Genomic DNA, 56,291 nt, shown 5'->3' with positions numbered 1-56,291 from the left:
AGCAAGGCACGTCCATGCTCGACCTGCAGCGCGGCCAGCGCGCCCAGCAGCACGAAACCCGCCACCCGGGCGAGTGGCGCCAATTCCATCTGGGCATGCACGGTCGCGCCAACCAGTGCGAGCAGGGCTGCCGCACCGAGCGAAAAGCCGACCATCACCAGCGCCACCGATTCGAGCATGCCGTCACCGACCACCGACGCGAGCGCGCATCGTGCCACAGCGTCGCCGATGCCTGACGCGGGAGGTTGGCCGCTCGTCCACGTCAGCCCACGCCCCGCCAGCCATGCTGCGCGTGGCAGCGCCGACGCGGCCGGGCGTTACCCGCGCCACCGGCCGCTGCGGCCGCGCTGGTCGGCGCCTGACCAGCGTGGGCGCAGCCGCGCCACACTGCGGCCCACGAGGCGCTACCCACGACTTGTCCACAGGTCTGTCCACGCCATCTGTGGAAAACCGCGCAACCGCTGCTGCGCTGCGACAGCAGGCGACGGTTTCCGCTAAAATCACCGTTCTTTGCGCGCGTGGCTCACGCGCGACACCGTGAACGAGGTTTCTGCCCCGATGAAGATTCTGGTCGGCTACAAGCGCGTCGTCGATTTCAACGTACGCATCCAGGTCAAGCCGGACGGCTCCGGCGTGGTCACCGATGGCGTCAAGCTGTCGGCCAACCCGTTCGACGACATTGCGCTGGAAGAGGCACTGCGCCTGCGCGACAAGGGTGTGGCGAGCGAGGTCGTGATCGCCACCATCGGTCCCGCCGATGCGCAGGCCCACCTGCGCAACGGCCTGGCGATGGGCGCCAACCGCGCGATCCACGTGGTGACCGGCGAGCCGGTCCAGCCGCTGACCGCCGCGCGCGTGCTGCGCCAGCTCATCGACCGCGAACAGCCGGGCCTCGTGCTGCTGGGCAAGCAGGCCATCGACGATGACTGCAACCAGACCGGCCAGATGCTCGCCGCGCTGTGGGATCGCCCACAGGCGACGTTCGCCTCGAAGGTCGAGGTGAACGGCAGCACGGCGCGCGTCACGCGCGAGGTCGATGCGGGGCTGGAGACGATCGAGGTCGACCTGCCGGCCGTCGTCACGGCCGACCTGCGCCTCAACGAGCCGCGCTTCATCAAGCTGCCCGACATCATGAAGGCCAAGTCCAAGCCGCTGGAGACGATCGCCTTCGCCGACCTCGCGGTCGAGTCGGGCGACCATCTCAAGACGACGCACTACGCGCCGCCGTCCAAGCGCAGCAAGGGCGTGATGGTGAAGGACGTGGCCGAACTCGTGGCCGCGCTGAAATCGAAGGGTCTGCTGTGACCGTGCTGCGGCACATGCGACCGGCTTCCGTGCTGACGCTGCTCGCGGCGCTGAGCGCATGCGACGCGGCGGCCGACAAGCAGCGTCAAGAGGAAGCGATCGCGCACGGCGAACCGCCTGCCGCCGGGCGTACCGCCAGCGATCCCGCGCAGGTCGCATGCGCGCGCGCGCATGGCAAGTGGAGTCTCGGCCACGACCGCTGCGAGCTCACGCGCGAGATGTGCGAAGGCGCCAGCGCCGGGACGTGGCGCGAAGGCATCGGTTGCACGCTGGCGGTCGAATCCGCGGCCGATTGCGTGGGGTTCGGCGGCGTCCGCTGGGCGCAGGACGCCTGCGTCCTCGACTGGCTCGATCGCAACGAAGTGCTGCAAAACGGTCTTTGAAAGGAACCACGAGCATGGCCAAGGTACTCATCGTCGCCGAACATCTCGACGGCACCCTCAATGCAAGCACCGCGCGCTGCGTGACCTGCGCGCAGCAGGTCGGCGCCGACGCGATCGACGTGCTCGTGCTGGCCGCCGATCCGGCCGGCGTCGCCGCGCAAGCGGCCCGGCTCGACGGCGTGTCGAAGGTGCTGACCATCGCCCGCGCCGAAAACGCGCATGCACTGGCCGCGGTCTACGCGCCGCAGCTGGCCGCCGCCGCGAACAACGGCGGCTACACGCATCTGCTCGCGCCATCGACGACGTTCGGCAAGGACGTGCTGCCGCGCGTGGCCGCCCTGCTCGGCGTCGCGCAGGTGTCGGACATTTCCGCGGTCGAAGGCGCGCACACGTTCAAGCGCCCGATCTACGCCGGCAACGCGATCATCACGGTCGAGGCGCCCGCGAACCAGATCGTCGTCGGTACGGTGCGCACCGCGTCCTACGCCGCGGCCGGCAGCGCCGGCCATGCGCCGGTCGAGGCACTGGCGCTGGATGTCGCACTGCCCACCCACACGCGCTTCGTCGAACTGAGCAGCGGCAAGAGCGATCGCCCCGATCTGCAGAGCGCTTCGAAGGTGGTTTCGGGTGGCCGCGCGCTCGGTTCGTCCGACGCCTTCAAGATCATCTACGCGCTCGCCGATCGGCTCGGCGCCGCGGTCGGCGCCTCGCGCGCGGCCGTCGACGCCGGCTACGTGCCGAGCGACCTGCAGGTCGGCCAGACCGGCAAGATCATCGCCCCCGAGCTGTACATCGCGATCGGCATTTCCGGCGCGATCCAGCATCTCACCGGCATCAAGGACGCCGGCACCATCGTCGCGATCAACAAGGACGCCGAGGCACCGATCTTCGAAGTCGCCGACTATGGTCTGGTCGGCGACCTGTTCCAGCTCGTGCCGGAACTGACCGCGGCCGTCTGAGCGACCGGAGCGCGCCGCTCGCGGCGCGGCTCAGCCGGCGAGCAACAGCTGCGCCGCGCGCTCGGCGATCATGATCGTCGGCGCGTTGGTGTTGCCACCGATCAGCGTCGGCATGATCGACGCATCGACCACGCGCAGGCCGTCGATGCCGCGCACGCGCAGCTCGCTGTCGACCACGGCCGCCGCATCGGCGCCCATGCGGCAGGAACCGACCGGGTGGTAGATCGTCTCGGCCTTGTGGCGGATGAACTGGGCGAACTCGGCGTCACTGTCCACGCCTGCGGCAGGGAAGATCGGTGCGCCACGGTATGCCGCGAACGGCGCCTGGGCGAGGATCTCGCGTGACAGGCGGGCGCCCTCGATCATCATCTTCAGATCGAAGTCTTCGGCATCGCCGAGATAATTGGCGCGGATCGCCGCCGGTGCCGCCGGGTCGGCCGAGCGCAGGCGGATCGTGCCGCGGCTGCGCGGGCGCAGGTTGCACGCGTGCACGGTGTAGCCACGACCCGGCAGGCGATGGCGGCCGTGGTTGTCGAGCAGCGCCGGCACGAAGTGGAATTGCAGGTCGCAGCGCGCGTCGGGCGCGAATCGCGAGCGCATGAAGCCACCGGCTTCGGCGATGTTGGACGTACCGATGCCGTCGCGCCGCAACAGGAAGCGCAGCGCGACCGCCAGGTCATTGGTGCGGTCATAGGTGACGGCCTGCGTCGAGCCGACCAGTGTGCAGATGTCGAGATGGTCCTGCAGGTTGGCGCCCACCTCGGCGCGATCGAGCGCGACCGCGATGCCGTGCTCGCGCAGATGCGCGGCCGGGCCGATACCCGACAGCATGAGCAGTTGCGGCGAATTGATCGACCCGCCGGCGAGGATCACGCAGCCGGCTTCGGCGCGCACTCTGCGTCCCGCGTGCAGGTACTCGACGCCGACCGCGCGTTCGCCGTCGAGCAGCACGCGCTGCGCGAGCGCCCGCGTGTGCAGGTGCAGGTTGGCGCGGGCAAGCGCCGGGCGCAGGAAGGCCACCGCAGTCGAGCAGCGCGCTCCGTTGCGCTGGGTGACCGCGTAGTAGCCAAAACCAGCCTGGCTGGCGCCGTTGAAGTCGTCGTTGCGGGCATGGCCGGCCGCGACGGCGGCGTCGATGAACACCTGCGAGAGCACGTTGTGATGGCGCAGCGGCGATACCGTGAGCTCACCGTCGGCGCCGTGGAATTCGTTGCCGCCGAGCACATTGCCCTCGCTGCGACGGAACACCGGCAGCACGTTGCGCCAGGCCCAGCGCTCGTCGCCGCCGGCAGCGGCCCATTCGTCGTAGTCCGCCGCCACTCCGCGCGTGTAGCACATCGCGTTGATCGAACTCGAGCCGCCGAGCACCTTGCCGCGCGGCCACCACAGCTGGCGACCTTCGAGATTGGGCTCGGCCTCGGTGTCATAGTCCCAGTTGACGCCCTTCTTGCCGACCAGCTTGGCCAGACCTGCAGGCATGTGGATGAACGGGTGCCAATCGCGCCCGCCGGCTTCGAGCAGCAGCACGCGGTGGGCCGGGTTGGCGGACAGGCGATTGGCCAGCACACAGCCGGCGGAGCCGGCACCGACGATGATGTAGTCGTAGTTCATGGGCAATCCGCAGGTGGAGGCACGAGCGAGGATAGGCCGCAAGCCTAGAGCAATTACCCCAGCGGCCGCAGCCAGCACGCTGCGGTCGTTGTTGCCGGCCTGCGGCGATGGCCGCTCCCTGCACTACACTGCGGCCATCTGAACGCGGCAGGGGACGTGATTTGATTCGATTGGCGCTGCTGCTGTTCGGCATCGATTTCATCCGCGAACGCTCGCTCTGGCTGGCCGCATTGGGCGGTATCTGGTTGCTTGCCGGCGTCGCCATCTTCATCGACGCACTCGATGGCGTGCTCTACTTTCCGCTGCAGTTCTTCGGCCTGTTGCTGTTGTTCGAAGGCATCGTCGCGCTGATCGGGGCGATCTCGGGCATCGACCCCGGCCGACGCAACCGTCTGCGCCTGGCCAAGGGCATTCTGTTCGCCGCGATCGGCGTGCTCGTGATCGGTCCGTTCCAGCATGCCAACTTCGTGCTGGCGGTGTTGTTCGGCCTCGTGTTCACGGTCAGTGGCGCGCTGCGCCTGTCGTCGGCCTGGGTGGTGCGCTTTGCCGGGTGGCGCACCTCGATGGCGCTGGGCGTGGTCGAACTGCTGATCGCCATCTTCCTGTTCGAGCCCTGGCCGACCTTCTACAAGGGCACGCTGCCGTATTGCATCGGCATCGGCCTGGGGTTCACCGGGTGGGGTCTGCTGCGCCTCGCGCTGCGCCTGCGCCGCCTGCCCGCCCATGCCTCGGTGTCGCTGTTCACCGCCCGTGGCGGCGCCCGCGAGACGCAGCTGGTGATCTGGAATCCCGGCGCGATCGATGCCCAGGAACATGATCTGATCGTCCATGTGTGGACGCCGGTCGGCTCGACCCAGGGCGCCGAGCGTCGACCGATCATCGACCGCTACATCGCCGCGGTCGACGGCAAGGGCGTCATCTCGACCGGCCACGCCGCACTGGAAGTACCGCCCGATCTCTACATCAGCCACTATCCGGCCGTCGAGCTCGACCGTTCGCCCGACCAGTTCAATCGCTCCTTGCGGGCCACCGCCGACAACGACGTGCCGGGCAGGTTCCAGCCCAGCTACCGCGAGGAAGCCGATGGCTGGTGCGAATCCACCGAGCAGGTGCGCTTTTCCGAATACAACCTCGAACGGCTGCGCGCCTTTTGGGCCACCTACAGCGCCGACACCACCTACAACCTGACCAACCGCAACTGCTCCAGCACGGTCGTGCATGCGCTGGAAACCGCGCTCGAAGGCGCGCTCGGCCAGCGTGACCGCGGCTGGCTGGCCTTCGCCCGCGTGCTGCTCAGCCCGGAAACCTGGGTTGCCGCCGAGCTCCACCGCCGGGCCGCCTCGATGGCGTGGACACCGGGCCTCGTGCTCGACTACGCACGCAGCCTGCACGGCATCGTGCGGCCGCCGCCGGTGGCGTGGTACGCACTGGCCGCGGCGGCCTTGCGCCGCTATCGGCGCCTGCGCGCGCCGACCTCCGACCACGCCGCTGCGCAGCGCGCGCCGCTGCAACGCACCTGAGCGACAGGATTTGCATGAACGTCTCCTCCACCACGGCGGCGCGTCCGTTGACCGCCGCGCAACGCCGGGGGTCGATGATTGCGGTGATTGCCACCGCAGCGATCTTCGGCCTGACCTATGGACTGAGCGCGCCGCTCATCGCCGACAACCTTGCCGAACGCGGTGCCGGCGAAGCGTTGATCGGCGCCAACGCGGCGATGCATGCGCTGGGCGTGCTGCTGATCGCGCCGTTCCTGCCGCGGCTGGCCGTGCGCTTCGGCCAACGCGCGCTGATCATCGCCGCGCTGCTGCTGAGCGCCGGTGCGCTGGCGCTGTTTCCGTGGCTGACGCTGATCTGGCTGTGGTTTCCGCTGCGCCTGCTGCTCGGCGTCGGCGGCGAAGTGCTCGGCGTATTGTCGGAGACCTGGACCAACGATCTGGCCGACACCCGCTCGCGTGGGCGCACGATGGCGATCTACATGGCCGCCCTCTCGCTCGGCTACGCGGGCGGCCCGGCGATTCTGTCGGTGGTCGGCACTGATCGTCTGGCCTACGTGATCGGCGCCGCCATCGCGCTGCTCGCGATCGTGCCGGTGGCGAGCCCATGGACGGCCGCGCCGGCACCGATGAGCGCCGATCACGGCCGACCCTGGCGCTACCTGCGCCTGGCGCCGGTGGCATTGATGGTGACCGTCCTCAATGCCGCCGTCGAGACCGCGGGCCTGTCCTTCGTCGCCCTGTACGCGGGCAACCAGGGCTGGAACGAGGCGGCGGCGATGCGCCTGGTCACCACGCTCATGATCGGCGCGATCGCACTGCAACTGCCGATCGGCTGGCTCGCCGACCGCATGAGCCGGCCGCGGCTGGTCATGCTGCTGGCGATCGCGTCGGCGATCGGCGCGCTGTGCTGGCCCTATGTGCTGGCGTTCCCGTGGCTCGCCTACGCGACCGTGTTCGTGTGGGGCGGTGTCTTCGTCGGTATCTACACGGTCATGCTCGCGCTCGTCGGCGAGCGCTTCGGCGGCGCCGAGCTGGTCGGCATCTACGCGATGATGGGTCTGGCCTGGGGCGTCGGCGCGCTGATCGGTCCGGCCAGTGTCGGCATCGGCATGCAGCTCAGTCCGGTGTGGGGACTGCCCGGCGTGATCGCGGCGGGCTGCGCGCTGTTTGCGCTGTTCATGGCCAGCCGTCGCGGTTCGGCCTGAGCATGCCATCGCCGCAAGGCGCCCGGCACCGCGTGCTAGGCTTGCCGCGCCGTCGCTTCCGGACCGCCACACCTTGCCCCGAACTCCCGCCATCCAGCGCCATGAATGGTTCGCCGTAGCGGTCGCGTTCGTGTATTTCTTCTGTGTGCTGGCTGCCTACTACGTGCTGCGTCCGGTGCGTGACCAGCTGTCGGCCGCGGTGGGTTCGACCGGACTGCCGATCTTCTACCTCGCCACCTTCATCGCCACGCTGCTGCTGGCGCCACCGTTCGGCGCGCTGGTCGCCCGCTTTCCGCGCCGCGTGTTCGTGCCCGCCACCTACCTGTTCTTCATGCTCGGCACGATCGCCTTCATCCCCTTGTTCCAGTTGCAGGATGCGATCGGCGCGCGCCTGCTCGGCTCGGTGTTCTTCGTCTGGATCAGCGTGTTCAACCTGTTCGTCGTCGCCGTGTTCTGGAGCTTCATGGCCGACCTGTTCGACGCCGAGCAAGCCCATCGGCTGTTCCCGATCGTCGCGCTCGGCGGCGCGATCGGCGCCATTGCCGGGCCGCTGCTCACCAAGACGCTCAACGAACTCGTCGGCGTCAGCGGCCTGCTGGTGGTATCGGCAGTACTGCTCGGCCTGGGCGTGGCCTGCATGTTCGCGCTGTCGCGATGGAGTCAGCGCCACCCGGTGGCCGGCGACGAACGCCGCGAGCAGCGCATCATCGGCGGCGGCTTCCTCGCCGGCGCGCTGGAGACGATCAAGTCACCCGTGATGCGGCGCATGGCGCTGCTCATGCTGCTGGGCGATGCGGTCGGCACCGTCATCTACGCTTTCCTCGCCGACTACAACGGTGCGGTCAACGCGACGCGCGAGGCGCGCATCGAGTTCCAGGCCAACATCGACCTCGCCACCAACGTGCTGCAGATGCTGCTGCAGGTCGGCGTCACGCGCACGCTCATGGTGCGGCTGGGCCCGCAGTTCCCGCTCGCGCTTGACGGCGTCGTCAAGGCAGTCATGCTTGCGCTGTTCGCGATCTTCGGCGGCCCGTGGATTGCCGCCGTCGCCGTGCTCACGCGTGCGAGCGCTTACGGCATCTTCAAACCGGCAGCCGATTCGTTGTACACGCGCGTCGACGCGGAAACGCGCTACAAGACCAAGAATTTCATCGACACCTCGGTGTGGCGTTTCGGCGATGTCGTCGTCACCAGCGGCTTCAACGGGCTGCGCGCGCTCGGCGCGGGCATCGGCCTCACCGCGCTGGTCACCGTGCTGGCCGCGCTCGCCTCGGCGCGCGTAGGCTGGACGGCGGCGCACCTGCTCGAACGCGCGCGCGCTCAACCCCGCGAATAGGTCCACGACTGCATGCGCCCGTCACGGTACGGCATCACGCCGTGGAACGGACGCGGGTCGGCATTGAACACGAGTGGCAGGAAATGGCGGTCGCCTTCCCACATCGGCAGTTCGTGCAGGCGTGCACGGTCGACCCATTCGAGCGCACCTTCGGGATTGTGCCTGAGCGGCGTACCGCGGTAGCGCGTGATCGTGAAGATGAAGCCGAACCAATCCTCGCCGCGCTTGCCGAAGCCCGGCCAGTTGAGCGTTCCGCGCAGATGCAGCTGTTCGCATTCGATGCCTGCTTCCTCGCGTATCTCACGACACATGCCCGCATGCGCGTCCTCGCCCGGTTCGAGCTTGCCGCCGAGGCCGTTGTACTTGCCCAGGTGCTGGTCGTCGGCGCGCGCATTGCGGTGGATCATGAGCACGCGGCTGCCGTCGGGCGACAGCACATAGCCAAGCGTGGCGAGGATCGGCGTGTAGGGCATGGCGGAACGTGGCGTGCGACGGCGCGCGGGCGCGGGTAGAGTAGCCCAAGCCACAGCCACCCCGACACACGGCCCGTGCCCAGCGCCAGCCGGCGCGCACGGCATCAACGGAACCGATCCGCCATGAGCATCCACACCATCAGCCAGCAGCAATGCCATGGCGGCATGCAGGGCTACTATCGACACGACTCGCTGGAAACCGATGGCCCGATGCGCTTTGGCGTATTCGTGCCGCCACTGCGCGCCGGCCGGCGCGCGCCGGTGCTGTACTGCCTGGCCGGACTCACCTGCAACGAAGAAACCTTCGCGATCAAGGCCGGCGCGCAGCGCATGGCCGCCGAACTGGGCATCGCGCTGGTCACGCCCGACACCAGCCCGCGCGACACCGGCATCGATGGCGCCACCGGCGACTGGGAGTTCGGCGAGGGCGCGGGCTTCTACCTCGACGCCACCGAAGCGGCCTACGCCAAGCGCTTCCGCATGTACAGCTACGTGACCAAGGAACTGCCGTATGTGCTTGGCAGCCACTTCCCGTTGCTCGATATCGATCGCGAGGGCCTGTGCGGACACTCGATGGGCGGTCATGGCGCGCTCGTGATCGCGCTGAAGAATCCGCGTCGCTACCGCTCGGTATCGGCGTTCGCGCCGATCGTGGCGCCCAGCCTGGTCCCGTGGGGCCGCAAGGCGTTGCGGCATTACCTCGGCAACGACAGCAAGGCCTGGCGCGAGTGGGATGCGGTGTCGCTGCTGGAAATGCGCCGCCGCTTCCCAGGCACGCTGCTGGTCGAGCAGGGCCAGGCCGACCAGTTCCTCGAGGTGCAGCTGCAATACTGGCGGCTCGATGCGGCCGCGCGTGCCGCGCGCCAGCCGCTGTCGCTGCGCGTGCACGCGGGCTATGACCACAGCTACTGGTTCATCCAGAGCTTCATCGACGAGCACCTGCGCCATCACGCGCAGGCGCTGTGCGACTAGCGCCAGCGGGCGGTCGCCGCTGGCGCCGGCCGGCCGCGTGCCAGCGGCCGGCATGCGGTGGCCACGGCCACGTCAGTGGCCAAAGAGACCCTTGAGCAACTTCTTCGCGCTCGGCCGCTCGCCTTGCGAGTCGTCGTCGCGCTGGCGCCGCCCGTGCTGCGCCGGCATCTCGACGTTCTCCTGCCCGAGCATGTTCATCGCCACCGACTTGTTGCGCACGCGCACCGACCACTCGGGCTTCCACGCGGCCTTCGGGTCGGCCGGCCGCGGCGGATGCACGAGGTTGAGTTCGTCACCGTAGGCGATCGCCTGCAGCATCGCGCCCTGGCTGTTGGCGAAGATGCCCTTGGGGATCGCGCATTCGGTCTGGCTCGGCGCCAGCAGCACGCGCTCCTTGAGCCATTTGTCGATGTTGGCGTTGCTGATGTAGTCGAGCAGGCCGAAGCCCGATTCGGGTGGCTCGGACGAACTCCAGATCACCATCTCGGGGGCGTTGTTGCCATCCATGCCGCCGCTCATCGCGGTGAGCAGGTAGGCCCGCGCGGTGTCGACCGGCTGCCAGTGCACGCGGATGCTCGCGGCCAGATCGCCCGCCGAATCGACCTTGAGACTCGGCATGAAATCGTGCCGCTCGTCGATGCGGAAGCTGAGTCCGGCCGGCACGCCGTCGCCGCTGACCGTATGCTCACCGACCAGCGAGGCACGCCGCGTGATGTGCGAGTTCTCGCGCTCGTTCGGCCAGATCGCATGACCCGCCTCGGCGCGCGCACCACGATCGGCCACGTGGCGGCCCTGCATGAAGCCCGCGTAGTCCTGTGCGCTGAGCTTGCTCATGTCGAGGATGCGCGGCTGGCCGGCCTTGATGTCGGCGCTGCAGCCCCAGTAGAACAGGATGCGGCCGCGCGGCCGCTCGGGCAGCTCCACCGTGTCCCCGCCCGCCTGCACGCTTTCGCGCGGCGGCGTGATCAGGTGCAGCGGCGCCGCACCGAGGTCGGCGCCTGCCGGAACCTGCTGCAATGCGCTGGTGCCGGCGCTGTTGTCGCGCGTGTACAGCGCGATGTCGACACGGCGGCCGATCCCACCGCCGCGCGTTTCGCCGAAGTTGCCCACGCCCTTGGCATGGCGGCCGTCGCGGCCGGTACGGCTGTTGCGGTTCATCATGCCGCTCAGCATGCCGCCGCCCATGCCGGCCATCTCGGGCATCTCGTCCATGCCCATCATGTTGAAGGTGGCGATGTCCATCCAGTATTGCGCCACCGGGGTGGCCGGGCTGGCGCCCGGCGCGGCATGGGCGAGACCACAGGCGGCCGCGAGCGCCGCGCCGAGGACGCCGGCGCGCAGCGTGGCATGGACGGGACGATGGATGTGAATCATGGCTTGGCCTCGTTGGTCAGGGGAACGGTTGGCGCCGCACTGGCACCATGCCACCAACAACGCGATTTGGCACCCGAGCCCGCAACCGCCGCGCTGGCGGCGACGTCGCGGCACCGCGGCATCACTGCGTGATGCGTGCGCCCGGCTGCGCCGACGGCCCGCCGCAGGGAGCGGCGCGCTGGCGCACAGCCAGTCGCGAGCGGCCGCTGCGGTCAGGGTTCACCGATGTCCTCGTGCCACAGCGCGGGCTGCTCGCGCATGAAGCGTGCCATGAGTTCGCTGCAACCTGCATCGTCGGCGAGCACGAGTTCGACGCCGCGGCTGCGCAACCAGTCCTCCTCGCCGCGAAACGAGCGGTTCTCGCCGATCACCACGCGCGGGATTCCGTACAGCACGATCGCGCCGCTGCACATCGCGCAGGGCGACAGCGTGGTGTAGAGCGTGCACTCGCGGTAGACGCGCGCGTCCTGCCGCCCCGCATTCTCGAACGCATCCATCTCGCCGTGGCGGATCACGCTGCCCTGCTGCACGCGGCGGTTGTGACCGCGGCCGATGATGCGGCCCGCATGCACGATCACGCAGCCGATCGGGATGCCACCCTCGGCGAGGCCGGCGGCGGCCTCGGCACGCGCGGCGGCAAGAAATTCATGGTCGCAGTCGTGCATGTCCATCGTGGGCACCTCGCGCGGTGCCCACGATGGTCGGCGATCATGCCGCGTGGCGCAACGCCTTGCGCTCGTGGTGCTTGCCGGCCGCGAGCTCGTCCGGGTCGAAGTCATCGACCGAGATGAACTCGAACGTCGCCGTGCGCACGCGCGCGAGCAGGTCGCATTCGGCGGCGCTGAGCACGCCCTTGGCCTGCGCATCGGCAAGCTGGCTGTCGTAGTCATAGCCATCGAGCTCGCCGGCCTTGGCGGCCTTGAGGAACTTGCGCTCGATCGGCTCGGCGGCAATCACGTCGGGCAGCAAGGCGTGCATGCGACCGACCGGATTGTTGGCGTTGGGCGTCAAGTACACCCACTCGCCGAGCCGGTCACGCGACTCGCCCGGCGTGCACAGGATCGCGGCGACGCGGCGCCCGAGCCGATCCGACGGTGGCACCTCACGGCGGCCGAGCGGGAACACCAGCGCGCGCAAGAACCACGCCACCGGGCGCAGCGGGAAGTTGCGCAGCACGCCATCGAGCGCTTCCTGCATGCGGTACACGCCGTCATGGAACGCCCAGGCGAGCAGCGGACGGTCGTTGAACGGACGCCCCTGGTCCTCGTAGCGCTTGAGCATCGCGCTGGCGATGTAAAGGTTGGAGAGCACGTCGCCAAGCCGCGCGGACAGCTTTTCCTTGAACTTGAGCTTGCCGCCAAGCACGAGCATCGAGGTGTCGGAGACCAGCGCGAGCGCCGCCGCGTAGCGGTTGAGCTTGCGGTAGTAACGCCGCGTCCAGGTGTCGCCCGGCACGCGCCCGATCTTGCCGAAGGTGAGGCCGAGCACGAGGCTGCGCACCGCGTTGGAGATCGCGAAACCGACGTGGCCCCACAGCGCGGCGTCGAAGGCCTTGAGGCGCTCATCGCGATCGCTGAGCTTGAGTGCAGCCATCTCGCGCAGCACGAACGGATGACAGCGGATCGCGCCCTGGCCGAAGATCATGAGGCTGCGCGTGAGGATGTTGGCGCCTTCGACCGTGATCGCGATCGGCGAGGTCTGCCAGGCGCGGCCGGCGTAGTTGCCGGGGCCGAGCTGGACGCCCTTGCCGCCGTGCACATCCATCACATCGCGGGCCACCTCGCGGCCGCGCTCGGTGGCGTGGTACTTGGCGATGGCGGTCACCACCGCCGGCTTTTCGCCGCGGTCGACCGCCGCCGCGCTGGCGCGTGCCAGCGCGCTGATTGCATAGCTGTGCCCGCCGATGCGCGCGAGTGCTTCCTCGACGCCCTCGAAACGGCCGATCGCGATGCCGAACTGCTTGCGGATGCGCGCATACGCGCCGGTCGCGAGCGCGCCCGCCTTGACGCCGCCGCTCGCATTCGAGGGCAGCGTGATGCCGCGCCCGACCGACAGGCATTCGACCAGCATGCGCCAGCCCTGCCCGGCCATCTTCTCGCCACCGATGAGCTGCGAGAGCGGGATGAACACGTCCTTGCCGCGCACCGGGCCGTTGAGGAAGGCTGCGTTGAGCGGGAAGTGGCGCCGACCGTATTCAAGTCCCTTGGTGTCGTGCGGAATGAGCGCGAGCGTGATGCCGATGTCTTCGACATCGCCAAGCAGGTGCTCGGGGTCGTGCATGCGGAACGCCAGGCCGAACAGCGTCGCGATCGGTGCCAGCGTGATGTAGCGCTTGTCGAAGGTCAGGCGCACGCCGACCACGTTGGCGCCGTTCCACTCGCCCTTGCAGACGATGCCGTAGTCGGGAATCGAGGTCGCATCCGAGCCCGCGTACGGCCCGGTGAGCGCAAAGCACGGGATCTCGCGGCCGTCGGCAAGACGCGGCAGGTAGTAGTCGCGCTGCTCGGGGGTGCCGTAATGCAGCAGCAGTTCGCCGGGACCGAGCGAGTTGGGCACGCCCACGGTCGAGGACAACGAGCCCGACACGCCCATGAGCTTTTGCAGCACCGCCGATTGCGCCAGCGCCGAGAACTCGAGACCGCCGTACTTCTTCGGGATGATCATGCCGAAGAAGCGTTCCTTCTTGATGAAGTCCCACACCGCCGCGGGCAGGTCGGCCAGCTCGTGGGTGATTTCCCAATCGTTGGTCATCGCGCACAGCGTCTCGACCGGGCCATCGAGGAAGGCTTGCTCCTCGACGGAAAGCTGCGGCTTGGGCTGCGCCAGCAGCTTGCGCCAGTCCGGCTTGCCGCTGAACAACTCACCCTCGAAGCCGACCGTACCGGCGTCGAGTGCGGTCTGTTCGGTGTCCGACAGCTTCGGCGTGACCTGCGCAAACAGCGCGAGCAGCGGTGCCGACAACCGGCGGCGCCGGAACGCGACCAGATTGAGCGGCAGCGCGACGACGGCGAGCAGCAGCAGTGGCACGAGCGTGGCCACCGCGCCCGACCGGCACAGCAAGCCGGCAGCGACGATGGCGGCGGCGGCCAGGCTCGACCACAACGGCAATCGCAGGCGCAGGTAGGCAGCGACCAGGAGCAGCAGGAAACCAGCAAGGAATGGCGCAAACACGGTCATGGCGTGGTCCTCGAGGATGGGCGAGCCCAGCGGCACGGATGTTCCATACTGTCCAGTATTGAAGAACGTGTTTACACTGTCAACACCGTGCGGCCAAGCGCCACGCTTGCCTCGTGCGGCTTTCGCCGCGGCGTGCGCTGCGGCACACTCCGGCGATGCCAAGAAAGGTCACCAAGCCTGAACCCAAGGTCCGCCTGTCAGCCGTCGACTGGGAGCTCGCCGCACTCGAGGCGCTGGCCGAGAGCGGCCTGGGCGCGGTTGCGATCGAGCCGTTGGCACGTCGACTCGGCGTCACCAAGGGCAGCTTCTACTGGCATTTCCCGACCCGCGAGGCCCTGATCCAGGCCGCCATCGAGCGCTGGGAGCACAACGACGAGGAGCAGGTCGTCGCACCGCTGGCCAAGGTCGCCGACCCGCGCGAGCGCGTGCGCGAACTCATCCGCCTGACCAGCCATCGCCGCCCGACCCACACGATCTTCGCGGCGCTGTTCCGCGCGATCGACCAGCCGCTGATCGGTCCGTTGCTCGAACGCGCCTCGCAGCGACGCATCGATTTCGTCACCCACGCGTTCCGTGAGGCCGGCTTCGACGCCAAGACCGCCGCCAACCGCGCACGCCTGGCCTATTCGGCCTATGTCGGTTTCGTCCAGCTCGCGCACATCGGCCAGCCGCGCATGACGCACGACGAGTTCGAGCGTTACATCGACGACTTCATCGATACGCTGATCCCGAGCCGCTGATCGGGTCCGCAAGCGGCGGCTGCGGCGCGCACAGCCGCTGAAGCCGGGCCTGGCGCCGCTGCCGCGGCAACCGTTGCAGACTTGACCACCTCACCCGCGCAGGCGATGGAACGGCCACCGGCTCAAGCGGTTGCGCGGCCTTCCGCCATGTCGGGCGCGACGCGACACCGGCACCGGATCGGCTGTCCAATGCGGCTTGCCGCAGTTCGCCTTGCAATGGCCGGAGGCGGTCGCTACCGTCACCTGTCCGTTCTTGTCCCGCCGCTGTCTGATGAGCCAACACACGTCAAGCATCACTTCGAGTCGACTCGAAGCGCTCAACCATTGGGTGGCGGCAGTTGCCCACCTGACCCGGCCCGATCACATCCATTGGTGCGACGGCTCGGAGGCCGAGGCCGCGGCTCTGCGCGCGCAGATGCTCGCCGACGGCACGCTGCTCGAGCTCAACCAGCAGACCCATCCGGGCTGCTACCTGCACCGCTCCAACCCGTCCGACGTGGCGCGCGTGGAACACCTGACGCTCGTGTGCACGCGCGAGCGTGACGATGCCGGTCCCAACAACCACTGGCTCGCTCCGGACGAGGCCCACGCCAAGATCGACGCGCTGTTCGATGGCTGCATGCGCGGCCGCACGCTGTACGTGATCCCGTATTGCATGGGCCCGATCGATTCGCCGCTTTCGCGCTGCGGCGTGGAAATCACCGACTCGCCCTACGTGGTCGCCAACATGCGCATCATGACGCGCATGGGCGCGCCGGCCCTGGCCCGCATCGAGCGCGAAGGCACCTTCGTCAAGGGTCTGCATTCGATCGGCGAACTCGATCCCGAACGCCGTTTCATCATGCACTTCCCCGAAGAACTGACGATCAAGTCCTACGGCTCCGGCTACGGCGGCAATGCGCTGCTCGGCAAGAAGTGCCATGCGCTGCGCATCGCCTCGTGGCAGGCGCGCCAGGAAGGCTGGCTGGCCGAGCACATGCTCATCGTCGGCGTCGAGGATCCGCGCGGCAATATCCACTACATCGCCGCCGCGTTCCCCTCGGCTTGCGGCAAGACCAACCTGTCGATGCTGATTCCACCCGAAGGCTATCGCCACGCGGGCTGGAAGGTGTGGACGATCGGCGACGACATCTGCTGGATGCATCCCGGTCCGGACGGGCGCCTCTACGCCATCAACCCCGAAGCGGGCTTCTTCGGCGTCGCTCCCGGTACCGATCACGGCACCAACCCCAATGCGCTGGCCTCGATCCAGCACGACACGATCTACACCAATGTCGCCGTCACCGCCGACAACCAGCCCTGGTGGGAAGGCCTGCATGAGGGGACCCCGGTCACCGACTGGCGCGGACGTCCCTACGACAGCGCGCATGGTCCGGCCGCGCACCCCAACTCGCGGTTCACGGTTGCGGCCCGTCAGGCACCGAGCTGGTCGCCAATGGCCGAACATCCGCAAGGCGTGCCGATCAGCGCGATCGTGTTCGGCGGACGCCGCCCCTCGCTGGTGCCGCTGGTATTCCAGGCCCGCGACTGGGCGCACGGCGTGCTGGTCGGCGCGGCGATGGGTTCGGAGACGACGGCCGCCGCCACCGGCGCCGTCGGTGTGCTGCGCCGCGATTCGATGGCGATGAAGCCGTTCTGCGGCTACAACTACGGTGACTACTTCGCGCACTGGCTGTCGTTCGACAGGCCCGGCATGAAGCTGCCACAGATGTTCCACGTCAACTGGTTCCGCAAGGGTGCCGACGGCAAGTTCCTGTGGCCCGGTTTTGGCGAGAACCTGCGCGTGCTCGAGTGGATCATCGGCCGCTGCACCGGCGCAGCCGGCGCGCAGGACACGCCGATCGGCCTGCTGCCGCGTGCGAGCGACCTGCACAGCGAAGGGCTGGCGCTGCGCGAGGGCGCGCTCGACGAGCTGCTCGCCGTCGATCTCGACGGCTGGGCCAGCGAGGTGAGCGACATCGGCCAGTATCTGGATTCGTTCGGCACCCACACGCCGGCGCGCCTGCATGCCGAACGCGAGCGCATCGCCGCGGCGATCGAGCGTGCGCGCGGCGCGCTGCCACACGCCAAAGTCGCCTCCTGACGCCGACAACGGAACAATCACCCCGCCGTGTGCAGCGCTTGCCGCACACGGACTGGTCCTGCCGAACGGATCCCCTGCAGTGAACACCCCCCCAACCGAACTCGACAACCTGTGGCGGCGCGCCGCCGATTGCGTGGCAGCCGGCGACTACACCCAGGCCGTCGTGACCTATCGCACGATCGCCGAACGCTACCCCGACGACCCGATGGGCTGGTTCGCACTGTCGTCCGCGGCCCGCGCTGGCGGCGATTTCCGACTGGCCGTCGAGCATGCACGCACGGCGGCGCTGGTCATGCGCGAACACCAGCGCTTCGGCGGCGTCGAAGCGCTCGCCCAGCACCTGCAGGGACTTGGCGAGACACGGTTTGCCACCCACATCATCGAACGCGCGGGATGGTCGGTGAGCTCGGCGCACCCGGATCTCGCCGCGCGTCTGGCACAGACGCTGGGCCAGGCCGACCGCCATGCCGACGCGCTGCAGATCCTCGACCTCGCGCTGACCCGGCATCGGCCAACGGCGCAGCTCCACTACATGCGTGCAGTCACGCTGCGCCACCTGGGTCGCGGCGCCGAGGCGACGGCGGAATTCGAGCGTTGTCTCGCGCTGGCGCCCGAGCACGCCGCCGCGATGCTGATGCTGGCCGGGCACGATGTGCACGCCGATGCAGCCGGGCAGCTCGCGCGCATCCGTGCGGCGCTGGCACGCAACGACCTCGAGCCACTGCAGCGGGCGATGGTCGATTACGCGTTGTTCATCCATCTCGACGCGGCCGGCGACCCTACCGCCGCATGGGCCGCACTCGCCGAAGGCATGCAGCTCAAGCGCGCCACCCTGCACTGGAACCCAGCCGACGAGCAGGCGATGTTCGCGGCCGTGACCGAACTGTGCGATGCCGACTTCGTTGGTCATGCTGCGGGCAACGGTACCGGCAGCCATACACCGGTGTTCGTGCTCGGGCTGCCACGCAGCGGCACCACCGTGCTTGAGCGCCTGCTCGCCAACCACAGCCGCGTGGCCTCGGCCGGCGAGCTCAACGACTTCCAGCACCAACTGTGCTGGGAGGCCAACATCGCCACCAGCGAACCCGCCGACCCGCGCCTGCTCGCGGCAGCGCCGGCGATGGACTTTGCCGCCCTCGGCCATGGCTACCTGCAGCGCACCGAATGGCGCAGGGGCGGCGCCAGCCACCTCATCGACAAGTTCCCGCGCAACTTCCTCCATGCCGGACTCATCCACCGCGCACTACCGCAGGCCAAGCTGATCTGTCTCGTGCGCGACCCGCTCGACAGTTGCCTATCCAACCTCAAGGAGCTGTTCGCCGGCGAGTTCTACCCTTACAGCTACGACCCACTCGAAGCGGCCGCGCACATCGTGCGCTTCCACCGCCTGCTCGCGCACTGGCACAGCGTCATGCCCGGCGCGGTGCTGACCGTGCGCTACGAGGACCTCGTGCGCGATCCGAGCGGCGTCATGCGCGGCGTGCTGGCCCATTGCGACCTGCCGTTCGAGGCGGCCTGCGCCGACCTCGGTCACAATACGGCGCCATCGGCCACCGCCAGCAGCTCGCAGGTACGCCAGACCCTGCACACGCGCTCGATCGGCGCCTGGCGCCGCCATGCACAGCCGCTGGCCGCCGCCGAGCGCGTCCTGCGCGAACAGTTGCCGGCGACGGCGTTCACGGCCGACTGATCCGGCCGCCGCCGGCAGCTAAACCCTGCCTGACGGCCGCGCATCCAAGCTGGCAAGATGGATGCCTGCCTGTCCCTGCCGATGCCGATGAGCGAGTCCGCGCCGCCGCGCGCGGCCACCGCCGCCGATGATGCCGCGCTGGTACGCCGCGCCGCAGCCGGTGAGGTGGCCGCGTTCGAGATGCTGTACCAGCGCCACGCCGGCCGCGTGCATGGCGTGCTGTGGCGTCTGAGTGGCATGAACGCGGCCGTAGCCGAGGAACTCACCCAGGACACCTTCGTGCGTGCCTGGCAGGGGCTGCCGGACTTTCGCGGCGACAGCGCCTTCTCGACCTGGCTGCATCGGCTCGCAGTCAACCGCGCGCTGATGCACCTGCGTGGCCAGACACCCGAGCAGGCCTGCGATCCGACCACGCTCGAGTCGCTGGCCGGTGCCGCCAATGCGTTCTGCCCCGGCGAGCGCGCAGAACTGCAACGCGCGGTGGCGAGCCTGCCACCGCGCGCCCGCGCAGTGCTCGTGCTGCACGACATCGAAGGCTGGCAGCATGCACAGATCGGCGCTGCGCTCGGCATCGCAGTCGGCTCGTGCAAGGCGCACCTGCATCGTGCCCGCGGCCTGCTGCGCGAGCTGCTTGGCGAACACGCGCCACCGCCATCCGGGAGCCCACACCCATGACCGACTTCGAGTTGCAGCGCGGGCTGCGCGCACTGCGCACCGACCATCCGCCCGCGCGCGACCTGTGGCCAGCGATCGCGGCCGCGGTCGCTGCCGGACGCGCCGCGCCCATGCGCCGGCACCGGCGCTTGCTGCCGTGGCTCGCGGCGGCATGTCTGGTGATGCTGGCCATCGGCGCCGGCACGTTGCTGCGGCCATGGCAGGCTGCCACGCCGCAACCGCTGGCCAGCACCTCGATCGCACCGCTGCGCGCAGCGAGAACCCGGCCTCCCAATGACGACCCACGCCTGCTGGCCGGCGCCATCGTGCTCGACGCCGCCCATGCCCAGATCGAACAGGCGCTGGCCAGCCAGCCCGACAACGCGCTGCTGGGCGACCTGCTCAAGCGCACCCAGGCGCGCCGCGCGCGCCTGCTGCACGACGCCGGCCGAACCGGCTGACCGACGATGGAGACTGCCCCGATGAACGCAACGATGCTGCCGCTGCTGCTCACTCTGGTCGCTGCGACGGTCAGTGCCCAGACCCCGATCAACCAGACGCGCGCGGTGAATGCCGACGCCCGCATCGAGGTCGCCAACATCAAGGGCTCGGTCACCGTCACTGGCTGGGACCGTGCCGAGGTCGCGATCGGCGGCACGCTCGGCAGCGGCAGCAAGGCGCTGTCGATCGAGGGCGACGCCAGTCACCTGCAGATCAAGGTCGAGGCTCCCGAGCGCGGCTGGCTCGACTGGGGCGCCGATACGCGCATGGGCGATACCGTGCTCGAGCTCAAGGTTCCGCGCGGCGCCGCGCTGGCCATCGATACGGTCAGTGCCGACGTGGAGCTGGATGGTGTCGCCGGCAACGCGCTCAAGGTCCACACCGTCAGCGGCAAATCGCGGCTCGACAGCGGGGCTGCCCGCGTCGACATCGACAGCGTGAGCGGCGACGTCGACCTGACCGCGAAGGCCGCGCGGGCCGACCTCGAAACCGTGTCGGGCAACATCCGTGCACGCGGCCTGGGCGGTGAGATCGAACTGCAAACCGTGTCGGGCAACATCGACGCCGACACTGCCGCTTACCGCAAGCTCGATGCGCAGACCGTGTCGGGCGACATCCGTCTGCGCGGCACGCCCGCTGACGACGCAGTCGTCGCCGTGGAATCGATGAGCGGCGACGTGCACCTGGGCCTGCCGGCGATCGTCTCCGCGCGTCTGCGCGCATCGACGTTCAGCGGCCGCATCCGCAGCGACTTCGGCGATGGCGCCGCATCGCGCGACAAGCGCCTCGAGGTCACGCTCGGCAGCGGCAGCGGGCAGATCCGGCTCGAAACCTTCAGCGGCGACATCGAAATCCGCAAACCGTGAACGGTCGGCCGATCACCGATCGGCGGTCAACGCGAGCACATCCCCGAGCAGCGCTTGTGCGGTGACCTCCGCACCGGCGCCGGGACCCTGGATCACGAGCGGCTGGTCGTGATAGCGCACCGTCGTCAGCGCGAACAGGTTGTCGTTGCCGGCCAGTCGCGCCGCGGGATGCGTCGGCTCGACGGCCACCAGCCCGACACTCGCGCGCCCCTGACTGTCGAGCCGTGCCAGCAAGCGCAGCAGCCTGCCTTCGCGCGCGGCCTGGGCGCGGCGCTGTTCCAGCGGCGCGTCGAGCTCGCTGGCGCGCGCGAGAAACGCCTCGACAGTGACCTCGCGTAGTCCGCCCGGCACGAGGCTCTCGACGTGCACCTCGTGCGCGTCGATCGCATGCCCGGCCGCGCGCGCCAGGATCAGCAGCTTGCGCGCGACATCGGCACCACCGAGATCGAGCCGCGGGTCGGGCTCGGTGTAGCCGCGCTGGCGCGCCTCGTGCAGCAGCGCCGAGAATGGCCGGCTGCCGTCGAAATTGTTGAACAGCCACGACAGCGAGCCCGAGAACACGCCATCGAGCGCGCGCAGTCGATCGCCGCACTGGCACAGCCGCAGCAGGGTCGACAGCACCGGCAGGCCCGCTCCCACCGTGGCCGCATCGCCATAGCGGCGGCGCCCCAGGCGGCTGGCATGGCGCAGCCGCTGCCAGCCTTCGAGTCGCTCGCCGAGCGCCGCCTTGTTGGCGCTGACCACGTGACAACCACGTGCGAGCCAATCGGCATGGTGAGCGGCAACGGCGCTCGATGCGGTGGCGTCGACGATGACCTGTTCGACCAGGCCGCTGTCGCGCAGCGCGCCGAGCAAGGCCTCGTCGTCGCGCGGCTGCACCGACGCCGCCAGCAGGCGCCGCGCGCGTGCCGGCACGATGCCGCGCGGATTGACCCACTGCCGCGTGGAGTCGGCGATCGCCACCAACTGCAGCGCGCCGGCCGCCGGCGTGGCAAGCAGTTCGAGCAGCGCGCGGCCGACGCCACCGACCCCAAGCACTACCAGCGCGACGCCAGCGCGCGCCGGATTGACGGCCGGCAGCGCGTTCATGCACACACCGGTTTGCGTTTGCCGGCAGCCGCGGCGCGCTGCAGCGCCGCCGCGAGATCACGGCACAGATCATCGCCGTCCTCGATACCGACCGACAGGCGCAGCAGGTCATCGCTGATGCCGGCGTTGCGCCGCGCATCGGCCGCCATCGAGGCATGCGTCATCGTGGCCGGATGCGCGATCAGGCTCTCGACGCCACCGAGCGATTCGGCCAGCGAAAAGAACTCCAACCCGTCGAGGCAGGCGGCGATCGCGTCGATGCCACCGGCGAGCTCGAAGCTCAGCATCGCACCGAAGCCGCGTTGCTGGCGCGCGGCCAGGGCGTGGCCGGGGTGGCTGTCCAGTCCCGGCCAGTACACGCGCGATACCGCCGGATGGGCGGCGAGCAGGTGGGCGACGCGCGCGGCATTGTCGCAGTGCGCGCGCAGGCGCGGCCCCAGCGTGCGCAGTCCGCGTAGCGTGAGGTAGCTGTCGAAGGGCGCGCCGGTGAGGCCAAGGCAATTGGCCCAGGCCTTGAGCTGCGCCGCCACCTCCGCGTCGCGCGCGACCACCGCGCCGCCGACCACATCGCTGTGGCCATTGATGTACTTGGTGGTCGAATGCACGACGACGTCGGCACCGAGCGCCAGCGGCTGCTGCAACGCCGGCGACAGGAACGTGTTGTCGACCACGCACAGCGCGCCGGCCGCGTGCGCAGCTTGCGCCACATGCCGGATGTCGGTGATGCGCAGCAGCGGATTGGACGGGGTTTCGACCCACACCAGCGCCGGCGCATCGGCCAACGCGAGCGCGAGCCGCACCGGGTCGGTCAGGTCGACGAATTCGACGCTGAACCGGCCCTTCCTGGCCCACGCATCGAGCAGACGCCAGGTGCCGCCATAGCAATCGTGCGCGGCGACGATGCGTCCACCGGGCGGCACCAGTTCGAGCGTCAGTGCCACTGCGGCCATGCCGCTGGCGGTCACCACACCACCGGCGCCGCCCTCCAGATCGGTGAGGGCGTGGGCGAGCTGGTCGCGGGTGGGATTGCCGCTGCGCGAATAGTCGTATTCGCGCTTGCGGCCGAAGCCAGCGAAGGTGTAATTGGTGCTCAGGTGCAGCGGTGGCACCACCGCGCCGTGCTGGGTATCACTCTCGATGCCCGCGCGTACGGCCCGGGTGGCAGGGGTCAAGCTCATGACAGGCTCCGCAAGGTGAGACAGGGGTCCAGGAGAGGCTTCCATGCCTCGCCGGGACGGCGGGTTGCAGGACGGGTTGAGCGCCACGACGCTGGGGGGAGACATCGCCACTCGCCGACCAGACCCGTTTCGAGCAGGACGCGGTCGGATGACCCCGCCCTTGTTCCACGATCGCTCCGTCGATCGCGGCAACCACGCAAACTTCAGTGTTCGAGCAGAGCCTCACGCAGCAAGGCGCCGACCTGGGCCGGCTCCTTGAGGAATCCGTCGTGGCCGTAGCGCGTGTCGATCACGTGCAGGGCCGCCGCGGCGCCGAGGCCGAGCTGCAGCTCGCAAAGGTCGGCCAGCGGCACCACGCGATCGGATGAAAAGCCGATCAGCGTGGTCGGCACGCGCACATCCCGCGGCGCCACCGCATGCAGGTCGATCGACTCCGACAGCGCCAGGAAGCGTTCGGCCGAGAAGCGCTGCGCAAAACGCGCGCCCGCCGCACGCAGCCAGCCTTCCTCGGCGAAGCGGTAGCGGCCGTCGACGAAGGCAGGCGCCGCGTCACAGCGCTCGGCGAACTCACGCTCGCCACGGTAGGTCGTCATCGCCAGCCGCCGGGCGAGGTCGAGCCCACGCGCGGTGTCGCCGTGGGCGCGGGCGAAGCGCACCACTTCGCGCTGGATGTTGCGGATCGCCACGCTGAGCGGATGCGCGCGATGCGCCCCCGCGATCGCGACCAGCCGGCCGAGCCGCTGCGGATGCCGCGCCGCAAACGCCAGCCCGACCATCGCGCCGTAGGACGCGCCCACGTAGGCACTGGCACGCCGCTCGCCGAGCGCATCGAGCAAACCGGCAATGGCGTCGGCCTGGTCCTCGCTGCCGACCGCCAGCGCGTCGGGGCCGAGATCGGCGGCGACGAGCCAGTCGATCGACAGCACGCGCTGGCGGCGCGTGTCGATGGCGCCGCCATCGCCTGCCACCGCGCTCCACCAGCCACCCACCGCGTCACCGTCGGTCACATGGCGATCGGCCGAAATGCCGCCCTGCACGATGACCAGGGCACCGCCGGCCGGCCCATGCAGCGACCAGCGCACGCGTACCGCGCGTGCGCCGCGTGCATGGCGTGGTTCGAACGTGACGAGTGTCTCGCCGCAACGCGGGCCGGGCTCGCTGCATGCCGGCATGAACGCCGCGCAAGCCGGCAGATCGGACGCGGCGGGGCGGGATTCGGCGTGGAAGGTCATGACAGCGCTCCTGTGGCGCCCATCGTGGCCGCGGTTCCGGAGCGAATGCGACGCCCGCACCGACCCTCATCGGTACCGTCGTCGCTCATCTCTCGGTGGCTGCGCCTGCGCGCAGCCGCCGCGGGAGTTGGCACCGTGGCGGGCGGCAACGGCCGTTGCGACCATTGCTGCCCCGCTGGTTGCCCCGGCTTCGCTGGGCCTGTCCCTCAGCCGGTCTCGATGAGCAGTGGCCGCCACTGTAGGGATCGTCATTTGTCATGTCAATAGGCGTTTAGACGTCTATCCATCCACATGACAAAAGATCATTTGGCGGCTGCGCCACGGCGACCGAGGCGCAACCGCGCTGCGGCGCCCGCGCGGGGACGCCGCGGCGCCATGCTGCGGCCGGCGCAAGCGGCTGGCGCCGGGCCGGCGCCGATCGCTGCTATCCTAGGCGGCTTTCCCCGCGTCCGTCGTGGCGACCATGTCCGAGCACTCCGAGCAAATGCGCCGTCGGCGCACCTTCGCCATCATCTCCCACCCCGATGCGGGCAAGACCACGCTCACCGAAAAGCTGCTGCTGTTCGGCGGCGCGATCCAGCTCGCCGGCAGCGTCAAGGGCCGCAAGGCCGCGCGCCACGCGACCTCCGACTGGATGGCGCTGGAAAAGGAGCGCGGCATCTCGGTGACCAGTTCGGTGATGCAGTTCCCCTACGAGGGCAAGATCGTCAACCTGCTCGACACGCCGGGCCACGCCGACTTCGGCGAGGACACCTACCGCGTGCTCACCGCGGTCGACTCGGCACTGATGGTGATCGACTGCGCCAAGGGCGTGGAGGAGCGCACGATCAAGCTGATGGACGTGTGCCGCCTGCGCGACACGCCGATCATGACCTTCATCAACAAGCTCGACCGCGAAGGCCGCGCGCCGATCGAACTGCTCGACGAGGTGGAATCGGTACTCAAGATCCCGTGCACGCCGGTGACCTGGCCGATCGGCATGGGGGCGCGCCTCAAGGGCGTCTACCACCTGCTGCTCGACGAGGTGCACCTGTTCGAACCCGGACGCAATTTCACGCGCCAGGATTCGACGATCTTCCAGGGGCTCGATGACCCTCAGCTCGCTGCCCGCATCGGCGGCGCTGCACTGACCGAGCTGCGTGAGGAACTCGAGCTCGTGCGCGGCGCCTCGCACGCGTTCGACGTCGACGCCTATCGCGCCGGCCGCCTCACCCCGGTGTTCTTCGGCTCGGCGGTCAACAATTTCGGCGTGCAGCTCCTGCTCGACTTCTTCGTCGAGCATGCGCCGGCGCCGCGCGCACGCGCCACCACCACGCGGTTGGTCGAGCCGACCGAAGAGGGCTTCAGCGGCTTCGTGTTCAAGATCCAGGCCAACATGGACCCGGCCCACCGCGACCGCGTCGCGTTCCTGCGCGTGTGCAGCGGCCGCTACGATGCCGGCATGAAGATGCTGCACGTGCGCACCGGCAAGGAACTGCGCGTGGCCAATGCGCTGACCTTCATGGCCTCGGACCGCGAGATCGTGGCGACGGCCTGGCCGGGCGACGTGATCGGCCTGCACAACCACGGCACGATCTCGATCGGTGACACGTTCACCGCCGGCGAAGCGCTGTCGTTCACCGGCATCCCCAACTTCGCGCCCGAACTGTTCCGCCGCGCGCGACTCAGGGATCCGCTCAAGATGAAGGCCTTGGTCAAGGGCCTGGCGCAGCTGTCCGAGGAAGGCGCCACGCAGTTCTTCCGCCCGCTGATGTCCAATGACCTCGTGCTCGGTGCGGTCGGCACGCTGCAGTTCGACGTGGTCGCCTACCGCCTCAAGGACGAATACGGCGTCGATGCGGCATTCGAGACCGTCGGCGTGGTGACTGCGCGCTGGGTGTACTGCGACGACGAGCGCAAGCTGGCCGAGTTCCGCGAGAAGAACGCCAGTCACCTCGCGGTCGACGCCGCGGGCCAGCTCGTGTATCTGGCGCCGTCGCGCGTCAACCTGCAGTTGGCGCAGGAACGCGCGCCAGGCATCGAGTTCGCGGCCACGCGCGAGCACGCCCACGCCGTCGCCGCCGACTGAACCCGCCGATGCGGGCCGACGTCCGGCGTGGCCGGGCGCCGCGCGCGAGCGGTGGCCGAATACTCAGCTGCCTTCGGAAAAGTCGCTGCGGAACAAGCGATCGGCAGCGGCCGGAGCGGCCGGTTGGCGCAATTCCTCGCCCGAGGCGAAGATGCGGTCGCTCGTGGCGGCGACATGCGCAGCACCGGCCGCACCGGTCACGCTTGCCATCTGCTGGCGTTCGCTGCGCTCGTGCAGCATGAAGGCCCCCACGGCCAGCACGAGGCTGGCCGCCATCGCGCCGAACCAGCGCAGGTGCACGACGTGCGCGTGACGGCGCGCCACATCGCCCTGCCGGCGCGCCGGTGCGCGCAGGCGCTGCACCTGCGTCGCCAGTTGCTCCGACTCGATCTGCAGCTCGCCGAGCATGCGCGCCAGATCGGCGTGGGCAGCCGACTCGGCCAGCGCGCGCGTCGCCTCGGCACGCCGCAGCGCGTCGGCCGGCTTGCCGGCCAGCACGGCGAGCAGGGCGTCGGCATCCACAGCCGGCGCGGCGCCACCAGCGGTGGCGCGGCGATACAGGTTCGAAAGCGACATCGTGTTCATGGCATCAGTCTTCAAAATCGCCCAATCCGAGTTCGCGCAGTCGTTGCTTGAGGCCCTCCAGCCCGCGCGAAACCAGTTTCCGTGCCGCCTCGGCCGAGGGAATCCCGGCGATGTCGGCGATCTCCTGCAGCGAAAAGCCCTGCAGGTGCAATGCAATCGGCAGGCGACGGCGCTCCGGAATCTCGGCCAGACAGCGCTGCAGCCCTTGCATGTGCTGCAGGTCGCCTGCCCGCCGTTCCGGCGCCACCGGCGCCAGCTCGACGTCGAACGTTCCATCGTCCTCCTCCGGCAACGGCTCCGCCGCCCGGACCTGGGCCCGTCGCAAGGCATCGATGACCGTGCTCGCAACGACCCGCTGCACATAAGACGCATGGAAGGCCCCGGACCGGTCACGCTCGAGCGCATGCCACAGCCGGATGCGCACTTCCTGCTCGACGTCGGCCGGGTCGATGCCGTGCTTGTCCAGGCCATAGCCGACCAGCAGCGCACGGACGCGGCTGCCGTAGGCGGCCAGCAGCTCTTCCAGACGGGTGTGGACGGGATCGTTGGGGGCGCTCATGCGGGAAGGCGCGGCCTATGCTGCGCGGGCTCTGCGGGAAAGGGATGCGGCGGCGCCGCACGCCAAGTGTAACGGGCCACCCGGCCCGCCGTGGTCGTTCAGGCCGGTTGCTGCAGCAGCGGCGGCAGCGGGCAATGCAGCGCAGCGCAGACCGTACGCAGCAGTTCGGCCTCGGCCAGCGTCACCAGGCCGTCGGCGCTGATCACGCGCACGAGCGCCTGCACCAGGCATTCCTTGCCTACCGGCAGCAGCAGGTCGAGCTGCGGCAAGGCGCGATCGAGCGCGGCCTTCCAGTCGTCCGGCGGCCGGTAGTCGATGCGCGCGTCGGGCAATACCTCGTGCAGGCCCAGGCCAAAGGCCTGCCGCGCCCGGGCCTCGTCGGCATGACCATGCCGGGCGAGGATCGCGAGCAGGTCATGCAGGGCACCGGCAAGCTGCGGCAGGCGGCGGCGCCCAATGACGAAGGCAGCCGTCGGGTCGAGTGCATCGATGACCTGCACGCGCACCAGTGTCGCCAGGCAATACTCGCCCAGCGTCACCCGACCGTCGGCATCGATGAGCGCACGCAGCGTCGCCATGAAGCGGTCCAGTTGCGGCCGAGGGCGACGCCGCAGCGCCGGGAATGCCAGCGCCGCCAGCGGCAGGCGCTGCATCGGATGGAGCGTCGCCACCGCGCTGGCCAGTTCCGCCGTCAGGTCGGCAATGACCGGTCCCCATGCGTCGGCCACGAGCTGCAGCTGCCGCGCGCGAACCGCCGCGCCCTCGCCTGCCGACAGCGCGAACAGCAGCGGCACTGCGCGCTCGCCGTCGCGGGCCGCGAGGCGCAAACGCGGCGGCAACGCGGCGCGCAGGCGACGCGCCGCAACGCTGTCGTCGTTGCCGGGATTGCCGACCTGGGCCGCCACGCCGCGCGGCGTCACGCGCACGCGCACGGCGTGGTCAGGCAGAGCATCGACCGGTCCGCGTGCGGGCCTGGCCACGCTCGCGCGCGGCGCCAGACCGGCGATCGATACGTCATCACGCGCCGCGGCGTCGGCCGCAGCCACCGGCTGCGACCAGGCCTCAGCGATTACCTGCCATTCGCCGACGGCGAAGGCGGGATCGAGACGCCGGATACGATCCACCAGCGGCGGATGCGTGGCCAACCAGGGGCGACGGCCCACGCCATCGCTAAACAACATGTGCGCCACTTCATCGCTGTTGCTGCTGGCCAGCTTGGAGCCTTCGGCGAGCGCACCGATCTTCTTGAGCGCACCGGCAATGCCCTCGGTCTGGCGCGTGAACTGCACGGCCGAGGCGTCGGCCAGGTACTCGCGCTGACGCGAGATCGAGGCCTGGATCACGCGCGCCAGCACCACGCCGATGTAGCCGACCGCAAACAGAGCCAGCCCGACGACAGCGGCCATGCCGGCTCTGCGCCCGCGGCCCGAATCCTGGGCGATCCTGCGCCCGATCGTGGCCAGCGCGAGGATGCCGAACACCATGCCGACAAGGCGGATGTTCAGGCGCATGTCGCCATTGAGAATGTGGCTGAATTCGTGACCGATCACACCCTGCAATTCGGCGCGCGTGAGCTTGTCGAGCGCGCCGCGCGTGACCGTGATCGCCGCATCGGCCGGCGTGAAGCCGGCAGCAAACGCATTGATGCCGGTCTCTTCCTCGAGCACGAACACCTGCGGCACGGGCACCCCCGAGGCGATTGCGATTTCCTCGACGACATTGCGCAGGCGCCGCCAGGCGAAGTGGCTGGTGTCGGTCGGCACCATGACCCCGCCCAGCCCCGCCGCCACCGCCGCCCCACCGGCGCGCAGCGTGGCGGTGCGGTACAGGGAGCCCACTGCGATGAGCGCGGCAACGAGCGCACTGAGCATCAGCACACCCTGCGGTCGCACCCCGCCCGCATGCCCGAGCGTAAGGAGCAGCACCACGTCGGTCGCGGCGACCACTCCGAGCACGACCAGCGCGAACAGCACGAGCATGCGCCGCGTGTCGCGGCGGGCACGTTGCTGGTGGGCAAAGAAGTTCATCGGCGCAAGCCCTCACTCACGCGGCGTGCATCGCGCGCGCCGGGGCGCGGCGCGTGCGGCTCGTCAACTGAACGACACTTTGGGCACTTCGCGCTTGGTCTCCGACTCGATCGCCAGTTGCTGCGCCGGCTGGAACGCGAACATGTTGGCGACGATCGATCCCGGAAACTGTTCGCGGCTGATGTTGTAGTTCATCACCGCGTCATTGAAGGCCTGGCGCGCGAAGGCAACCTTGTTCTCGGTCGTCGACAGCTCTTCGCTGAGCTGCATCATGTTCTGGTTGGCCTTGAGATCGGGATAGGATTCCGACAGCGCGAACAGCCTGCCCAGCGTCTGCGTGAGCGCATTGTCGGCGCCGGCAAGCTGCTGCATCGCCGCCGCATCCCCCGGACTGGCCTTGGCGGCCGATAGTCCCGCCATTGCCGAGCTGCGCGCCTGCACCACTGCCTCGAGCGTGTCGCGCTCGTGCTTCATGTAGGCCTTGACGGTCTCGACGAGATTCGGAATCAGGTCGTAGCGGCGCGTGAGCTGCACGTCGATCTGGGCGAACGCGTTCTTGTAGCCGTTGCGTCCTGCGACGAGGCCGTTGTAAAGCGCCACGCCATACAGCAGCACGCCGACGACAACGGCCAGGAATACCAACATTCCCATGTTCATTTCCTCAGCTGGATGTAGCTAGAATCCGCTCCGATTGGAGCATATAGCAGGCGCTGCCCACGCGCACGAAGCCACGGGCAACGCTGCCGGAGACTGAATTGAGCCGTCGTTCATGCGTGGCGGGCATCGCACTGGCCGCCGTCGTCGCCAGCTTTGCCGGCGTGTCAGCCCCTGCCGTGGCCGCAGCGGCGGCGCGACCGTCATCCTCGAGCGTCAGGCAGAAGTTGCCGCCGGCAGCTGCCCGCGGCAAGCGCGCCAACCACCGCGCGCCGGTGACCGTGCCGGTGCCGGTGAGCGTGCCGCTGGCCGATGCGCGCGCAATGGCGAGCGTGGACGTGGGCGCGGTGGCGCGCGAGTTCGACACCTGGCTGGACGGAGTGGCCGCGGCGAACGCGGTAGCGGGACTGGCCGTCGCCGTGGTCAACGACGATCAGGTCGTGCTCGAACGCGCCATCGGCTTTGCCGACGTGGCCACTGCCGAGCGGGTCACGCCACAGACGGTATTTCGACTGGCCTCGCTGTCGAAGGCCTTCGCCACCGCACTGACCGGACTGCTGGTCGATGACGGGCGCATGCAGTGGGATACGCGCGTGGCCGACCTGCTGCCCACCTTCGCCTTGAGTGATGCCGCCGCCGGGGCGCAACTGACGGTGCGCGACATCCTCAGCCATCGCGTCGGGCTACCCCACAATACCTATGACCGCCTGCTGGAGCAGGACGAACCGTATGAACTGCTGGTGGATCGGCTCAAGGACGTGCCGATGACGTGCCCGGTCGGCGAGTGCTATGGCTACCAGAACATCGCCTTCAGCCTCATCGGTGACGTGGTCTTCGCCACCACCGGCGACTTCTACTACCACCAGGTCGAAAAGCGCATCTTCCATCCGCTTGGCATGCGTAGCGCGACCTATGGCCGCGATGCGCTGGAAGCCTCACCCGGCTGGGCGCGACCGCATCGGCGCAGCGCGGCCGGCTGGGTGGCGTTCGCGCCGACCGAGGCCTACTACCGCGTGGCGCCGGCTGCCGGCGTCAATGCCAGCCTGCGCGACATGGAGCAATGGCTCATGGCCCAGATGGGCGCGCGTCCCGACGTGCTGTCGCCCGCGCTGCTCGATACGCTGCACACGCCACTGGTGGAGACTCGGCGCGACCTGCACGTCTCGCCATGGCGTCGTGGCCGCCTGCGTGACGCCCAGTACGCGCTGGGCTGGCGCGTCTACGACTACGCCGGCCAGACGCTGATCTTCCATGCCGGCGCGGTGCAAGGTTACCGCGCCATGATCGCATTCCTGCCGCACCAGCGCTTCGGCGTCGTCATGCTGTGGAATTGCGAGAGTGCCACCCCGGGCGGCCTCGTGCCGATGCTGCTCGATCGTTATCTGGGCCTGCCCGAAGTGAACTGGGCCGGCATCGAGCGTGGCACCGAGCCGAGCGACGACGGCAGCAGCCTCGGCGGCCACGACTGAGACCGGCCACTCCACGCCAGCGGGCCGCCGCGATGGGTCACGGCAACCACGGCGCGCCGTGATCGGCGCCTCGTGGCCCGCATGCGCAGCATGGTCGGGCCGCGTCGCGCGCGGAACTTCGGCTGGGCGCGTCGATGTCGATGCGCGGCGCGGCGCCACCTGCGGCAACCGCACCACATTCCGCCGGGCAAGTCGTGCCCAGCGGAATGCATCCTGCGCGCGCTAGCGATCGAGCGAGAACTCGATGCGGCGGCGCAAGGTCGAAGCGACGGGTTGGCCGTTGTCCAACTTGGGCTCGAACTTGGCGCGTTCGATCGCGCGCACCGCTTCGCGGTCGAACACGCGCGCCGGCTGCGAGGACACCACGTGCACGTTCTGCACCTCGCCGTTGGCGGCCACCGTGAACTCCACCTCGACCCAGCCGCTTTGCCCATTGCGGGCGGCGGCCGGCGGGTAGACCGGGCGCGGCGCAGTGACCACGCGCACGTCACGCGTTTCGCCCTGCGGCGTCACCGCCGGTGCTGGCGTCGGCGCCGGTGTGGCGGTTGCAACCTCGGCCGGGCGCGGCGTGGCCGCAGCGGTACTGGTCGCCGGTGCCGCAGCGGCCGCTCCGGTGGCGGGCGTCTCGGGGGTGGTGGCAGCCGTTTGCGGCCGCGCGGCGGCGGCCGCGGCGGCAGCCTCCTGCTGCGCCTTCACCGCGAGATCACGCTCGGCCTGCTTCTTCTTGGCGTCCATCTTGCTGCGCAGGATGGTCAACGTGTAGTTGCTTGAATCGGCCTTGGTGAGCAGATCCATGATGCGCGTGGCTTCGTCCGTGTTGCCCTGGTTGATCTGGTCCTCGACGCCGGCAGTGGCGAACGGGAACAGCTCGCGCAGCGCGTCCTTGGCATTGGTGTTGTCGGGCTGCTTGTCGAGAATGCGCAAGTAGTATTCCAACGCGTTGTTGCCCGGCGGCGCCACCATGCGGTTGTCGGCCATCGCCTTGCGCGCTTCACCATAGAGCTGATCGACGGTGAGATCGGCCTGGGCAGCACCTTCGGTGGCAGTGGCTGCGGCGCCAACCGCTGGCGCAGCGGCATTGCGCTGCGGTGCCGTCGCCTCCGGCCCGCCGCCGGAGCGCCCGAGCAGGAACCACGCGACCACCGCCGCGATCACGACTACGGCAATGGCAATCGCGAGCTTTGGCGACACCGCGCCGCGCATGGCGTGAAATCGCAACGGGACCGTCCCGGCTGCGCTGCCCGCACCGCGGGCCTGGACAACTGTTGCTGCGCCGTTGACGTTCGGCATGGTCAAACCCCCTGGTCGAGCGTGGCCGTCACCACGCGGATGCATAAAGTATCGCCATCAGGGGTTGAATTGCATCCCTTTTCGCGGCAGCCGCGCGGATGATCGATGCCAGGGCGTGGATCGGCGCTCGACGGACAGGCGCTTCGAGCGCTCGCGCGGCAGATGCGCGCGGGACCGGGGGGAGGCGAAACGGGGAGGACGCGCGGCGGGAGAATGCCTCTCCCCGCGCTGGGCTGATCCACGGGGAGAGGCGAACGCAGAACCGATTGCAACTTCTACGACGCTTGCATCGGCGGGTTTGGAACCGGCGAACCCTGCTGCCTGATCCAGGCTGCAGGGCCGCCGCGACACACATTGAAACACCAACAGGGCATGTTGCCATGCCCGCTTCGGACTCTCTTACTTCTTGGCAGCCTTCTTGACGGCCTTCTTGACGGCCTTCTTGGCAACCTTCTTCACGGCCTTCTTGGCAGCGCCGGTCTTGCGTGCGGTGGCGGTCTTCGCCTTCGCCGTGGTCTTCTTGACAGCCTTCTTCACGGCTTTCTTGGCGGCCTTCTTTGCGGGTTTCTTTGCAGCTGCTTTCTTCGTAGCCATATCGCGTCTTAGCTCCTCGTCAGTTGGCAGTGGTTGCCCAGTAAAAGCATGAAGGAACGCTTCGCAGAGCAGGTCGCTGTTGGTGGCGTGACGAAGGTTCGCGACCTGGCGGCGAGTACGTTCGTCGGATAACAGCCTCAAGACATGAAAGGGAATCGACACCGTGATCTTTTTCACCGAACCAGCCTTGGTGCCATGGTCGACATAAGGGGGGATGAAACGAGTCGCAGTCATGATTCCTTTTTCAGTCCGTCACGCCGCGGCAGAAATTATTACTGTCAAGTGCGCGTGTCAACAAATATCTGAGCCGAAACAACAGCTTTCTGAAGCGACCAAAATCACCTCCGGAGCCCCCTGGAATCACCGCATGATGGCTGGGCGAAAATGCCGCGTAGCCATCCAGCCATCTATACCGCCATACGTGCAAAAGTCACGGCGTCACAAATAGTGCATGATTCAGGCACTTTTGCCGCATGCCTGCGCGTGACGCAGCCGCCGACATCACGATCAACCGCGTATTCCGCCTGCGCGCCCATGGCACTCGCCGGGCGCCCTGACGGGGGCGGCGGAGGCGGCGTGCAAGTAAACGCCGCCTGTCTCGCGAGCCGTCGCGAGTGCCGTCGCCGCCGCCATCGGCGGCACTCGTGCGCCCACCGCAACACCTCATCGGGTGCCGCACACTCATCGCGATCACGCCTCGCACACGCGCACGCCGTGCGTGTCGAACAGCACGCAAGGCAGGGTGCGTCATGTCCACGCGCGGGCTCGCATCGATCACACGTCCAATGAAAAAGGGCGCCGCAGCGCCCTTGTTTCGCTTCTGTCGCAGGCGCGGCTCAGCCGTCGTCGCCTTCGATCAGTTCGGCATAGGCATCGGGATCGAGCAGCTCGTCGAGTTCATCGGCGAGGTTGTCGGGCTTGACCACGAACAGCCAGCCGTCGCCGTAGGCGTCCTCGTTGATCGTCTCGGGCTTGTCGGCGAGCGCGGCGTTGACCGCGACAATCTCGCCCGACACCGGCGAATAAATGTCGGATGCCGCCTTGACCGATTCGACCACGGCGCAGGCATTGCCAGCCTTGACCGTGTCGCCAACGCTCGGCAGCTCAACGTAGACGAGGTCACCGAGCGCACCCTGCGCGTGGTCGGAGATCCCGACGGTCACCGTACCGGCATCTTCGACGCGCGCCCACTCGTGGGACGTGTTGAACTTCAGATCGCCCGGGATTTCTTGCATGGCACACGTCCTGATCGGATGAGGTGGAAAGATGATGCGACGGACCGCGCGAGGATTCTACATCGCCGCCGGCCAACGCAAAGCGGACGCCGCGCTCAGGCCTCGAGCTGGCTGCGGCCGTCGCGCACGAACGGATACTTGACCACCCGCACCGGCACCAGCCGGCCGCGGATGTCGACCTGCAGGCCAGCATGCGCGCCGACCGGCACCCGCGCGAACGCGATCGACTTGCCGAGCGTCGGCGCGAAGCTGCCCGAGAGGATTTCGCCGTCGCCGAGCGGCGTCGCGACTCGCTGACCGTGGCGCAGGACACCCTTGTCGTCCATGACCAGGCCAATCATGACGCGCCCGACGCCGGCGGCCTGCTGCTGTTCGAGCGCGTTGCGGCCAATGAAGTCCCGCCCCGCGTCGAGCGCAATCGTCCAGCCCAGGTTGGCCTCCCATGGCGAGACCTCCTCGTCCATGTCCTGCCCGTACAGGTTCATGCCGGCCTCCAGGCGCAGCGTATCGCGCGCGCCCAGTCCACACGGCACCACGCCGGCATCCTTGAGGCGATCCCACAGCGCGACCGCGTCGCGCGCCGCGACGATGATCTCGAAGCCATCCTCACCCGTGTAGCCGGTGCGCGCGATGAACAGCCTGATCGCGTCCGGACCTTCGGCTTCGGCGGCGACGAACTTGCCGATGGCGGCCACGCCCTCGCGCGTGGCCGGCGACAGCAGGCCGAGCATCTTGTCACGCGCCTGCGGCCCCTGCACCGCGATCATCGCCAGGTCACTGCGCTCGGTGACCGCGACCCCGAACGGCGCTGCGTGGGTGTTGATCCAGGCCAGGTCCTTGTCGCGCGTGGCGGCATTGACGATGACACGGAAGAAATCGTCGGCAAGGAAATAGACGATCAGATCGTCGATCACCCCGCCACGCTCGTTGAGCATGCACGAGTACAGCGCCTTGCCCGCCTTCTTGAGCTTGTCGACGTTGTTGGCCAGCAGGCGGCGCAGGAACTCGCGCGTGCGCGGCCCGTGCAGATCGACCACGGTCATATGCGAAACGTCGAACATGCCGGCGTCGCGGCGCACGGCGTGGTGCTCCTCGATCTGCGAACCATAGTTGAGTGGCATGTCCCAGCCGCCGAAATCGACCATGCGGGCGCCGAGGGCGCGATGGGTGTCGTTGAGTACGGTCTTGCGTGTCATGGGCCTGCCGCCTGCCTAGGATCCAGCCGCGCATTATCGCGACATCCGGGCCGCGTTGTCTGCGCCGACGGTGCACCGCGCGCCGCTGCCGCCGCGGCGCGCGGCGGCAGCGCCTGCAGCTCAGTGCGGAGCGTCCACCGCGCGCACCACGAGCGTGGTGCCGCGCAGGGCTACCACCTCGACCTTGGTACCGGCCGCGACATCCTCGCTGCCTTCACCAAGCCATTCGCCATCGCCGACCTTGACCTTGCCGCGACCGTTGATGAAGGCCTCGCTCACGATCACATGCCGGCCGATCATGCGCTCGCCACGGCGATTGAGCAGCGGCTGGTCGTCACGCTGCTCGGCGAGTGGGCGGATGAACCACCAGTACACCAGGCACGAAGCGACACCGAACAGCGCGAACAGCACGGCCTGTGCGAGCGCCGGCAGCGCCGGCGCCAGCCAGGTCACGACACCCATCGCCGCTGCGGCGATGCCGATCCACAGCATGAAGTAGCCCGGCGCGATCATCTCGACGCCGACCAACGCCAAGGCCAGCAGCCACCAACCGTAATGTCCAAGGAACTCGTTCATGTCATGCCTCGACGCGAGCAGGGGAAGTGGCCATCAGCGCGGCGGCAGCGGCGGCGGATTGCGCGGCGCACTGGCACGCTTGTCGGCTTGCGCGCCGAGCGCTTCCTTGGCCAGCTCGGCGATGCCGGCCAGCGAGCCGATCACGCCGGTGGTCTCGACCGGCAACAGCAGCATCTTCTGGTTGGGCGAATCGGCCATCGCCTTGAGCGCCTCGACATATTTGTTGGCGACGAAGTAATTGAGGGCGTTGACATCGCCATTGGCGATCGCCGCCGACACGACCTCGGTGGCCTTGGCTTCGGCCTCGGCCAAGCGCTCGCGCGCCTCGGCCTCGCGGTAGGCCGCTTCCTTCTGGCCTTCAGCGGCGAGGATCACCGACTGCTTCTCGCCGTCGGCCTTGAGAATCGCCGCCTGGCGCAGGCCTTCGGCTTCGAGGATGTTGGCGCGCTTCTCGCGCTCGGCCTTCATCTGCCGCGCCATCGAATCGACCAGGTCGCGCGGCGGCTGGATGTCCTTGAGCTCGATGCGCGTGACCTTGAGGCCCCAGGGATGGGTCGCCTCGTCCACCACCTTGAGCAGCGCGGCGTTGATCTGGTCGCGCTTGGACAGCGACTCGTCGAGATCGAGTCCGCCGAGCACGGTACGGATGTTGGTCATCACGAGGTTGATGACGGCGATCTCGAGCGCGGCGACCTCATAGGCCGCCTTGGCGGCGTCGAGCACCTGGTAGAACACCACGCCGTCGACACGCACCACCGCGTTGTCCTTGGTGATGACGTCCTGCGACGGCACCTCGAGCACCTGCTCCATCATGTTCATCTTGCGCCCAACCGTCTGCACGATCGGAATCAGCACGTGGAAGCCGGGCGTCAACGTATGGGTGTACTTGCCCCAGCGCTCGACCGTCCATTCGTAACCTTGCGGGACGATACGCACGAGCTTTGACAGCAGGATGATCGCGACGACGAACACGACCAGTGCAACGAATCCACTCACGGCTCTCTCCAATCGATGTGGCCCGCCGAGTATACGGCGGCATCGACCGTCAGGGCCGGCTCAGGCCGACGGCGACCGGGGCAGGATCAGGGTCGCGCACAGGCCGCCGCCGATGCGATTGACCAGCTGCACGCGGCCACCATGTGCCTCGGCGATCTCGCGCACGAGCGCCAGCCCCAATCCGGAACCGGCACGCTTGGTCGAATAGAACGGCAGCAGGGCGTTGGCGAGCACAGCCGCGCCCATGCCCGCGCCGCGATCGGCCACGGCCAGTCGCACGCCCTGCCCGGTCGACGTCACCTCGAGCTCGATGGCGCTGGATGCACCGCCCGCTTCGTGAGCGTTCTTGAGCAGGTTGATCAGGGCCTGTTCGACCTGGGTGCGATCGAACCAGCCAGGATCCGCCGGCAACTCGCCGCGCCGCACGAACGGATACTGGCGCGCCAGCGCATCGAGGAATGGGCCCCACGCCACCACTTCGTGCCGCGGCGAGGGCAGCCGCGCGAAGCGGGCATAACCCTGGATGAAACTCTCCAGGTGATGCGTGCGCTCGGCCACCGTGTCGAACACCATCGACAGCCGGGCGACGTCGCCGCGCTGCGCGAGCTCACGCCCGGAATGGGCCAGCGAGCGGATCGGTCCGAGCGAGTTGTTGAGCTCATGGCTGATGATTCGGATCGCCTTCTTCCAGGTCGCCACTTCCTGGCGCGCCAACTCGCGGGTCAGGCGCCGGATCTGGATCAGGCGATGCGGGCGGCCCTGCAGGCTGAACGCGCGCAGCGCCAGCTGGAAGGTCTCCTCTTCACCGTCGAGTTCGACGCTGAACAGGCCATCGCTGCCGCTGGCCAACGCCTGCGCCAATGGCGCCGGCGTGGCCGCCACGAGATCGTCGAAGGCCATGCCCTGGATGGCCTTGCCGGCATTGAGGAGGTGGCGCGCGGCGAGGTTGGCATAGATGACGTGGCCGCCCGGCTCGACCAGCACGAGCGCGGTCGGCGTGTTCTGCACCACCGTATCGAGCAGCAGCTCGCGCTGGAACAGGTGTTGGCGCTGCTCGCGCAGCACGCGACCGAGCTCGTTGTGCGCGGCGATGAGCTCGCCGACTTCGTCGCGACGGCGCGCCGCGATCGAAAAGCTGAAGTCGCCGTCGCGGAACGCGCTGACGCTGCCGCTGAGCGCCCGGATCAGCATCGCCACCGGCTGCGCCAGCGTGCGTGCCGCCAACAGCGCCGGCACGGCCAGCAACACCACCGCCACGCCGGCGGCCAACAACGGCGAGTCGAGCCAGCGCCACAACGCGGCGGTCAGTGCCGCCGCGCCGACGATCGCCGCCATCAGGGCGGCGGCGAGTTTTCCTTCGAGCGAGAACAGGCGCATGGCGTCGGCGTTGAGGGGGCAACAAGCGGGTCGGTGGCACGGCGGGCGTCGCCAGATGGCGCGACGCATGCTTTTACCATTCCCTATCCGCCATGCCCAATTCCGCTGCCTGGCCACCCGCGCGGCGCAGGCGCACGCGCTGCGCTATTCGGCATTGCCGATTCCCATTTTTTCCATGCGCCGATACAGCGCCTGTCGCGACAGGCCCAGCTCGCTGGCGGCCTGGCTGATGACGCCGCGCGCATTGCGCAGCGCCGTCTCGATCATCGCGCGGTCGGGCTCGGCGTCGGCGCCACTGCGCACGCCGGTGGCGCGCTGCGCAGCCAGTCCGAGATCGCGCGCGCCGATCACGCCGCCGCTGCACAACAGGGCAGCGCGCTGCAGGGCATTCTTGAGCTCACGCACGTTGCCGGGCCAGTTGTGCGCCTGCAGCGCCGCTCGCGCACCTTCATCGAGCACCGCGGCGCCATCGAGCAAGTGCTCGGCCAGCGGCAGGATGTCGTCGCCACGCTCGGCCAGTGGCGGCAGCCGCAACTCGATGACGTTGAGGCGGTAGTACAGGTCTTCGCGGAAGCGGCCGTCGCGGATCAGTGCCGGCAGGTCGGCATTGGTCGCACTGATCACGCGCACCTTGACCTGGCGCGTGCGGCTCGATCCGAGCCGCTCGAACTGGCCACTCTCCAGTACCCGCAACAGCTTGGCCTGCCCGGCCAGCGGCAGGTTGCCGATCTCGTCGAGGAACAGCGTGCCACCGTCGGCCAGTTCGAAGCGGCCCTCGCGGGCCTTGCTGGCTGCGCCGGTGTAGGCACCCGGCTCGGCACCGAACAACTCGGCCTCGATCAGCTCCGATGGCAAGGCACCGCAGTTGACGGTCACGAACGGACCGGACTTGACCGCGGAGTTGGCCTGCACGATCTCGGCAATGCGCTCCTTGCCGGCGCCGTTGGGGCCGGTGATCAATACCGGGATGTCGGCACGCGCCACCTGGCAGGCCAGCTCAACCACACGCAGCGTCGCGGTCGATGCAAACACCAGGCCGCGCAGGTCGTACCGCTCGGCCAGTGCCCGTTGGCGACGGCGCCGCTCGTCGCGCAGGCGGCCGACCTCGCGCGTGGCCTCGGACAGCTCGAGCAGGTTCTCGACCGAGGCCAGCAGCTTGTTGTCGTCCCAGGGCTTGGACAGGTAATCGGCAGCGCCGGCCTTGACGAGCTCGACGGCCGTTTCCAGATGGGTCCAGGCCGTGAGCAGGATGATCGGCAGATCGGCCTGGCTGGCGCGGATCGCGCGGAACAGCGCCACGCCCTCCTCGCCCGACGTGGTGTCGGCCGTGAAGTTCATGTCCTGCACGACGAGATCGACGTGCTCGCGCGCGAGCAGCGCCAGGCCTTCGTCGGGGCCGGCTGCGTGCAGCGTGCGGATCTCGCGCAGGCCGAACAGCAGTTCGAGCGCGGTGCCCACTGCCGGGTTGTCGTCAATCACCAGTACCGTGCGCATTCGGGTTCGGTGTCCTTGGGTTGGGCGCATGCTGGCATGGATGCAGGCCGGCAGCGAAGGGTTGTCCGGGAGTCGGTGACGGTCGCCACGCGCCGGTGTTGGCTTGGCCGGCGACCGCAGCCGGGCGTGGTGGCGGCGCGGTTCGCGCGCGCCTCGTGCGTGCGAGTGCCGTGGCGCCGGCACGCCGCATCACACCGACCTCGTGGCCAGGGCCGGCGGCACGCGCGAAGCGCGCAGCGCCGGGCCCAGCACGGCCAACTGGCCCAGCAGCCACAGGCAGGCGAAGCCGACCGGCACATAGTGCCAGGGCAGTCGCGGCGCCTGGTACTCGCGCATGAGCCACAGGCTCAATGCATAGGCGAGCACGCCGCCAACGACGAGGCCGAGTGTGGTGATGATGAAGTTCTCGGTGTGAAAGTAGCGCAGGATGTCCCAGCGCGTCGCACCCAGCGCACGCCGCGTGCCGATCTGGCGCGTGCGCTGTGCCACCCAGAAGCTGGCCATGCCGACGATGCCCAGGGCGGTGATCGCCAGCAGGGCGACGATCACGGCACCAAGGATGATCGCCATCGCGCGATCACCCGCGTATCCATCGGCGCGCACCTGTTCCATCGTCCGCACCCTGCCGATGATGCGGCTGGGATTGGCCTGGATCATGGCTTGCTCGACGCCCTGCATGACCTCGTCACGCCGTCCCGGCTCGGCCCGCACGAGATAGCGCGTGACGTTGCCATAGGGCAAGTAGGCCGGCATGAGGCTCGAATTGTCGATGAAATCCGCGTCGAGCCATGGTGTCTGCAAGTGATCGACGATGCCGATGATCGTGGTCGGCGGTCCCTCGTTGTCGTAGTAGACCTGCTTGCCGAGCGCGCCGCCTTGCGGAAACAGCCTGGCGGCGAGCGCACGGGTGATGATGACCGTGGTTGGCACGTTGCGGTCGTTCATGCTGCGGAAGCCGATTTCCTCGGGCCTGAAATCGCGCCCCTCGACCAATTTGAGGCCATAGCTCGACAGGCCATGCGCGTCGACCATGTACAGGGCGGTGTTGGCGGTCGAGGTGGCCTGCCTGGGCTGCAGGCTGACGCCGGTCGACCAACCGCTCTCGCTCATCGGCACCGAGATGATGCTGGTTGCATCGACCACGCCGGGCAGGCCGCGCAGCAGCTGCAGGTCGCCCTGCTGCACGCTCTTGACGTCGTAGCCTTGGCCAAACCCCGTGCTGTTGAACAGGAACGTGTCGGCCTCGTTCATGCCGCTCGGGCGCTGCATGCGTTCGAGTCGTTCGCTGACGATGAACAGCGCGTTGGACACGATCGCCAGAGTCAGCGCGACCTGCAAACCGATCAGGATCATCGATACCTTGCTGCGCAGCAGTGCGGAAAGGATGGGGCGGATTTCCATGGCTTTGGTCCGGGAAGGGTGATGGGTGTTGGGTGATCCGTTGTTCGCGATCCGATCCGGCGCTGTTCCGGATCACGAATCACGATGCGCGGATTTCACATCTTCAACTGCGCCGCAGGTTGCACGCGGCAGGCGCGCCAGGTCGGATACAGACCCGCCAGCACGGCCGCCGCCACCGACAGCGCGATCGTTGTCGCGACCATCGTCCAGTCGAGCGTGGCCACGCTCTTGTAGTCGGTGTACAAGGCGCGCACTGCCAGCAGGCCCAGACCAGTCAGGGCCAGGCCCAGCACGCCACCGCTGATGCCGATCACGCCCGACTCGATCAGAAACTGCTTGAACACCTCGCGCCGGCTGGCACCGAGCGCACGTCGCAAACCGATCTCGCCGGCCTTGCGCGTGAACTTGGCCAGCAGCAGGCCGATGGTGTTGACCAGACACACCAGGAGGAAGGCGAAACCGAGGCCGGTCTGCACCTGCACGTCGCTCGACACCACCTTCTGGTCGGCCATCCACTCATTGACGTCGAGCAGGCGATTGTTGAGCGGGCGCGGGAAGCGGCCGAGCTTCTTCTGCTCATTGACGTAGGCGTCGAGGAAGGCCCGATATTCGGCCAGGCGCGCTGGCGAGCGCAGTTCCACCCACATCTGGATCCACACGCAATCGGAGTCCAGGTACGCTTCCCAGCCGGCATTGGGCGCGCGCCAGCAGGAGTTGTTGCCGTTGGCACGCTGCTTGAGGTCGATGCCGGTCGTGAACGGCATGAACAGTTCCTCGGGCTCGTTGAATGCACCCACCGTGAGGTCGTAGTAGCGCGCGCGCAATTTCCAGTCATCGAGCACGCCCGTGACTGTGTAGTCGGTGCCATCCAGGCGCACGCGCCGGCCCACGCTGTCCTCGCCACCGAACAGCTTTTCGTTGATCTCCTTGCTGAGCACCAGCACGCGCGCATGCGCCTGGTCCTGCTCATGGTCCCAGCCACGGCCGTATTTGAAGGGCGGCTCGAACATCGTGAAGAAGTCGGCGTAGGTCACCCGCACCAACGACTGGAACGGCTTGATCTCCGGGTTGTCGGGCTGCACCGGCAGCGCGAGCTTGAACATCGCGGTCTGGCGATCGGCCTTGCCGGCCGCCATCAGCGCGGTGGCATCGCGATAGGTCACCTGGTCGGGCGGGCGACCGTCCGGACGGTAAGGCTCGTCCGGGCTCCAGTTGTCGAGCTGCACGTAGTGCAGGATGCTGCTCTTGGACGGGATCGGGTCGCTCCCCATCATGTGCATGACGGTCAGCGTGGTCATGCTGGCGGCGATGCCGAGCGCGATGCCGACGACCATCAGCACGGTGAGCACCGGGTTGCGCCTGAGGCTGCGCAGGCCGAGTTGAAGGTAGTAGGAAAACATGGGTACTCCTGCTTGCCTTGTCCGCGCGGGAGAAGGTGGCGCGGCGGCGCCGAATGAGGGAAAGACCTTGCACACGTCAACCGATCGCTGCTCGAAGGCGCTTCCCTCGTCCGTCCTTCGGCCATCTCCTCCCGCAGGGAGAACGAAACACTCAAGCCATTGCGCGTGAGGCGTCGCCGTCGCGCACACTGCGGACCAACATCGGTTCGCTGTCGAAATCCGTCACCTGGCCATCGATGACATGCACGTTGCGGTGCGCGCGCGCGGCCAGTTCGGGATCGTGGGTGACCATCACGATGGTGGTGCCCTGGCGGTTGATCTCCTCGAGCAGCTCCATCACGCCGCGCGCCATCAGCGAGTCGAGGTTGCCGGTCGGCTCATCGGCCAGCAGCAGGCGCGGCGAGCCGGCCAGTGCCCGCGCGATCGCGACGCGCTGCTGCTGGCCACCGGACAGTTCCGACGGGTAGTGCTTCATGCGCGAGGCCAGACCCACCCGCGCGAGGGCTTCCTCGATGCGACGCTTGCGCTCGCCGGCAGCGATGCGCCGATAGCGCAACGGTACGTCGACGTTGTCGAACAGATTGAGGTCGGGGATCAGGTTGAAGCTCTGGAAGATGAAGCCGATCTTCTCGTTGCGCAACCGCGAGCGCGCGCTGTCGCCGAGGCCGCGCACATCCACGCCATCGAGCTGGTACTGGCCCGCAGTGAACTCCTCGAGCAGGCCGCAGATGTTGAGGAAGGTCGTCTTGCCCGAGCCCGACGGTCCGGTCACGGCGACGAATTCACCCTCCTCGACGCGGATCGAGAAGTCGCGCAGCGCATAGGTCTCGATGAGATGCGTGCGGTACACCTTCTGCAGATGGGTCATGGTGAGCATGGCGGGAACCTTTTGTTGGACTGGGCTGGACTGGACTGGGAGCGGGATTGGGCAACGGAAATCATGGTGCGGACTCGGGACGCGGGCCGCCGCCAACGCTTCGGCGACCGGCGCGCGGAACGGCGGCGGCGCGCGGCGCCGTCAATCGAGCGCCACACGCTGCGCCCCCTTGAACTCGTCGGTGCCGGAAATCACGATGCGGTCGCCCTCCTTGAGGCCGCTGACGATTTCCACCGCGTTGAGGCTGGTGGCACCGACCTGGATCGCGGTGCGTTCGGCGGTGCCATTGCGCACCACGTAGGCGACGCGACCCGCACCACTGTCGACGAACGGGCCGCGTTCGACGATGAGCACGCCATGATGCTCGTCCATGAGGATGCGCGTGGTGAGCTGCTGGTTCTGGCGCAGACCCGCCGGCTTGTCGGCGCCGAAGCGCACGCGGCCGGTAACCTGTCCGTCGACCACCTCGGGCGAAATCGAGCGGACTTCGCCCGCGTACTTGCGGCCGCCCTCGTCGATCTGCGCGGCCATGCCGGCGCTGAGGTCGTGGGCGAAGACTTCGGGCACCTTGACCTCGATCTCGAGCGCGCTGAGATCGACCACGGTCAGGATCGGCGCGTTCTCGACCACGCTCGCGCGCTGCTGCGCGATCAACTGGCCAACCTGGCCATCCACCGGCGAGCGCAACTTGAGCTCGTCGACCTGGCGCACCAGGTCGTCGACCAGCAAGCGCTGGCGCTCGTGGGCGACGCGGCGCGTCTTGAGCTCGAAGGCGAGACTGTCGCGATCCAGGCCCACGTTGTGGCGCGCATTGAGCTCGGCCAGTCGCGCCTTGGCCAGCGCATCCTTGGCCCGCAACACCGTCATCTCGGCCTGCGCGCCCATCTCGAATGCCTTGCGATTGCGCTCGACTTCGCGCTCGGCGGTCTCGCGATCGATCGTCGCCTGCTCATAGGCCATCTGCGAGGCCGCCTGTGCCTTGCGGTTGTCGATGGTGGCGCGCTCGACCTCCAGCGCGAGGCTGTCGAGCGTGGCCTGCTCCTGACGCAGTTTGCTGGTCAATTCGGGCGAATCGATCTCGGCCAGCACCTGACCCTTGGTGACGCGGTCGCCCGCGTTGACGTCGAGCGTCACGGTGCCTGCACTGCGTGCGTACAGCGTCGGGCTGACCGCGGCGACAACCCTGCCCTGCACCGACACGTCGCGCACGAGATCGCCACGCCGCACCTCGGCGAAGCGCAGGCGCGCGCTGCGCGCCGATGAGTCGACCGAGAGCAGGCGGCCCACGGTGGGCGCCACCATGACCAGCGCGACCGCCACCGCCAGCAACGCGCCGATGCCGACCGCGAGCCGCTTGCGGTTCTTCACCGGAGCGATGCGGCGGTCCTGGGCAGAGGTATCACGGATCATTGAGGTGGCTTCCCGATGGCTTGCTGAGATATCTCCAGCAAGCACCGTGCCAACCTGCATGTGACTGATTACGTTGTATTTGTCAGCGCCGTCCGAGGTGCGGACGCTGTCCGTCCGGCGCCCGCGGACGCGCCGCGGACGCCACCGGCGCGATCACGATTCCAATGCCTGCCAGCGCGCGTAGGCTGCATCGAGCGCAGCCTGCGCGGCGGCCAGTTCGTCGTTGGCAGCGACGATCGCGGCGCTGTCGCGGGCATAGAACGACGGCTCCTGCATCGCCGCGCTCAGTTGCGCGATGCGCGCTTCCAGCGCCTCGATCCGTTGCGGCAGCTCGGCCAGTTCACGCGACTCGCGGTAACCGAGCTTGCGCCGAACCGGTGCCGCCGCCACCGCGGTCGCGATCGCTGCGGGCGGAACGCCGCCGCTGGTGGCCGCCGTCGCCGCGGGCGATGGTGGCGGCGTGTGCGGCGCAGCAGGTCGTTGCCGCAACCAGTCGCTGTAGCCACCGACGTACTCACCGATGCGGCCGCCGCCTTCGAGCACGAAGGTGCCGGTCACCACGTTGTCGAGAAATTGCCGGTCGTGCGACACCAGCAGCAGCGTGCCGGGGTAGTCGGCCAGCAATTCCTCGAGCAGTTCCAGCGTCTCCACGTCGAGATCGTTGGTCGGCTCGTCCATGACCAGCAGGTTCGACGGCCTGGCGAACAGCTTGGCCAGCAGCAACCGGTTGCGCTCGCCGCCCGACAGCGCCGTGATCGGCGCGCGGGCGCGATCGGGTGCGAACAGGAAATCCTGCAGGTAGCCCAGCGCGTGCTTGCGCACGCCCCCGATCTCGATGTACTCGCGGCCCTCGGCCACGTTGTCGAGCGCGCTCTGGTCCTCGCGCAGGCTCGCGCGATGCTGGTCGAAATAGGCGATCTGCAGGTTGGTGCCGAGCGTGATCGTGCCCGCCTGGGGCACGAGTTCGCCCAGCAGCAGGCGCAGCAGCGTGGTCTTGCCCGAACCGTTGGGGCCGATCAGGCCGATGCGATCACCACGCTGGATGACGGTGGAGAAATCGCGCGCAATGACGCGCTCGCCATGGGCGAAGCTCACGCCCTTGGCCTCGACCACGCGACGGCCCGAGGCTGCGGTCTCGCCGAGCTGCAGGCGCGCCCGCCCGCCGAGCTCACGTCGCTGCGCCCGTTCGCGCCGCATCGCCTCGAGCGCCCGCACGCGCCCTTCGTTGCGGGTGCGCCGCGCCTTGATGCCTTGGCGGATCCACACCTCTTCCTGGGCGAGCTTCCTGTCGAACAAGGCATTGGCCTGCGCTTCGGCATGCAGGCGTTCCTCGCGCCGGCGCAGGTAGTTGGCATAGTCGCCAGGCCAACTGGTGACGCGGCCGCGATCGATCTCGACGATGCGCGTGGCCAGCGCGCGCAGGAAGCGCCGGTCGTGGGTCACGAACACCACACTGCCGCCGAACCCCAGCAGCAGCCGCTCGAGCCAGTCGATCGCCTCGATGTCGAGATGGTTGGTCGGCTCATCCAGCAGCAACACGTCGGGCGCCAGCACCAGCGCGCGCGCCAGCAGCACGCGTCGCTTCATGCCACCCGACAAGGCGGCGAATTGGGCGTCGGCCGGCAGTTCGAGCCGCGCCAGCACGCTCTCCACGCGCCGCTCCAGATCCCAACCCTGCGCGGCCTCGATGCGCTCCTGCACGCGCGCCAGCGCCTGCGCATCGCCGCCCGCGGCGAGATCGTGGCTGAGCTGGTGGTACTGCGCCAGCAGCGTGCCCAGCTCACCGAGCGCCGCAGCCACCACGTCGAATACCGAACCGGTCACATCGTGCGGCACTTCCTGGGCGAGCCGCGCCACGCGCACCCCACCCTGTACGCGCACCTCGCCGTCGTCGGGGCGCAGCTCGCCGGCGATGAGACGCAGCAGCGTCGACTTGCCGGCGCCATTGCGGCCCACGATGCAGACGCGCTCATTGGCCTCGATCGCCAGATCGACCTTGTCGAGCAGGAGCGGGCCGCCGACCGAATAGTCCAGCGCGACGAGATTGACCAGGGACATGCGGGCGCAACGAGTGGCAGGAGCGCGATTCTAGCTTGCGTGGCGCAGCCAGGCTCAGGCCGCGTGCGCCTGCGCGCCGGCCGCGCGTCGCGCCGCGATCGCCGCCTCGACCACCGGCCAGCCCGCCGCTGCTTGATGCGCCTGTTCGCTGAGCACGCGGCGGAATGCGCGCGCGCCGGGCAGCCCCTGGTACAGGCCCAGGATGTGCCGCGTGATGTGCTGCAGGCGCCCGCCCTGCGCCAGATGCGTCTCGACATGGGGGCGCAGGCGCAGCAGCAGTTCGTCGCGGTCGGGCAAGGCCACGCCGAACAGCGCGTGCTCGAGCTCGGCCAGCCGGTACGGTTCGTGGTAGGCGGTGCGGCCGAGCATCACGCCATCGACATGGCGCAAGTGCCCGTTCACCTCGTCGAGCGTGGTGATGCCGCCATTGATGACGATGTGGAGCTGCGGATGCTCGCGCTTGAGTCGATACACGCGCTCGTAGTTGAGCGGCGGCACCTCGCGGTTCTCCTTCGGCGACAGGCCCGCGAGCCAGGCCTTGCGCGCATGCACGATGAAACGCGTGCACCCGGCGCCGGCAACGCGCTCGACGAACGCCGCCAGCGCCGCATCCTCGTCCTGCTCATCGACGCCGATGCGGCACTTGACCGTGACCTCGGCGGCAAGGTCCGCAACCGCGGCCCGCATCGCCACCACGCAGTCGGCGACCAGATCCGGCTCGCGCATCAGGCAGGCGCCAAAGCGACCCGACTGCACGCGATCGGAGGGACAACCGACGTTGAGATTGATCTCGGCATACCCCTGCGCCGCGCCGATCCGCGCGGCCTGCGCCAGTTGCTGCGGCGCGCTGCCGCCAAGCTGCAGCGCGACCGGCTGTTCGGCCGCATCGAATCCGAGCAGGTGCTCGCGGTCGCCATGCAATACCGCCGGCGCAGTGACCATTTCGGTATAGAGCAGCGCATGCGGCGCCAGCAAGCGATGGAAGTAGCGGCAATGACGGTCGGTCCAGTCCATCATCGGCGCGACGGACAGGCGCACGGATGCCTCGTAACGCGATGTTTCGCGCAACTCCAATGCCTTACCCCTGTTTTCGTGCGGATCGGTTGCGCTCATGATCGGTCAGTTTTGCGAGTCTTCGGGCGTCCGCTGCTCCGCTTGATGCCACGAAAGCGGCCATGTCGCATCGGCCACAGTGGAGCCATCGTCCGTCGTCGCCGCAAACACGGACCGCTAGGGTACACGGCCCGGATCCACATCCACCGACAGGGCCAGTGCATCCACTCCAGCTGAGGGACCTTCGATCGCCGCCAGCTGGCCACTGAACGGATGCGCCGCCGCGATGCCGTGCCGCATCGGCAGCGTGCCCGCGGCGAGCCGATGGGGAAAGGCTCAACGCGGGTACCCATCGTCACCAAGGCCGATGGCGGGAAGCGTGCGGATTGACGGCACGGAAACAGACCATGCAACAGGTGATCAAAGCCGGTCTGTCTCGGCAAGATCCAGAAACGGCCCCGAAAGCACCGCAGGCATCGCACACGTCTGCGGACGCATCAGCCACCGCCGCATGGACAAGACGCATGATCCAGACGCAGATCAAACCGAACAACGATCCCAGCATCGCCATCGTCAACAGGATCATCGACAGGCAACTTCCCCGAGAGGATTGAAGCAACCAGCGCCCCATCTTCCGGCGTCAAGCTTTCCTGCGACTCGTGAAGCATGGTGATGCGCGCAAGTGAAGCCTCGATGCGAGCCTCATCAGGACTGCATCTGCGAGGCCGATGGGCCTCCGCGTTCATGGCGGGTAGCGGACTTCTCGGCCACCTTCGGTTACCAAAGCCCAATAGGTCCCGTGGTTAAATACATGACCCCATTTCCAAGGAGTCGTTGCATGCGTGTGCGTACCCTGTCGCTGGCTTGTCTCGTCGTGCTGGTATCGGCCTGCGGACAGCAATCGCCCTCACCGGAACCCAGCCAGCCGCAGGCGGCGGCCAGCGCAGCGCCTGTGGCCGCTGGTCCCGCGGAAGATGAAGCCGGCAACACGGCGACCGCTGGCGTCGAGTTCCCGGTGATCCCACCCATCATGGTGCCGAGCATCACTGGCAGCGGCCCCGCGCAGCGCCAGCTGGAAGCGTCCATGCACGCCCTGATCAAGCCGGTGGCCGGCATCAGCGTTCGTCCGGCCAATTGCGCCACCGATGGCGCACTGGTCAACGAGAGCGGCTTCACCAACGTCGATGCCGCAGGCAACCTGCAACGGGTCGGCGAGCAGGGCGTGTTCAACATTGCTGCCGATGGCAGCGGGCTGGCCGTCACCGGCGACGATGTGGTGCAGGTCAATGCCGATGGCAGCGGCCATATCGTCAATGGCGCCGGCACGTTCGAGGTGCGCAGCGACGGGTCGGGCAGCTACGTCGGCGAATTCGGCAACATCGAGCTGGACGGCAAGGGCGGCGGCACCTGGGTCGGGGATTTCGGTTCGATCGAGAACCGCGGCGATGGTTCCGGCCATTGGGTGGGTGAATACGGTGAAGTCGACGTGCGTGCCGACGGCTCCGGGCGCTGGGTGGGCGGGCCCGATGGCATCGTCGAGAACCGTGGCAACGGCACCGGCACCGTCGGCGCACCGGCGCGCGAGGTGCGCATGGCGCCGCTGCCACCGTTGCCGCCCGCCGGGCGCTTCCCGCCGTTGGACAAGTTCAGGCCCTCCGGCGCACCGTGCGGTTTCGTCGTCACCCTCAATGACAAGGTGTTGTTCGATTTCGACAAGGCCGAGATCCGCAGCGATGCCGGAGCGGTGCTGGACGCGCTGGCCGGCGCGCTTGAAAAACTGCCCACAGCGGCAATGGAAGTCCGTGGTCATACCGATGCCAAGGGCAGCGACGACTACAACCAGGGCCTGTCCGAACGGCGCGCGCAGGCGGTGCTGGCGGCGTTGCGGCAGCGTGGCGTGGCGAGCGACGCCAAGGCGCGGGGCTTTGGCGAAACCCAACCGGTGGCACCCAACGAGATTGGCGGCAAGGACAACCCCGGCGGTCGCCAGCTCAACCGTCGGGTGGAAATCTTCGTGCGGACCTGAGTTCGGTCGCCCCATGCCGCCTGAGCCCTCTGCCTTCCCCGGCACGGCGCATGGATTGGCTTGCACGGGCGCGAGGATTGGGCAACGGTCATGGCGGCGGACGCTTGCCGGTTCGGGCAAGCGTCCACTGTCGCCGCTGCCGCCACGCGGCGCGAGCCGGCGCCACGACCCCACTGCCCGTCGCCCACGCGGCCACCGTCGCCGCGCCTGCCCGTGTCAGCGGGCGCTTGGCGCGGCCCGTACGCGGGTGCGAAGTCAAGCGCTTGAATCGCACCGTGCCAACGGCTAGTGTCGGTGTCCACTTGTCTATCGTGCTGGACGGCGCCCGGGTGCGCCGCTTTTTGCATTGGAGCGCAGCATGTCACACCAGGCGTCCCCCGCAATCACCATGAGCAGCCGCGATTTCGATCGCCTCGATGCGCTGCTCGACATGCCGCAGTGGCAACACAATGCGACGGCGCAGGCGCTGCGCCAGGAACTGGACCGTGCCAATGTGGTGGCGCCGGAGAAGATTCCGGCCAACCTGGTCACGATGAATTCGACCGTGACCTGCGTCGAGGAGATCGGCCACAAGGAACACGTGCTGACGCTGTGCTACCCCGCCGAGGCCGACGCGGCCAAGGGCCGGGTGTCGGTGCTCGCACCGGTCGGCGCGGCCCTGCTCGGACTCACGCTCGGCCAGACCATCGACTGGACCACGCCCGATGGCCACCGGCTGCGCCTGCGCGTGACCGCAATCACCTTCCAGCCCGAAGCCGCCGGCCAATTCCACCGTTGACGCCGGCGCCAGGCCGGCACCGCGCGACCGGCCGGCAACCACCGCAGCGGAAGCACGTGACCAACGCGCGTGGCCGTCACGGCCAACGCGGCACGGACATCGACGTGGACGCAGGCCGCGACATCGCGCCACGACCGGCGCTGCGCCGCGCGGCCTGGAGCCGGTGCAGCGTGTGATGTTCTGGAAGTGGTGGGCCGTGATGGGATCGAACCATCGACCAATGGATTAAAAGTCCACTGCTCTACCGCTGAGCTAACGGCCCTGCTGCAACCAAATCACGCGCCAGCGCGGCGCGACAATCACTTCCGCTCGGCCACATGCTGGAGGCGCACGGGCTTGGGTACCCACGCTGCCGCCACGCATCTGCGAGATGGGCCGAGGCGCATGGGGGTCGCGCAGTTTAACCGCGCACCGGGTTCAACGGTAGCGTGTCGGGTCGGCCACGCCGGCAGTGCGGAAGCCATCGGCTCGCAGCTCGCAGGCATCGCAGTGACCGCATGCGCGACCGTCGTCGTCGGCCTGATAGCACGACACGGTCAGCGCGAAGTCGACGCCCAGACGCAACCCTTCGCGCACGATGTCGGCCTTGCCCAAGCGCATGAGCGGGGCGTGGATCGCCATCGGCGCGCCTTCGACGCCGGCCTTCGTGGCCACATTCGCCAGGGCCTCGAACGCCGCGATGAACGCGGGCCGGCAATCGGGATAGCCGGAATAGTCCACCGCGTTGACGCCGCAGTGGATCTCGCGTGCGCCGAGCACTTCGGCCCAGCCCAGCGCGATCGACAACATGATCGTGTTGCGTGCCGGCACGTAGGTGACCGGGATGCCGGCACCGCCGGGCTCCGGCACCGCGATGTCGGCGGTCAGCGCCGAGCCACCGATGCTGCGCAGGTCGACACGCACGAGCTTGTGCTCGACCGCGCCCAGTGCGGCCGCGACGCGGCGCGCGGCGGCCAGCTCCGAACCATGCCGCTGGCCGTAATCGACACCGAGCGCATGGCAGACCAGGCCACGTTCGCGGGCGAGGGCGAGCGTGACAGCCGAGTCCATGCCGCCCGAGACGAGCACGACGGCGCGAGCGGGTGTGGTGATCGCTGTCATGTCAGTGGCCGGGCAGATCGCCCCACAACTGCTTGTGCAGTTGCAACTGGAAGCGTACCGGCAACCGGTCGGCGAGGATCCATTGCGCGAGTTCGCGTGGCGCCAGGCGACCATGGACCGGCGACAGCAGTACCTGGCAACGCTGCGCGAGCGCGTGCTCGTGCAGGCGCGCCACCGCCCACTCGTAGTCGCCGCGGTCGGCGATCACGATCTTGAGCTGGTCATGCGGCAGCAGATGGTCGAGGTTGCTCCACAGATTGCGCGCCGCCTCGCCCGATCCGGGCGCCTTGAGGTCGACCACCTTGCGTACGCGCGGGTCGACGGCGGCGACATCGAGCGCACCGGAGGTCTCCAGCGACACCGCGTAGCCGGCATCGCACAGGCGTTCCAGCAGCACGAGGCAGCGCTTCTGCGCCAGCGGCTCACCGCCGGTCACGCACACGTGCCGCACGCCGTGGCCGGCCACCGCCTCGAGGATCGCATCGATCGTATGCCACTGGCCGCCATGGAAGGCGTAGGCCGTGTCGCACCACACGCAGCGCAGCGGGCAGCCGGTGAGACGCACGAACACGGTCGGCCAGCCGACCGCGTCGGCCTCACCCTGCAGGGACAGGAAGATCTCGCTCAGGCGCAGGCGCGGCAACTGCGCCGCCTCGCCTGCCAAGTCGATTTCGCCGTCCGCGACGGCGCGGTCGGCGCTGCCCATCGTCGTGCCGCTCAGTGCACCGCGTCGGTGGCCAGCGCGCGCAGGCGACCCTGGGCGAGGCGGGCGACGGTGGTGTCGGGATAACGCCGCACGACCTCGTCGAGCGTGCCGCGCGCGGCATCGAACTGTTTGAGTTCGTACTGGCTGTAACCGACCTTGAGCAGCGCGTCGGGCGCCTTCTGGCTGCGCGGAAAGCGCGTCAGCAAGGTCTGGAACGATTCCAACGCAATGGGATAGTTCTGGGTGGCGTAGTACGACTCGCCGAGCCAGTACCAGGCATTGGCGGCCAGCTCGCTGTTCGGATACTGGTCGATGAAACCCTGGAAGCGCCGTGCCGATTCGGCATAGCGGCCATCCTTGAGCGCGCTGAACGCCTCGTTGTAGCCGGCCGACTCGGCGGCTGGATCGGCAGCGGCCGTGGCCGGCGCGCCGTCGGCGGCGCGATCGGCAGCGGTCGGCTTGCCGTTGCCGGCAGCCGGTGCCGCAGGCGTCGTGGCCGGGCCGCCCAGGTTCACATCAGGTGGCTGCGGCTGCGTGCCGCTCGTTGCCGCGGCGGCTGCGGGCGCGGCGCGACCTTCAAGCCGACCGAGCCGCGAGTCGAGGTCGACATACTGTTCCTTGCTGCGCTGGCGGGCTTCGTCGAGCGCATGCTGCAGTTCCTCGACCTGGCCCTGCAGGATCTGCACCTGGGTCTGCAGCTCCTGGACGCGGTTGACCATGCCGACCGCGCCGTCCTGCGGGTTGGCCTGCTGCTGTTCCAGCCGCGCCACGCGGTCGGCCAGCGACAGTCGATCCTGCGCCTGCAGCGGCGCGGCGAAAATGGCAACGGCAGCCAGCGTGGCTGCCGTTGCGAGTGCATCGCGGAACGCGACCTTCATGCCGGCTTACCGCGCGGTGTAGACGATCTCGACGCGGCGGTTCTTCGACCAGCACTCTTCGTTGTGCTGACGGCAGACCGGCCGCTCTTCGCCGTAGCTGACGACATTGAGCTGGCTCGACGTCGCGCCGGCGGCGGTCAGCGCGCTCGACACGGCGTTGCCGCGACGCTCACCGAGGCCGAGGTTGTACTCGCGTGAACCGCGCTCGTCGGCGTTGCCTTCCAGCGTCACGCGCGCGTCGGGGAACTGGCGCAGGTACTCAGCATGGCAGGCGATCTGCGCTGCGAACTGCGGCTTGATCTCGGTCTTGTCGAGGTCGAAGTAGACCACGCGCTGGCGCAGGCACGAATCGGAGTCGAGGCTGTCTCGCGTGTAACGGCCACTCGGCGCGACCGGCTGGGTCTCGGTGACGGCTGGCGTCTCGGTGGTGGTCGGCTTGACGGCCTTCTTCGCACACGCTGCGACGCCTGCCACGAGCAGAACCGAAAACGCGATACGAAATGCGGTGTTCATGGGTTGTGGAGCCTCTGGATCAAATGATTGGGAATGGGCGGTGGCCCGGTGGTACGACATGGTGGTGGGACGCGGACCACTGCACGACATCGGCGGCAGCCCGCAACGGAAACTTAACCAGTATGTTCAGCGCGGCCTGAATGGACCCCAAGCAGGCTCACGCACATCACCTTCCGCATAGCCGAGCCGCTGCCGTACACGACCGTCGGCCGATGCCGCGAACAGCACGCCGCGACTGCCTTCGCTGGCGGCGTACAGCAGCATGCTGCCATTGGGCGCGAAGCTGGGAGACTCGTCCTGGGTTCCGGGTGAAACGAGCGAGTACTGATTGCTGGCGCGATCGAGAACCGCAATACGATACACATTTCCGTTGCCCTGCACCATTGCGATCTTGATGCCTTTGGCATCGACCACGCTGGGGCTGGCGTTGTACTGGCCCTGGAAGGTGACGCGGGTCTGCTCGCCGCCGGCGGCCGGTACCTGATAGATCTGCGGCTTGCCGGAACGGTCGGAGGTGAAGTAGATCGACTGCCCGTCCGGCGCCCATTCGGGTTCGGTGTCGATCGCGAAGTGGCGCGTGATCTGGCTCAGCGCGCGCGTGCCGAGGTCGAGCACGTAGATGTCGGGATTGCCGCCCTTGGACAAGCTCAGCGCGAGGCGGCTGCCGTCGGGCGAAAACGCCGGCGCGCTGTTGATGCCGCGGCTGTTGGACACAACCTGGCGCGCGCCGGTCGACAGGTCCTGGATGTAGACCGCCGAATTGCCGCTCTCGAACGACACATAGGCCAGGCGCTTGCCATCGGGCGACCAGTGCGGCGACAGCAGCGGCTCGCGCGAACGCACCACCACCTGCGGGTTGTAGCCATCGGAGTCGGCGACCATCAGCGCGTACTGCGCATGGGGCGCCACGCCCACCGCGGTGATGTAGGCGATGCGCGTCCAGAACGCGCCGCGCACGTGCAGGATCGCCTCGTACACCGCGTCGGCAACCTGATGGGCGATGTCGCGCAGGCCGCTGCGTTGGCCGCTGATCGCGCTGCCGGCCAGTTTCTGCTGGCGCACCACATCGAACAGCTCCCACTCCACGCGCACGCCGTCACCGACATCGCTCATGCGACCGACCACGAGATAGTCCTGCTTGAGCAGGCTCCAGGTGGCGAACTTGATTTCGCTCTGGCGGGTCGGGAATTCGACCACATCGGCCTTGGGCAAGGTGCGGAACTGGCCGGAGCGTGCGAGATCGGCGCGCACGATCTCGCCGGGATTGGCTTCGGGCGGCAAGGTGCTGCCGTCGTAGCCGAACGGCACCACCGCAATCGGCGTCGCGCTGGCGGTGCCGTTGACGATGTCGATGCTCAGCCCTTGGGCCTGCACTGCGGCGCCGCTCAGCAGCAGCACGAGCCAGCACGGCAGCCATGTCGCGATTGTCTTGAGCTTCATGTCGTTCCTATCCGTCGTACCTGAAATTGAACGTGATGTTGCGCTGGAACACCTTCTCGAATCCCTGGTAGGGCAGCGGTGCGCGCTTGACCGCCTGTTCCAGCGAATTGCGTGTCACATCATCGGCGTTGCACGGTGAACCGATCGAAACGCTGATGACTTCGCCGCCGGGGATCTGCGCCACGTTGATCGTGCAGCGCAGG

Annotated in this window: 50 protein-coding genes, 1 tRNA gene, 2 pseudogenes and 1 riboswitch (2 of these 54 only partly in view); of the genes and pseudogenes, 19 read left to right on the top strand and 34 right to left on the bottom strand. The window is 68.5% G+C overall.

The window, feature by feature from the left end:
* Positions 1-179 carry the beginning of a helix-turn-helix domain-containing protein gene (locus tag KF903_RS08415; protein ID WP_291213589.1) on the bottom strand. 847 nt of this gene lie to the left of the window's left edge, so the window shows 179 of its 1,026 coding nt (coding positions 1-179); it begins with the start codon at positions 177-179; its stop codon lies beyond the left edge, outside the window.
* 379 nt (positions 180-558) lie between these two features.
* On the opposite strand from KF903_RS08415, the gene KF903_RS08410 reads away from it, so the two are divergent.
* The 3 genes from KF903_RS08410 to KF903_RS08400 are packed head-to-tail and all read left to right on the top strand — an operon-like array spanning position 559 to position 2,647.
* Positions 559-1,305: an electron transfer flavoprotein subunit beta/FixA family protein gene (locus KF903_RS08410; protein ID WP_291213587.1), complete on the top strand. Its 747-nt coding sequence runs from the start codon at positions 559-561 to the stop codon at positions 1,303-1,305.
* The gene (locus KF903_RS08405; RefSeq protein ID WP_291213585.1) at positions 1,302-1,688 is read left to right on the top strand and encodes a hypothetical protein; all 387 of its coding nucleotides are present in this window, start codon (positions 1,302-1,304) and stop codon (positions 1,686-1,688) included. The genes KF903_RS08410 and KF903_RS08405 overlap by 4 nt, the downstream gene beginning before the upstream one ends.
* A gap of 14 nt (positions 1,689-1,702) precedes the next feature.
* Entirely contained in the window at positions 1,703-2,647 is a 945-nt protein-coding gene (locus tag KF903_RS08400) for an FAD-binding protein (protein WP_291213583.1), read from the top strand.
* A gap of 30 nt (positions 2,648-2,677) precedes the next feature.
* On the opposite strand, the gene KF903_RS08395 is transcribed toward KF903_RS08400, so the two are convergent.
* Positions 2,678-4,258 (bottom strand): choline dehydrogenase, encoded by a 1,581-nt coding sequence (locus tag KF903_RS08395; RefSeq protein ID WP_291213581.1) that lies wholly within the window; start codon positions 4,256-4,258, stop codon positions 2,678-2,680.
* Positions 4,259-4,419: 161 nt separating this feature from the next.
* Between KF903_RS08395 and KF903_RS08390 the strand changes: the two genes are divergently transcribed.
* From KF903_RS08390 to KF903_RS08380, 3 genes are all read left to right on the top strand, one after another.
* Positions 4,420-5,778 carry a hypothetical protein gene (locus KF903_RS08390; RefSeq protein WP_291213579.1) on the top strand — a complete coding sequence of 453 codons (1,359 nt, stop codon included), beginning with the start codon at positions 4,420-4,422 and terminating at the stop codon, positions 5,776-5,778.
* A 14-nt stretch (positions 5,779-5,792) separates the two neighbouring features.
* The gene (locus KF903_RS08385; protein ID WP_291213577.1) at positions 5,793-6,962 is read left to right on the top strand and encodes an MFS transporter; all 1,170 of its coding nucleotides are present in this window, start codon (positions 5,793-5,795) and stop codon (positions 6,960-6,962) included.
* A gap of 73 nt (positions 6,963-7,035) precedes the next feature.
* Entirely contained in the window at positions 7,036-8,298 is a 1,263-nt protein-coding gene (locus KF903_RS08380; protein WP_291213575.1) for an MFS transporter, read from the top strand.
* Here KF903_RS08380 and KF903_RS08375 read toward each other — a convergent pair.
* Positions 8,283-8,771: an 8-oxo-dGTP diphosphatase gene (locus KF903_RS08375; RefSeq protein ID WP_291213573.1), complete on the bottom strand. Its 489-nt coding sequence runs from the start codon at positions 8,769-8,771 to the stop codon at positions 8,283-8,285. The two genes, KF903_RS08380 and KF903_RS08375, sit on opposite strands and share 16 nt — an antisense overlap.
* Before the next feature lie 123 nt (positions 8,772-8,894).
* On the opposite strand from KF903_RS08375, the gene fghA reads away from it, so the two are divergent.
* Positions 8,895-9,743 carry an S-formylglutathione hydrolase gene (gene fghA, locus KF903_RS08370; RefSeq protein ID WP_291213571.1) on the top strand — a complete coding sequence of 283 codons (849 nt, stop codon included), beginning with the start codon at positions 8,895-8,897 and terminating at the stop codon, positions 9,741-9,743.
* A 72-nt stretch (positions 9,744-9,815) separates the two neighbouring features.
* Here the strand turns inward: fghA and KF903_RS08365 are convergent, their stop codons facing one another.
* The 3 genes from KF903_RS08365 to KF903_RS08355 form a co-directional block, all read right to left on the bottom strand.
* Positions 9,816-11,117 (bottom strand): hypothetical protein, encoded by a 1,302-nt coding sequence (locus tag KF903_RS08365; protein ID WP_291213569.1) that lies wholly within the window; start codon positions 11,115-11,117, stop codon positions 9,816-9,818.
* A gap of 212 nt (positions 11,118-11,329) precedes the next feature.
* A complete protein-coding gene (locus KF903_RS08360) occupies positions 11,330-11,788 on the bottom strand; it encodes a nucleoside deaminase (protein ID WP_291213567.1) in 459 nt (152 codons plus the stop codon).
* 37 nt (positions 11,789-11,825) lie between these two features.
* Positions 11,826-14,294, bottom strand: coding sequence for an acyl-CoA dehydrogenase (locus tag KF903_RS08355; RefSeq protein WP_291213565.1), 2,469 nt, complete (start codon positions 14,292-14,294; stop codon positions 11,826-11,828).
* Positions 14,295-14,449: 155 nt separating this feature from the next.
* On the opposite strand from KF903_RS08355, the gene KF903_RS08350 reads away from it, so the two are divergent.
* The 6 genes from KF903_RS08350 (at position 14,450) to KF903_RS08325 (ending at position 20,828) form a co-directional block, all read left to right on the top strand.
* Positions 14,450-15,034 carry a TetR/AcrR family transcriptional regulator gene (locus tag KF903_RS08350; protein ID WP_291213563.1) on the top strand — a complete coding sequence of 195 codons (585 nt, stop codon included), beginning with the start codon at positions 14,450-14,452 and terminating at the stop codon, positions 15,032-15,034.
* A 271-nt stretch (positions 15,035-15,305) separates the two neighbouring features.
* Positions 15,306-17,117, top strand: a complete 1,812-nt coding sequence (locus tag KF903_RS08345; RefSeq protein WP_291213561.1) for a phosphoenolpyruvate carboxykinase (GTP) — start codon at positions 15,306-15,308, stop codon at positions 17,115-17,117.
* Positions 17,118-17,196: 79 nt separating this feature from the next.
* Complete coding sequence (locus KF903_RS08340) at positions 17,197-18,807, top strand: sulfotransferase (protein WP_291213559.1); 1,611 nt, start codon at positions 17,197-17,199, stop codon at positions 18,805-18,807.
* 87 nt (positions 18,808-18,894) lie between these two features.
* A complete protein-coding gene (locus tag KF903_RS08335; protein WP_291213557.1) occupies positions 18,895-19,482 on the top strand; it encodes a sigma-70 family RNA polymerase sigma factor in 588 nt (195 codons plus the stop codon).
* Positions 19,479-19,922 carry a hypothetical protein gene (locus KF903_RS08330; protein WP_291213555.1) on the top strand — a complete coding sequence of 148 codons (444 nt, stop codon included), beginning with the start codon at positions 19,479-19,481 and terminating at the stop codon, positions 19,920-19,922. Before KF903_RS08335 ends, KF903_RS08330 begins: the two co-directional genes overlap by 4 nt.
* Before the next feature lie 21 nt (positions 19,923-19,943).
* Positions 19,944-20,828: a DUF4097 family beta strand repeat-containing protein gene (locus KF903_RS08325; RefSeq protein ID WP_291213553.1), complete on the top strand. Its 885-nt coding sequence runs from the start codon at positions 19,944-19,946 to the stop codon at positions 20,826-20,828.
* A gap of 12 nt (positions 20,829-20,840) precedes the next feature.
* Here the strand turns inward: KF903_RS08325 and KF903_RS08320 are convergent, their stop codons facing one another.
* From KF903_RS08320 to KF903_RS08310, 3 genes are all read right to left on the bottom strand, one after another.
* Complete coding sequence (locus tag KF903_RS08320) at positions 20,841-21,917, bottom strand: homoserine dehydrogenase (protein ID WP_291213551.1); 1,077 nt, start codon at positions 21,915-21,917, stop codon at positions 20,841-20,843.
* The gene (gene metB / locus KF903_RS08315) at positions 21,914-23,095 is read right to left on the bottom strand and encodes a cystathionine gamma-synthase (protein WP_291213549.1); all 1,182 of its coding nucleotides are present in this window, start codon (positions 23,093-23,095) and stop codon (positions 21,914-21,916) included. Before metB ends, KF903_RS08320 begins: the two co-directional genes overlap by 4 nt.
* A 203-nt stretch (positions 23,096-23,298) precedes the next feature.
* Positions 23,299-24,327, bottom strand: coding sequence for a homoserine O-succinyltransferase (locus KF903_RS08310; RefSeq protein WP_291213547.1), 1,029 nt, complete (start codon positions 24,325-24,327; stop codon positions 23,299-23,301).
* 82 nt (positions 24,328-24,409) lie between these two features.
* A riboswitch (SAM riboswitch) is annotated at positions 24,410-24,553 on the bottom strand.
* A 237-nt stretch (positions 24,554-24,790) separates the two neighbouring features.
* On the opposite strand from KF903_RS08310, the gene KF903_RS08305 reads away from it, so the two are divergent.
* A complete protein-coding gene (locus tag KF903_RS08305; protein ID WP_291213545.1) occupies positions 24,791-26,395 on the top strand; it encodes a peptide chain release factor 3 in 1,605 nt (534 codons plus the stop codon).
* A gap of 63 nt (positions 26,396-26,458) precedes the next feature.
* On the opposite strand, the gene KF903_RS08300 is transcribed toward KF903_RS08305, so the two are convergent.
* The 4 genes from KF903_RS08300 to KF903_RS08285 form a co-directional block, all read right to left on the bottom strand.
* Positions 26,459-26,980: a hypothetical protein gene (locus KF903_RS08300; RefSeq protein ID WP_291213543.1), complete on the bottom strand. Its 522-nt coding sequence runs from the start codon at positions 26,978-26,980 to the stop codon at positions 26,459-26,461.
* 4 nt (positions 26,981-26,984) lie between these two features.
* On the bottom strand, positions 26,985-27,539 hold the full coding sequence (locus KF903_RS08295) for an RNA polymerase sigma factor (protein WP_291213541.1): 555 nt from the start codon (positions 27,537-27,539) through the stop codon (positions 26,985-26,987).
* Between the two features lie 98 nt (positions 27,540-27,637).
* The gene (locus tag KF903_RS08290) at positions 27,638-29,566 is read right to left on the bottom strand and encodes a M48 family metallopeptidase (RefSeq protein ID WP_291213539.1); all 1,929 of its coding nucleotides are present in this window, start codon (positions 29,564-29,566) and stop codon (positions 27,638-27,640) included.
* Between the two features lie 63 nt (positions 29,567-29,629).
* Complete coding sequence (locus KF903_RS08285; RefSeq protein ID WP_291213537.1) at positions 29,630-30,217, bottom strand: LemA family protein; 588 nt, start codon at positions 30,215-30,217, stop codon at positions 29,630-29,632.
* Between the two features lie 104 nt (positions 30,218-30,321).
* Here KF903_RS08285 and KF903_RS08280 point away from each other — a divergent pair, with 104 nt between their 5' ends.
* The gene (locus tag KF903_RS08280; RefSeq protein WP_291213535.1) at positions 30,322-31,689 is read left to right on the top strand and encodes a serine hydrolase domain-containing protein; all 1,368 of its coding nucleotides are present in this window, start codon (positions 30,322-30,324) and stop codon (positions 31,687-31,689) included.
* Between the two features lie 222 nt (positions 31,690-31,911).
* Here the strand turns inward: KF903_RS08280 and KF903_RS08275 are convergent, their stop codons facing one another.
* Entirely contained in the window at positions 31,912-32,892 is a 981-nt protein-coding gene (locus KF903_RS08275; RefSeq protein ID WP_291213533.1) for an energy transducer TonB, read from the bottom strand.
* A 469-nt stretch (positions 32,893-33,361) separates the two neighbouring features.
* Here KF903_RS08275 and KF903_RS08270 point away from each other — a divergent pair.
* Positions 33,362-33,625 (top strand): annotated as a pseudogene (locus KF903_RS08270) (hypothetical protein); the annotation flags it as partial.
* Here KF903_RS08270 and metJ read toward each other — a convergent pair.
* The 13 genes and pseudogenes from metJ to dusA all read right to left on the bottom strand — a co-directional run.
* A pseudogene (gene metJ, locus KF903_RS08265) lies at positions 33,604-33,807 on the bottom strand (met regulon transcriptional regulator MetJ); the annotation flags it as partial. The pseudogenes KF903_RS08270 and metJ overlap by 22 nt on opposite strands.
* A 602-nt stretch (positions 33,808-34,409) precedes the next feature.
* Positions 34,410-34,808 (bottom strand): glycine cleavage system protein GcvH, encoded by a 399-nt coding sequence (gene gcvH / locus KF903_RS08260; protein WP_291213531.1) that lies wholly within the window; start codon positions 34,806-34,808, stop codon positions 34,410-34,412.
* Positions 34,809-34,903: 95 nt separating this feature from the next.
* Positions 34,904-36,004: a glycine cleavage system aminomethyltransferase GcvT gene (gcvT, locus tag KF903_RS08255; protein WP_291213529.1), complete on the bottom strand. Its 1,101-nt coding sequence runs from the start codon at positions 36,002-36,004 to the stop codon at positions 34,904-34,906.
* 120 nt (positions 36,005-36,124) lie between these two features.
* Positions 36,125-36,580, bottom strand: a complete 456-nt coding sequence (locus KF903_RS08250; protein WP_291213527.1) for an NfeD family protein — start codon at positions 36,578-36,580, stop codon at positions 36,125-36,127.
* A gap of 33 nt (positions 36,581-36,613) precedes the next feature.
* Positions 36,614-37,576, bottom strand: a complete 963-nt coding sequence (locus KF903_RS08245; protein ID WP_291213524.1) for an SPFH domain-containing protein — start codon at positions 37,574-37,576, stop codon at positions 36,614-36,616.
* Between the two features lie 60 nt (positions 37,577-37,636).
* Positions 37,637-38,953: an ATP-binding protein gene (locus KF903_RS08240; protein ID WP_291213522.1), complete on the bottom strand. Its 1,317-nt coding sequence runs from the start codon at positions 38,951-38,953 to the stop codon at positions 37,637-37,639.
* A 144-nt stretch (positions 38,954-39,097) separates the two neighbouring features.
* Positions 39,098-40,447 (bottom strand): sigma-54 dependent transcriptional regulator, encoded by a 1,350-nt coding sequence (locus KF903_RS08235; protein ID WP_291213520.1) that lies wholly within the window; start codon positions 40,445-40,447, stop codon positions 39,098-39,100.
* Positions 40,448-40,636: 189 nt separating this feature from the next.
* The gene (locus KF903_RS08230) at positions 40,637-41,848 is read right to left on the bottom strand and encodes an FtsX-like permease family protein (protein WP_291213518.1); all 1,212 of its coding nucleotides are present in this window, start codon (positions 41,846-41,848) and stop codon (positions 40,637-40,639) included.
* Positions 41,849-41,943: 95 nt separating this feature from the next.
* Positions 41,944-43,248: an ABC transporter permease gene (locus KF903_RS08225; RefSeq protein WP_291213516.1), complete on the bottom strand. Its 1,305-nt coding sequence runs from the start codon at positions 43,246-43,248 to the stop codon at positions 41,944-41,946.
* Between the two features lie 151 nt (positions 43,249-43,399).
* A complete protein-coding gene (locus tag KF903_RS08220) occupies positions 43,400-44,125 on the bottom strand; it encodes an ABC transporter ATP-binding protein (protein ID WP_291213514.1) in 726 nt (241 codons plus the stop codon).
* A 141-nt stretch (positions 44,126-44,266) separates the two neighbouring features.
* The gene (locus KF903_RS08215; RefSeq protein WP_291213512.1) at positions 44,267-45,535 is read right to left on the bottom strand and encodes an HlyD family efflux transporter periplasmic adaptor subunit; all 1,269 of its coding nucleotides are present in this window, start codon (positions 45,533-45,535) and stop codon (positions 44,267-44,269) included.
* A gap of 153 nt (positions 45,536-45,688) precedes the next feature.
* The gene (locus tag KF903_RS08210; RefSeq protein ID WP_291213510.1) at positions 45,689-47,593 is read right to left on the bottom strand and encodes an ATP-binding cassette domain-containing protein; all 1,905 of its coding nucleotides are present in this window, start codon (positions 47,591-47,593) and stop codon (positions 45,689-45,691) included.
* A 54-nt stretch (positions 47,594-47,647) separates the two neighbouring features.
* Positions 47,648-48,706, bottom strand: coding sequence for a tRNA dihydrouridine(20/20a) synthase DusA (gene dusA / locus KF903_RS08205; protein WP_291213508.1), 1,059 nt, complete (start codon positions 48,704-48,706; stop codon positions 47,648-47,650).
* A 347-nt stretch (positions 48,707-49,053) separates the two neighbouring features.
* Here dusA and KF903_RS08200 point away from each other — a divergent pair, with 347 nt between their 5' ends.
* The 3 genes from KF903_RS08200 (at position 49,054) to rnk (ending at position 51,450) form a co-directional block, all read left to right on the top strand.
* Positions 49,054-49,260: a hypothetical protein gene (locus tag KF903_RS08200; RefSeq protein ID WP_291213506.1), complete on the top strand. Its 207-nt coding sequence runs from the start codon at positions 49,054-49,056 to the stop codon at positions 49,258-49,260.
* Between the two features lie 224 nt (positions 49,261-49,484).
* The gene (locus KF903_RS08195; RefSeq protein ID WP_291213504.1) at positions 49,485-50,672 is read left to right on the top strand and encodes an OmpA family protein; all 1,188 of its coding nucleotides are present in this window, start codon (positions 49,485-49,487) and stop codon (positions 50,670-50,672) included.
* Between the two features lie 358 nt (positions 50,673-51,030).
* The gene (gene rnk, locus KF903_RS08190; protein WP_291213502.1) at positions 51,031-51,450 is read left to right on the top strand and encodes a nucleoside diphosphate kinase regulator; all 420 of its coding nucleotides are present in this window, start codon (positions 51,031-51,033) and stop codon (positions 51,448-51,450) included.
* A gap of 187 nt (positions 51,451-51,637) precedes the next feature.
* Here rnk and KF903_RS08185 read toward each other — a convergent pair.
* The 7 genes from KF903_RS08185 to KF903_RS08155 form a co-directional block, all read right to left on the bottom strand.
* Positions 51,638-51,712 (bottom strand) — tRNA-Lys (locus KF903_RS08185).
* A 155-nt stretch (positions 51,713-51,867) separates the two neighbouring features.
* The gene (gene queC / locus KF903_RS08180) at positions 51,868-52,551 is read right to left on the bottom strand and encodes a 7-cyano-7-deazaguanine synthase QueC (RefSeq protein ID WP_291213500.1); all 684 of its coding nucleotides are present in this window, start codon (positions 52,549-52,551) and stop codon (positions 51,868-51,870) included.
* Position 52,552: 1 nt separating this feature from the next.
* On the bottom strand, positions 52,553-53,194 hold the full coding sequence (gene queE / locus KF903_RS08175) for a 7-carboxy-7-deazaguanine synthase QueE (protein ID WP_291213683.1): 642 nt from the start codon (positions 53,192-53,194) through the stop codon (positions 52,553-52,555).
* 74 nt (positions 53,195-53,268) lie between these two features.
* Complete coding sequence (ybgF, locus tag KF903_RS08170; RefSeq protein WP_291213498.1) at positions 53,269-54,135, bottom strand: tol-pal system protein YbgF; 867 nt, start codon at positions 54,133-54,135, stop codon at positions 53,269-53,271.
* Between the two features lie 6 nt (positions 54,136-54,141).
* Positions 54,142-54,648: a peptidoglycan-associated lipoprotein Pal gene (pal, locus tag KF903_RS08165; protein ID WP_291213496.1), complete on the bottom strand. Its 507-nt coding sequence runs from the start codon at positions 54,646-54,648 to the stop codon at positions 54,142-54,144.
* A gap of 126 nt (positions 54,649-54,774) precedes the next feature.
* Positions 54,775-56,088, bottom strand: coding sequence for a Tol-Pal system beta propeller repeat protein TolB (gene tolB / locus KF903_RS08160; RefSeq protein ID WP_291213494.1), 1,314 nt, complete (start codon positions 56,086-56,088; stop codon positions 54,775-54,777).
* A 7-nt stretch (positions 56,089-56,095) separates the two neighbouring features.
* Positions 56,096-56,291: the final stretch of a cell envelope integrity protein TolA gene (locus KF903_RS08155; RefSeq protein WP_291213492.1), read on the bottom strand. Its footprint extends 743 nt past the window's final position; 196 of the gene's 939 nt are visible here — the last part of the coding sequence; the start codon falls outside the window, past its right edge; its stop codon occupies positions 56,096-56,098.

Origin of the sequence: Dokdonella sp., assembly GCF_019634845.1 — a bacterium.
Classification (GTDB): domain Bacteria; phylum Pseudomonadota; class Gammaproteobacteria; order Xanthomonadales; family Rhodanobacteraceae; genus Dokdonella_A.
The sequence above is the reverse complement of the archived record's forward strand: the minus strand, read 5'-3'. Positions and strand labels throughout refer to the sequence as shown.

What these genes read in the sequence shown, in the direction of transcription:
- KF903_RS08225 (WP_291213516.1), bottom strand. Translation starts at nt 43,248, where the DNA reads ATGTTTTCCTACTACCTTCAACTCGGCCTGCGCAGCCTCAGGCGCAAC.
- KF903_RS08210 (WP_291213510.1), bottom strand. Translation starts at nt 47,593, where the DNA reads ATGTCCCTGGTCAATCTCGTCGCGCTGGACTATTCGGTCGGCGGCCCG.
- KF903_RS08200 (WP_291213506.1), top strand. Translation starts at nt 49,054, where the DNA reads ATGCAACAGGTGATCAAAGCCGGTCTGTCTCGGCAAGATCCAGAAACG.
- gcvH (WP_291213531.1), bottom strand. Translation starts at nt 34,808, where the DNA reads ATGCAAGAAATCCCGGGCGATCTGAAGTTCAACACGTCCCACGAGTGG.
- KF903_RS08360 (WP_291213567.1), bottom strand. Translation starts at nt 11,788, where the DNA reads ATGGACATGCACGACTGCGACCATGAATTTCTTGCCGCCGCGCGTGCC.
- KF903_RS08235 (WP_291213520.1), bottom strand. Translation starts at nt 40,447, where the DNA reads ATGCGCACGGTACTGGTGATTGACGACAACCCGGCAGTGGGCACCGCG.
- KF903_RS08310 (WP_291213547.1), bottom strand. Translation starts at nt 24,327, where the DNA reads ATGACCTTCCACGCCGAATCCCGCCCCGCCGCGTCCGATCTGCCGGCT.
- KF903_RS08320 (WP_291213551.1), bottom strand. Translation starts at nt 21,917, where the DNA reads ATGAACGCGCTGCCGGCCGTCAATCCGGCGCGCGCTGGCGTCGCGCTG.
- KF903_RS08215 (WP_291213512.1), bottom strand. Translation starts at nt 45,535, where the DNA reads ATGATCCGTGATACCTCTGCCCAGGACCGCCGCATCGCTCCGGTGAAG.
- KF903_RS08410 (WP_291213587.1), top strand. Translation starts at nt 559, where the DNA reads ATGAAGATTCTGGTCGGCTACAAGCGCGTCGTCGATTTCAACGTACGC.
- KF903_RS08345 (WP_291213561.1), top strand. Translation starts at nt 15,306, where the DNA reads ATGAGCCAACACACGTCAAGCATCACTTCGAGTCGACTCGAAGCGCTC.
- ybgF (WP_291213498.1), bottom strand. Translation starts at nt 54,135, where the DNA reads ATGAAGGTCGCGTTCCGCGATGCACTCGCAACGGCAGCCACGCTGGCT.
- KF903_RS08325 (WP_291213553.1), top strand. Translation starts at nt 19,944, where the DNA reads ATGAACGCAACGATGCTGCCGCTGCTGCTCACTCTGGTCGCTGCGACG.
- KF903_RS08220 (WP_291213514.1), bottom strand. Translation starts at nt 44,125, where the DNA reads ATGCTCACCATGACCCATCTGCAGAAGGTGTACCGCACGCATCTCATC.
- KF903_RS08300 (WP_291213543.1), bottom strand. Translation starts at nt 26,980, where the DNA reads ATGAACACGATGTCGCTTTCGAACCTGTATCGCCGCGCCACCGCTGGT.
- tolB (WP_291213494.1), bottom strand. Translation starts at nt 56,088, where the DNA reads ATGAAGCTCAAGACAATCGCGACATGGCTGCCGTGCTGGCTCGTGCTG.
- rnk (WP_291213502.1), top strand. Translation starts at nt 51,031, where the DNA reads ATGTCACACCAGGCGTCCCCCGCAATCACCATGAGCAGCCGCGATTTC.
- KF903_RS08365 (WP_291213569.1), bottom strand. Translation starts at nt 11,117, where the DNA reads ATGATTCACATCCATCGTCCCGTCCATGCCACGCTGCGCGCCGGCGTC.
- KF903_RS08275 (WP_291213533.1), bottom strand. Translation starts at nt 32,892, where the DNA reads ATGCGCGGCGCGGTGTCGCCAAAGCTCGCGATTGCCATTGCCGTAGTC.
- KF903_RS08230 (WP_291213518.1), bottom strand. Translation starts at nt 41,848, where the DNA reads ATGGAAATCCGCCCCATCCTTTCCGCACTGCTGCGCAGCAAGGTATCG.
- KF903_RS08290 (WP_291213539.1), bottom strand. Translation starts at nt 29,566, where the DNA reads ATGAACTTCTTTGCCCACCAGCAACGTGCCCGCCGCGACACGCGGCGC.
- KF903_RS08395 (WP_291213581.1), bottom strand. Translation starts at nt 4,258, where the DNA reads ATGAACTACGACTACATCATCGTCGGTGCCGGCTCCGCCGGCTGTGTG.
- KF903_RS08295 (WP_291213541.1), bottom strand. Translation starts at nt 27,539, where the DNA reads ATGAGCGCCCCCAACGATCCCGTCCACACCCGTCTGGAAGAGCTGCTG.
- metB (WP_291213549.1), bottom strand. Translation starts at nt 23,095, where the DNA reads ATGAGCTTGACCCCTGCCACCCGGGCCGTACGCGCGGGCATCGAGAGT.
- KF903_RS08305 (WP_291213545.1), top strand. Translation starts at nt 24,791, where the DNA reads ATGTCCGAGCACTCCGAGCAAATGCGCCGTCGGCGCACCTTCGCCATC.
- KF903_RS08355 (WP_291213565.1), bottom strand. Translation starts at nt 14,294, where the DNA reads ATGACCGTGTTTGCGCCATTCCTTGCTGGTTTCCTGCTGCTCCTGGTC.
- KF903_RS08240 (WP_291213522.1), bottom strand. Translation starts at nt 38,953, where the DNA reads ATGCGCCTGTTCTCGCTCGAAGGAAAACTCGCCGCCGCCCTGATGGCG.
- queC (WP_291213500.1), bottom strand. Translation starts at nt 52,551, where the DNA reads ATGACAGCGATCACCACACCCGCTCGCGCCGTCGTGCTCGTCTCGGGC.
- KF903_RS08285 (WP_291213537.1), bottom strand. Translation starts at nt 30,217, where the DNA reads ATGGGAATGTTGGTATTCCTGGCCGTTGTCGTCGGCGTGCTGCTGTAT.
- KF903_RS08350 (WP_291213563.1), top strand. Translation starts at nt 14,450, where the DNA reads ATGCCAAGAAAGGTCACCAAGCCTGAACCCAAGGTCCGCCTGTCAGCC.
- pal (WP_291213496.1), bottom strand. Translation starts at nt 54,648, where the DNA reads ATGAACACCGCATTTCGTATCGCGTTTTCGGTTCTGCTCGTGGCAGGC.
- KF903_RS08335 (WP_291213557.1), top strand. Translation starts at nt 18,895, where the DNA reads ATGAGCGAGTCCGCGCCGCCGCGCGCGGCCACCGCCGCCGATGATGCC.
- KF903_RS08375 (WP_291213573.1), bottom strand. Translation starts at nt 8,771, where the DNA reads ATGCCCTACACGCCGATCCTCGCCACGCTTGGCTATGTGCTGTCGCCC.
- fghA (WP_291213571.1), top strand. Translation starts at nt 8,895, where the DNA reads ATGAGCATCCACACCATCAGCCAGCAGCAATGCCATGGCGGCATGCAG.
- KF903_RS08385 (WP_291213577.1), top strand. Translation starts at nt 5,793, where the DNA reads ATGAACGTCTCCTCCACCACGGCGGCGCGTCCGTTGACCGCCGCGCAA.
- gcvT (WP_291213529.1), bottom strand. Translation starts at nt 36,004, where the DNA reads ATGACACGCAAGACCGTACTCAACGACACCCATCGCGCCCTCGGCGCC.
- KF903_RS08330 (WP_291213555.1), top strand. Translation starts at nt 19,479, where the DNA reads ATGACCGACTTCGAGTTGCAGCGCGGGCTGCGCGCACTGCGCACCGAC.
- dusA (WP_291213508.1), bottom strand. Translation starts at nt 48,706, where the DNA reads ATGAGCGCAACCGATCCGCACGAAAACAGGGGTAAGGCATTGGAGTTG.
- KF903_RS08250 (WP_291213527.1), bottom strand. Translation starts at nt 36,580, where the DNA reads ATGAACGAGTTCCTTGGACATTACGGTTGGTGGCTGCTGGCCTTGGCG.
- KF903_RS08195 (WP_291213504.1), top strand. Translation starts at nt 49,485, where the DNA reads ATGCGTGTGCGTACCCTGTCGCTGGCTTGTCTCGTCGTGCTGGTATCG.
- KF903_RS08400 (WP_291213583.1), top strand. Translation starts at nt 1,703, where the DNA reads ATGGCCAAGGTACTCATCGTCGCCGAACATCTCGACGGCACCCTCAAT.